Below are 57,671 nucleotides of genomic sequence, written 5' to 3' on the forward strand. Positions count from 1 at the left end.
AGTTTAAAATTGAAGATTCAAAAGGAAAAATAGTTGGAGAACTAGTAACAAATGAAGAAGGAGAAGCGATATCAAAAAACTTACCAATAGGAAACTATACCCTTGTAGAAATAGAAGCGCCAAAAGGCTATGAATTATTAAAAGATAAAATAACTGTAAAAATAGAAAAAGATGCAGTAGTAGAAATTAAAATAGGAAATAAGAAATTGCCCGATCCAATGGGAAAAATGAAGCTTGTGAAAGTAGACATAAATGATAAAAATAAAAAACTAGCAGGAGCAAAGTTTAAAATTGAAGATTCAAAAGGAAAAATAGTTGGAGAACTAGTAACAAATGAAGAAGGAGAAGCGATATCAAAAGAATTGCCAATAGGAAACTATACTCTAGTGGAAGTAGAAGCACCTAAAGGTTACGAATTATTAAAAGATAAAATAGCTGTAAAAATAGAAAAAGATACAGTAGTAGAAATTAAAATAGAGAATAAGAAATTACCAGATCTGACTGGGCAATTTGAAATTGAGAAAGTTGATGATAAGGATATTAATTTAAAACTAAAAGGTGCTGTATTTCAAGTCTTAGATAAAGAAGGTAAAGAAGTTACTAGATTAACAACGGATGAAAAAGGAAAGGTGATTTCCGACCAGTTAGTACTTGGAAAGTATACGATTAAAGAAATAAAAGCGCCAAACGGATATATGTTACTTAGAGATTCAATAGAAATAGAAATTACAGAAGCGGTGAGGACACAAAAACTAACAGTGAAAAATGTGAAAAATAATTGGGTAATTCCTAATACTGGTGGTAGCGGAACAACAAGTTTTTACGTGACTGGTTTTGTGCTAATGTTAGGTGTATTATGTTTATGTAAGAAAAATCGTATATAAATAGTATAAAAACAGTTGTGTATTATGAACAGATTCCATAAAGTTAGAAAATCGTAGTGTTAGAAAAATTTCCAGCATGAGGTCGGTATTGTACTGGACTCATGATATTAAAATTGTTGAAGAAGGTAGAATAATAGTAAACCTAGAATATATTAATAATTAATATGTTTACGAGGTGAAAGTAGTGGCAATAAAACAAGACGAAATTAAAGTAGTAGTCGGAGCTGGAGTGTTTAATAATAATCCAGGCTGGATACAAACACAAAAAGATGAACTTAACTTATTAGATAAAGCTACGTGGGAAGAAAGATTTGAATACAACTCTATTTCAGTTGTTTTAGCTGAGCATGTATGGGAACACCTTACATTTGAAGAAGGTGTAAGAGCAGCAAAAATTTGTTATGAATTTTTAAAGCTAACAGGGCACATACGTTGCGGCGTTCCTGATGCATTTTTCCGAGACGAAGCATACCAAAATATAGTTCAAATAGGCGGACCTGGTCCGAAAGTGCTGGATTTGAGGTAGTTTTACTTGAATATTGTGATGAAAAGGGTCTTTTTTATTACAACGAATGGGATGCAAACGAAGATGTTATTTTCCGTTCGAAAAGATATGATTCTAGAAATAAAGGTGATAAGCTTGGCTTTCCATCGTTAATAGTCGATGCGATTAAGCGGTAAGTCATTCAATAAAAGCAAGAGGTAATACTATAATTTCATGAGTCGCAATTGCGGCTTTTTTTTTATGGGTATGTAATATGGAAGAGGCTATTTATAATAATTTAAAGATTTATTTTATATATAAAATCGGGTAAAATAAAATAAGAACGTATATTCTGTTTGGAGGTAGGAGGCAATATATATGATAGCTGAAATTCAAAAAGTAACCGATGGATATATTGTAAAATTTGAACGCCAATTTCCATATAAGATAGAGGAAGTTTGGTCTGTATTAACAGAAAACAGTAAGCTTAAAAAATGGATGTCTAATTTACAGATTGAAAGCCTTAAAACAGGTGGAGTAATCAAGTTTGACATGATGGATGGATCATTTATAAATATTGATATTTTAGAGTGTCAAATAAACAAAGTGCTTGAATTTACTTGGGATAAAGATCGTGTCCGATTTGAAATACATAAAGAAGAAAATGGTTCTATTTTATTTTTTAAAGAATTTATTCATGAGTTAACAGATCATACACCGAAAGATATAGCTGGTTGGCATATTTGTTTAGAGCTTTTTTCTGCCGTTCTAGAAGGCGAAGAAAAAGAATTTTCTACAGATAAATGGCAACAATGGTTTGAAATATATAAGGAAAAGGTTATTGAAGTGAGAGGATAATTACGTAAGAGAATATATTTATTGTGTAATTATTATATTTTAAAAATGGTTTTGATGAAAAATAAGAATAGAGGTTAATATGAAAGTAAATCAATTAATTGCTAATAACATTAATAAATTAGATACAGATATTCCATTTAATAAGTCGTTTGGAATCGCTGGTTTATCAGGATCGGGTAAAACAACTTTTTGTCAAACGATTGGCGAAGAATCAAAAAAACGATTAGTTTCTTTATTACCAAAGGCTGAATATCAATATTTATTTCCTAATATTATGGAAACGAATTTTAGTGCAATTAAGATGGAGGATATGCCTTTAGTACTTTTTCTAGGAAAATCATCGATTTCTTCCAACCCACGTTCAACGATAGGTACTCATACTGGTGTATTTACTGAAGTCCGCGAAAAACTTGCAGAAGTATTTCATCTTTCCCCTGAGGTTTTTTCATTTAATAATCAGTTAGGTTGGTGTACTGGTTGTAAAGGCCGAGGCACTACTAAAAATATTGAGTGTAAAAAATGTAAGGGAAAGCGTTATAGCGAAGAAATCGAACAACATACTATAGATTTATTTGCTAAACCACATACAATTTCAAATATTAATGATTTGAGTGTTGAGTCTATTCTTTCGTTAGCAGAAGTGTTAAATATTAGTGAAGCAAAACAACATATACTGCAAAATATTATTAACATGAACATTGGTTATTTAACATTAAATCGAATTATGGGTACGTTGTCAGGTGGAGAGTTAACACGACTTTACTTGGCGGAATTCATGGCAGTAAGTGAAAATGCTGTCATTATTATTGATGAGATTTTAGTTGGACTTGATCATGAAACATTGTTACAAATATTAGAAGAGATCAAGCAGTTAGGGTGTAAAAATCAAATTTGGCTCATTGATCATTCAGATACAGTATTGGATACAACAGATAAACAATTGTTCTTTGGACCTGGTAGCGGAAAATATGGTGGAAAAATTGTGAAAGAATCACCAAGACCAAAACCAAAACTGTGGGATCTAAATAAAGAAGTACCAACAGAATATTATACCTTCCAAGAATTATATTGTCGTAATATCCAAATGGCGGAGTTTCAAATTCCTAAAAATAGGCTTGTAGCGGTTACAGGAGAATTTGGATGCGGGAAATCTACACTTGTTAACGAATGTTTAGCTACAGATTTCATGAAACGATATCCAAAAGATAAATTAGTTATGGTAGGACAAGATCGAAATCAATCCATTACAAGTCGATCAACTGTAGCCACTTTCCTAGATATTAAAAAGAAGTTAACAAAGTATAGCGAAGAAATTGATGATATTTTTGAGCGTTCGATTGAGGATATTATAGATGAACTTCCCAATGAAGATATAGCGTATAAACGCTTGAGTCTACTCATTAAATTAGGACTTGGTTATTTAACGTTACAACGAAAAACACAAACATTATCAACAGGTGAGTTTCAATGTGTTCATTTAGTTTCGGAGTTATTTGCAAACACTAGAAATCCACATATATTATTTATTTTTGATGAGCCTTCAAAAGGTTTATCACAAAATATTTTAAATCAATTTATTGATAGTGTTAGAGGGATATTGCAAGATGAATCAGTTTCTATCATTATGATTGAACATAATAGTTACATGTTAGAAAGCTCTGATTATATTGTAGATTTCGGGAAAAGACAGCTTGAAGCTATAAATCATCTTGATGTAGTAAGTCATGAAGATTATTATCGTCAAAAAAGCAGTGTGAATACTGCTGAGCAAATTCATATTTCTTCAGCGCTTAAGCAGAAGGAAGGCGTCCACTATTTAGAAGAAAATCATATTAACTATTTTAAAAATGCCGAAAACATTTATAAGGGTGGTATTTTAAAAAGTTTATCATCAATGGCGCGATTAATTTATGGTGAATATGAATCGGATACAATTGCACCTGTTATTGCTATTGATCTTGAAAGACATTTATATAGTCAATATAGTTTCTTATATGAGATTGGTGGACTAATTAATCATATTGCAGCTGCTCATCCAACTAATAAAGATACGAGAAGTTTTGATTTCTATTCCCAGGACAATCATTGTCCATCTTGTTCTGGACGTCTTCAAATTGAAGTTTTCGATAAAGATATTACAATTCAAGATAAAAACGTTCCATTTTGGGATGGCTTATTCGATCCGGAAATCATGAAAGTATTAAAATTTTATCAATATGAAAAAATAGAATTTTTATTTGAAGAAATTAAAAATGAGCTTGGTCACGATTTATCAAAGAGCTATAACGATATGTCAGAAGAAGAAAAGCATACGTTTTGGTACGGATATTTTGAAAAATCATTTTATGATAAAAAAGGAAAGACACGCAGAACATGGGTAGGATTTAATACAATTATTGGTGGATATATTGTTATTTCAAAAGCAGCCATTAAAGAAGAAATTAAGTCTTCTAAAGAAATGATGACATGTCCAATTTGTGAGGGAATGGTATTAAATCATCATAAACCGCTTAAATTTGGTAACTTCGATATTCGTGAGATTATCAATCAACCCGTTGATGATGTGTTGAAAGTAGTCCGTGATTTACCTGCACTTCATAAATTAAAGTCTATAGTTGGTGGCGATATGAGATTGACAGAAGATGTTTCTTTATTGCCAAGAAAAGCACAAGTTGCTCTGAAAATGTTTGAATTAGAACAGGCAAGCTTTTCAAACTATGAAATGGTGTTACAAAATGTTTTACCATTCTGGGACGAAATAAAAGGAAATATTGAATCCATTAGTGTTAATAATCAAGTAACTGTTTGTGATTTTCTTAATGTTTATGAAACGAGAGAAAACATTATAGATAAGTATTTCACAAATGGTAAATATAAAAAACTTACGTATGTATACGAAGCGTTTGGATACAAAAAGTTAATTACCCAAATTAATAAAATTAAAAAAAGTAATCTATGTCCATTTTGTAAAGGAAAGAAAGTTATAACAGAAGATAATCTACATGATGGTGTGTTTAAACTAACAATTCCATGTGTAACTTGTACTGCAACTGGTATTAATGACGAAGGACTAAAAGAAGTTGTTGAGGGTGTGGATGTACAAACATGGTTAACTGGAAAAGTTAGTGATATTGTGGATGAAAGCTTATTAACAGAAGCTGTTGCGCAAATACCAATTTTTAATCGCATTCGTGAATTGGATAAACGAGATATGATGGCGGTTTATGAATGTTTGGAGAGTAATCAGTAAAGTTTTATTAGTTTATGTGTTATTAACATAACTTATATAAAACATATATTCTTTATAATGTTCATATTAACGCAGTATGAATATTACAGAGTAATGAAAGAAAATCCAATTTCTTAATGTGAAAATTAAGAAATTGGATTTTTTAGTATTTTATGTCCTGTATAATTCATTTCAACTAAGATAATATCGAAAGAGATATAAAAATAAAAAGGATCAATAGTTAATATATTATATAATTATTATACAATAAAAGTAATTGTCAAGGATGATAACAGTTCGTAAGTGATGTTATTGCTTATTTAATATCTTTGTTATTTTGTCTGATTATTTAAATTTAACAGAAATATATACTTGAATGAAGTATATATTTCTGTTAAATTTATCCTATGGATAGAACAAGTTTAATTAAAGGTCATTTAGAAATGTGTGTATTGTCTATTTTGTCGAAAAAGAAAAGTTATGGTTATGAGATTATGAAAGAACTTGAAGTAAACAATTTAAAATTGAAAGGAGTAGGAAGTATTTACCCCATTTTAACTAAGTTGAAAAATCAAGATTGGGTTAATACTTATCAAGTAGTAACAGACAGTGGTAAAATTAGGATTTATTATGAAATTAATGAAAACGGGAAAATACGTCTTGAGAATAAAATTAATGAGTGGTTAGAATTGCAATCGGATATTCAAACATTATTAAAAAGCGGTTTGAAAGGAGAACTTCTGAAATGAGGAATAGATTGATAGGTAAAGAAAAGCAATTTTTAATAGACGTACTTAAGGAATTAAAGCAATACGACATTAGTTTAGAAGAAAGGGAAAATATTAAGCGACAAATATTAGAACATATTCAAGAATGTCGTGAACATGGTGAAGATAGTATAGATGATTTAGGTACACCTCAATTATTTGTTCAAGATTATTTAGAAATAAATGAGATTGATTTACAAGTTAAAAGGAAGCAATTAAAAAATGAAAAGGGGAAATTAAACAAATCTATCTTAAACGGCATATTCATCGCAGTTAGTACTTACCTCATCTCGCAAACTACATTTACAATATTTTTAACTACATCATTTAATCCAACTAATAGTAAAAATACATTTCAGTATAATCTTTTATATCGTATTTCAGAAAATCAATGGTGGAATTCATTATTAATAATGATTAGTTTTATGCTCTCTTTAGTAGTATTTATTAGTTTAGTAAGTTATAAAAAAAGAAAGCTGTCTAAAGCATAATGAAGAATACGATCTATAAAATGTCTCTAATTTATATTCTTTGTAATGTATTAATGTTATGTATTATAGATTCAAAAGTTTATGCTCAGCAAAATATTGAAATTGCATTAGATAAGTATGTTGAAAAATTTATAAAGGAGCAGAACATTCCAGGAGCTTCTGTTGCAATTGTACATAATAAAGATGTATTTTTCACAAAAACGATAGGAATTACTGGAGAATCTGAAAAAAAAGTAAATAGTAAAACCCCATTTGCAATCGGCTCAATAAGTAAATCTTTAACAGCTTTAGCTATAGTAAAATTAATAGAAGATAAAAAATTAAAATTAGAGGATCCAGTTCAACGATACCTTCCCTGGTTTAAACTAAAAGATTCTCAAATATCCTCAACTATAACAATCCAACATCTACTAACTCATACAAGCGGAATCAGTACATATGAGGGCTTAGCATTATCAGATAAGCAATCCGAAAATACTACAGCATTAAAAGAAAATGTAATGAAACTTTCAAATGTAAAATTAACTGCTCCACCAGGTGGAAAATATCAATATAGTAATGCGAATTATATTGTATTAGGTGCAATTATTGAAGGAGTCACAAATGATACATATTCATCATATATGGAAAAGCATATTTTTCAGCCATTAAATATGAATGGCGCGGCAGCAAGTAAAGAAACTGCATATGAAAAAGGCTATTTAACAGGTTATCAGTCTTGGTTTGGCATTCCAAGAAAAAGTGTAGTGTCCTATGATAATGCCGGGGCACCGTATGGCTATATTACTGCAAATTTAGAAGATATGATTCAATATATTATGTTTTTGAATCGGCCAGAGGATGCTCAATTTTTAAAGCAAGAAAACATGGATCTTTATCTTTCACCACTTTATAAAATAAATTCAGAAAAAAGTTATGGTTTTGGGTTAAGAACAACAAATATAAATGAAAGCGAAATGATGATTTGGCATTCAGGATCCACGCCCGATGCTCGTGCAGAAATTTTTATTTTAAATAAAAGTGGCTGGGGTGGAGTGATTTTAACAAATAAAAATCATGTTTTAGAAGAACAAGCACTATCGGTATTGAAAAATGGGATTATTAGTATTTTGAATGGGGAAGAACCGGTTGATATCCCTAAAAATATACCATTAACACAAATTATTTTGTTGATAGTTACACTTATACTTTTCATAATATCATTTATGTTAATTAAAAAGTATAAGCATATGAAAACTGCAAAAAAGGTAATTTGGTTATCCATAGGGAGTCTATCCCTACTATTATTTATTACGTTCATCCCAATTCTTACTTATAGTACAAGATCACCATGGGGTGCGATTAAAATATTTGCGCCAGACGTAGCCTTATTTACAAGTATTATTGTAACTTTATTAGCTGTGAACGGGCTAATTTCAATCTTTATAGCCTTAAGAAGGAAAAAGGTATAAAGGTAAATAATTAAAGAAATATAATTTAAGCGTTATAAACAGTTGACTCTCACACGATGTCATTGTTTAAGATAAAGTTGAGCTTCGAAGTAGATGTGAATTTTAGGAGGAAATCATGTTTAAAATAGGAGATTTTTCAAAGTTATCTTCCATTAGTATACGTATGTTGAGACACTACGATAAAGTGGAATTATTACAACCAGTAAAAGTCGATGAACAAAGTGGATATCGATACTATTCAGCGGCCCAATTAAAGAAAGTAAATCAAATTCAAACATTAAAAGATATGGGATTTAATATTGCAACTATTAAAGAAATAGTTGCAAGTGAAAATATGGAAGTAATAAAATCACAATTTGAAAATCGTAGTGCTCAAATAAAGGATGAAATGGATGACCTCCAAAAACAATTACTTCTTCTTGAAGCCTCAATGAAATCGATGAGAGAGGACGTAGTTGAGATGAACTATCATGTTTCAATAAAAGAAATTCCAGAAAGAAATGTAGCTAGTGTTAGAAAGATTATTCCATCTTATAATCGTGAAGGGGATTTGTGGGGTATATTGATGCAAGAAATACAAATGAAAGATATTAGTATTGCCCATCCGAGTTATAGTATTGCGGTTTTCCATGATCGTGAATACAAAGAAACTGATGTAGATGTAGAAATACAGCTAAGTATTTTAGGTAATCAAGAACATACAAAAGATGTTACATTTAAAAATATAAAATCAACTAATGTAGCTTCCGTAACGGTTAATGGAAGTTATGAACAAATGACAGCTGTAAATGAAGCTGCGGCAAAATGGATTGAGACAGAAGGTTACGAATTAGCAGGCCCGATGTTTAATATTTATCATGTGAGCCCAGCGATGGAATCGGATCCTAATAAGTGGGTTACAGAAGTTTGTTATCCAGTTAAATGATGATAAAGAAAAAAGGCATTAATTATATGCCTTTTTTCTTTATGGTGTAGCGTCACGGAAATGTGGATTTACAATGCTTAACCTATTTTCCTGAAGATTCTCCCGTTTTTAACAACGTTAAGAAAGTTTCAGTGGTCTTAAAGAATCTAATAAGATCACTTTCTCCGAATTAAAAGGGTATTCTCCTAGCAAATTAATATGTTCCCAGCCTAAAGGTGAAATATGCTGCAATATTACGGTTATGGCGGGTGTAAAACAGTAAAACGTGATCTTATCCATATGCGGCAGCGTGAAGGAATTGAATTGGCTAAGAATGAAGGAAAGTGTAAAGGTGGGTTAAAGAAATACCATAAAAATCATGTAGGAATGAATTATGTAGTAAAGCTTTATAAAGAGGGAGATAGGGCTATAAATCAAATTTGTGAAATTACAAATGTGTCTAGGTTCTCATTATATAGAAAGCTATCGGAAAGGAACAGTTGATGAGTTATACTAAAAATAGGAAATATACAATAGAAAATAAATTTCATATAGAGGTGGAATTATATGCCTAAAATTGACAATATGTTAGCAATTTTATGGATGCTTCGTTCAGGTGAAAAAATTACTGCAAAACAAATTTCAGAAAAGTTAGAGATGAATATAAGGACTGTGTATCGTTATATTGATACAATTTCAACAAGTGGCGTACCTATAATTTCAGAACCAGGACATAACGGTGGATACACTTTATTGAACAATTTTATTGAGGCTCCTCTTTTTTTTGATTTTGAGGAGCAAACTGCATTATTTCACGCTGCTGTTTTTGCAGAAGAAGCGGGATATTATGGAGGTGAAGCACTAAATAGGGCTATTTCAAAACTAAGTAAATACTCAAATCAAGAGCAGGAAACAAAGATAAACCAACATTTAGCTAGTCTTGAAGTAATAAGTCGATTAAATTCACTCTCTATGGAACCTTTTTTGAAGGATTTGGAGCAGGCCGTAGCTGACGGGTACTCAGTAAAAATTCTTTACCTTAAAAGTGGCGAAAAGCAATTAAATTATAGATTAATCGATCCGTACAGAATTATCTATTGGAATAATAAGTGGTATGTGATTGGATTTTGTCATCTTAGGAATGATATCCGTAGTTTTAGAGTAGATAGAATTGAAAGTCGAATGCTAACAGAAAATAAGTTTAAGCGGCCAGAAAATTTTTCCGCACGTGACTTTTTTATAAAAGGTCTTCTTCCACCTATAGAAGATAAGGAAGGGATTATTTCTTTGGTTATTAATGGGGATAAAAATGTAATGGCTGATATTTGCCAACATTGGTTTTTAGGACATTATTTACAAGAACGGACTTCAAATCAAGCAGTTTTTCTTCTTGAAAAAGATATAATACATACATATGTACCTTATTTACTTTTACCGTACAATAAATCTATTAAAGTTATTGAGCCAATAAGTCTTAAGAAAAGACTTATTGAAGTTCTGTCGGAATTAATAAAATTTCATCAAATATGATAACTTCCCTGACGTTAACTGTCAGGGAAGTTATATTATAATAGCTATATAAATTGTGATTGGAGTGTTATTGGATGCAAACAAAAAAAGCTTTTCTATATGTATTTAATACAATGTCGGACTGGGAATATGGATATTTAATTGCTGAACTAAACTCAGGAAGATATTTCAAAAAAGAGTTAGCACCTTTAAAAGTAATTACAGTAGGAGCTAATGAAGAAATGATTACTACTATGGGAGGACTGAGCATAAAACCAGATATTTCCCTTGATGAATGTACTCTTGAAAATAAAGATCTTTTAATTTTACCAGGAGGGACTACTTGGAGTGAAGAAGTTCATCAACCCATCTTGGAAAGAATTGGCCAAGCTTTAAAACTTGGTACTATTGTTGCTGCAATTTGTGGTGCAACTGAGGGCCTCGCGAATATGGGATACTTAGATACTAGAAAGCATACAAGTAATAACTTAGAATATACTAAAATGGTATGTCCTAACTATAAAGGAGAAAAGTTCTATGAGTTGGCATCTGCGGTATCTGATGCGAATTTAGTTACTGCATCAGGAATAGCTCCTCTGGAATTTGCAATGGAGGTACTGAAAAAAATAGATGTATTTACACCAGATGCATTACATTCATGGTATAACCTAAATAAGACTCATAAACCTGAATACTTCTTCCAGTTAATGAATTCAATAAATAAATGAAGTAACTGAAAAGCTCAATTTCTCTATTTTGATTTGTAGAGAAGTTGGGCTTTTTAATTTGGAATTTTCTTATCGTTGTAAATCCGCATTTTCCTGACGCTACCCATTTATCAACTTATCCGTAAATATCAAGAGAAATCACTTCTTGATTCGATTCGTCAACTACTAGCACAATTTCATTTGCAAATTTATAAAATGAGCGGAGTGTGATGGATATTTCCTTTCTTCAATTAACCAATCATACATAATTATCTTTCCGTCCATAGTAACTTTTTTCGATCGTATCGATCAATCATTACACCAACTAAAGGGCCAAATAAAACAATTGGCAATACATTAATAGCAAATAAAGAACTCATAATTACAGCTGAACCGGTTAATTGATAGGCAATCCAAGGCAACGCAAAAGTATAGAGTGAATCCCCAATTCGTGAAATGAGTAAACCAAAAATAAAAATCTTGTATTCTTTAGAGAAAGTTGTCTTTACGATAAGTTTTTGTTCTTGTTTAAGTTTCACACTATTTATACCACCTTTATTATAGAGGAATTTGAAAATCATCCGTCTAATACTTGTTATATATAGAATTCTGTAATTTTTTGGTGAATTCTACTTTTTAGAGGTATTTTAAAATCTAAAGGAGGATATAAAAATGAAGGCAGTATTATGAAAAAGATTTTAGTGAAAACAGGATGGAGATAAAGTTCATTAGCAAAGTATAGAAATTTGTGGGAAGAAGCGGTACCTCATTATATAGCGCCAAATTTACTTGATGCTGTGGATTGGATTGAAGATCATTTAAAAACATAATAAAATTATAGTAAACTATCTTATTGAAAGATTCCTTAGGAGGGAGAATATTGATACATATAGATAAGAGTGTAAGAACATCTGGTGCGTATGTAATGTATAAAAATTTATTTGTTTTTCAAGTTGGTCCAACGAGTAAAGGGGATACATTAGGTGTAGTAAGGCTGGGGGGACATAAAGAAGCCGATGAAACAGCAGTAGAAACTGCTAAAAGAGAGGTGAAAGAAGAAGCTGCTATCGATATTACTATTTTGAGTTCACCAATTACATATTATAAAGAGAATTGGAATGCACAATCAAAGAAAGTAAAAATAGAAAATGAAGTCAATCCAATATTAATTATTGATAGTCCAGGTGAAAGCTTATCTATTATGTATATGGGACATTCAGAAAATGAACCAACTCCATCTTCCGAAACGAATGGGCTCTTATTACTTTCAGTAAGTGATATTAAGCTAATTTGTAGTAAGGATATAACACTAAATGGTTATATTAAGCAAGGTGGAACTGCTATATTGAAAGAAAAAATGGATAAAGAGTTAATCTTACAACCTTTTCCGCAACTTAAGTTTTTAGAAGAACTTTTAAAAGAGGATCCTGTATTGTTTCAGCAGTTTCTAAATTAGCTGCAAAAGCCACCTTTATAAGGGGATTTTTAATCCTAGATATATCTTAAGGAACTAAGGAGTTAGAACAAGTTTAAATAGTAAACGGGAAATTTATCAAAAAATAGTACCTAAAGTGGAATATAGTTTATCCGAAGATGGAAGATCAGTAAGTGCTGTTTTGGATAGTTTTTTGCGGTTGTGGGGAAGGAAGCATTTAGAATAAAATTGTTATGTAAACTAAAATGCAGTATATGGAATATTTTTCTGATAATTTTTATTTTGTAATATATAATTAAATAATAAGTTTATGATTACAGATCAACAAAGGGGAACAAATAAAATGAACGAATTAGAGTACAAAAACTTTTATGATACAGTAGGAAGATTAAATGGATGGGATTTTAGTAAAGTAAAATGTGAAACTGTAGGAGATTCATGGGACTTTTATGGTGAGGTAAAAGAAAGGTGCAAGCCATCACATATTTTACTAGATGTTGGTACAGGTGGAGGAGAAAATGTACTTAACATAGCATCTGCGGCTAAATTGTTAGTTGGAATAGATAAATTCTAACGGAATGATTGAAAAAGCACATTCCAATTTGAGAAAATCAGATATACAAAATGTTGAGTTTCTTCAAATGGATTCTGAAGCTTTAATGTTTCCACATGAGCATTTTAATATTGCTTCTAGTTGTCACGCACCGTTTATAGCATCCGAATTGGCAAAAGTAATGAAAAAAGGTGCTTTGTTTTTAACACAACAAGTTAGTGAACATGATAAATTGAACTTGAAAGAGGCATTTGGAAGAGGACAATGCTTTGGTGAAAGAGATGGAACTTTAAAAGAAAAGTATATGGGTGAACTTAGTAGTGCGGGATTTGAACTCGTACAAGTACGTGAATATAATATTACTGATTATTACAATTCGCCTGAAGATCTTATTTTCTTGTTAAAACATACACCTATTATTCCTAGATTTGGAGAAGAGGAAGAGGATTTTACTATTTTACAAAAGTTCATTGATGCAAATAGTTTTGAAAAAGGGATTCGTACAAATTCAAAAAGGTTTATGATTATTGCTGTAAAATCATAATGTGTTTTATTGTAAAAGTTGCTTTTCGTTTAAGGAAAGGCAGCTTTTTTGTATGGAAACAATACTATATTAACAATGAAAGAAGCTAACATATTATTCATACTAAAGTTGTAGTTTTTATTTAAAAAATCAATCCTTACGTTTGATTTTATCTGTTTATAATTGTAATACAATACGAATAGATAATAAGAACCAAGGGGGAATGTAACGTGATTACACATATATCAGACATAAAACTACAAACGGTTTCCATAGAAGGGGTAAAACAAGTTTATAAAGACATATTATCTTTTCCAATAAAAAAAGAAACAGCATCGTTTATTCAATTTGAAGTAACGCCATACACAACAATTAGCTTTCAAGAAGTGTATGAACCAATTGCACCTGCACATTTCGCTTTTGAGATTCCATATTCAAAATTTCATGAAACAGCAAGATGGCTAAAGGATTCTGGATTACTCATTGTGAAATGGAAAAATGGAAATATAATTGGTAAAGAGGATGGTTTATTCAATGTATACTTTAAAGACGGTGATGGAAACCTTCTCGAAATTATCGCACATAGTTATGTTAAAGAAGGTGTATTAGTACCGCATTCGCCTTTAAACATTTTATATGTAAGAGAAATCGGACTTCCCGTTAAAAGTGTACCTGTATTTACAGAATGGTTGAAATCAAATCTAAATATGAAAACGATGGAAGATGGGGATATTTTTAACTTTGTTATAGGTGGCACTGCTTATATTGTTGCGACTTGGTGGCAGCGACCTTGGATCCCAATTGCGATGAAAGCTTTACAACCGAAAGTACACGTTTCTTTTGGAACACCGGACCCTGCATTTTTACAGCAAATTCAAATTAACTTTAAGAAAAATAGTGTACCATTTGAATGTAAGCATAATGAAGTGTCATTTATTGAGCAGGGATATGCATTTTCAATTATTCATACACCCCATTTTCCTTACGATATTCCTAGTAAATTAAACTTACCACTTTCTATTTAAGGATAGAAAGTGGTTTCCATGTAGTTATACAACACCATTTTTAAACATTAATATAGGTATATTTAGTTTCGATCTTCATCCTATAAAGATTTATTATCCGTACTTGTTCCTCAGTTAATTCTTCTTTATCCCAATACATATGCATTAAGCTATATTCAAAAATTCCCTTTAATTTTATAAACAATGGAAATTTTTCAATCATCTCTTTAGGGAGTTCATTTTCTTCTTGATATCCTTCAAATAGTGCTTTTGTAATAGAATGCTCATAGTCAACGATATTCCCATTTCCAGCAAATGAATATTCTATCGCGCTATAAATAGGAACTGCTAAATCGAATAGGTAAAAATGTTTTTCGCAGTCTTGAAAATCAATCATTGTTATGCTTGAATTGTTTTCAACTAATATATTTTCTAACCATAGATCTCCGTGAATTAAGACGTAATTGGAAGTGGATTTTTGTAGCTCTTTTATAGAAATTAAAACGTCAGACGCAATTTTTCTTATAATAGTTTCTTCTTTAGGGATATACTTAAGAAAATTATATTCTTCATTTTCATACCAATCGTTTATATGTTTAACCGACTTAATCTGTTCAAAGCTTTTAGAAATACGATGTAATTTTCCAATTTGTTTCCCAAGATTTTTAAATATATTAGAATTCCATTCGCACTTTGGTAAATGTATACCAGGTGCAGCTTTATATAATACAGCAAATAGCTCTTTGCCTAATGTTAATTTCTCTACTAAATTCCCATTAAGAGAAGGTAATATTGGAGGAACTGCTAAACCATTTTCATATAAAAAGTTCGTATATGTAACTTCTTCTAACTGTTCTTCATATGTTTTGTAGTTTGTAATTCTAATGAAGTATGTATCTAGTTCTGTAAGACATTGATACATTTCGTTTGTTATTGGTTTAATGTTAATAAAATTTAATGGATATCGTTCATTTATGAATTGAAGTATTTCTTTTTCTAGCTCGTCCATCGTAACGTCCTTTCCAAACTTTTATTTTTTACTAGAGAACGAAAAGAATCTTAATTTACAACATTCGTGTTTTATTTTTGATATCCTTTAAAATAAAGCATGATGTCATGAATGGCTCATGTTATAAAACACAAGAAATATCAAAAGAAAGAAACGAACCTCTTTTATACTAATAAATAAGGATTGAAGGAAATGAATGAACATATACAGCAAATGATTGATTGGATTGAGAGCAATTTAAAAGAAGTATTTTCATTAAATGAATTATCGCGTTATATGGGTTATTCTCCGTATTACTGTTCTTTTAGATTTCACCAAGTAGCAGGCATTAGTATAAGGCGCTATATTCTTTTACGAAGACTGTATTTATCTACGGAGGATTTGAAGAATGATAGAAAAATAATAGATATTGCATTGGATTATAATTACTCTTCGCAAGAGGCTTATAGTAGAGCTTTCAAGACTGTTTTTGGAATGAATCCAAGAGAATACCAACGTAACAACATGCCTATTCAATCATTTGTTAAACTTAATATAAATAAAGAAGGGAAGTTTAAAATGAACGTTTCTAGAAAATTAGAGGTTGAGCAGTTACGAAATGCGAAAAGAGAGCTGTTTGATAAAGATGTACTAAACATATTAAATGGTCAAATGATGTATGAAGAATTTAAAAATGAAAAGCTAATGGGTAATTCTGAATATGCACCATTTAATGAGGCAATGTGTGTAAATAGTGCTACTGCACAAGTTTTTAATGATGAGTTTATTAAAACAAGAGCAGATGGACATAACAGTTCAGTAGAAAATTATACAATAAAGGTTATAGATCCGTTAAAAAATCTATTTACGAAAAAGTATAAATGTATTGTTTTATGGTTTGGTGAAGATATGTTTTGCCAAATGAATCTACTTACTATACTTTCATATCTTGAACAGTCTTGCTATGAAGGGAAAGTATACTTAAATAGTTTCAGGGAGGATGAATTTAAAGTAAATCAAATTGAACTTGAATTGGGAGATTATTCTACTATATACAATGAAGTATTAGTAAACCATAAAAAGACTTATTATAAAGTACCACCTGTAATGTATCAGGCTATAGACTTATATTTAGAAATGCTAAAAGAAGATAATATCGTAATGAAATTCATCTCTAAAAATAAAGATTTATCAACTCAAGAATTATTAACAAAGTTGCTTCAAATTTTTCCAACAATCGGATATGGTGATACTCAGTACATAGAATTGATAAATAAAATAAAGAAGAAAGCTGAACCTAAAATATAGGAACAGCTTCCTTCTTACACTTGTTCAAGTGACTCTAATTCACCCTCTACAAATAACATTAGTTCTTTAATCGTTTCTCCAGAAAAATCAAAACGAATGCCAGCTGCTTCATATACTTCAGTTAAGGATCTAGAGCTACCTAATGATAAAGCTTTTTTATAGTTTTCTATTGCTTGTTTAGGATTTTCTTTATATTGTTTATACATTTGTAATGCACCAAGTTGGGCAATCGCGTATTCAATATAATAAAATGGTACTTCAAAAATATGGAGTACAGGTAACCAGCCAGTTGCAATCCAATTTTCATATCCTTCAATATTTACGACGTTTGATTGGTAAGTGTTATGTAATTCTAAATATTTTTCGTTTCTTTCCTTAGCAGTATGATTAGGATTTTCATACATCCAATGTTGAAATTGATCAACGATAAGCATTGCTGGTAAATACTTAACAATATCTTTAAAGAAATCTAATTTTGCTTTTATAAATTCTTCTGTATTCTCATAAAATGTATCCCAATACTCCATCGAAAATAATTCCATTGTCATGCTAGCGAGTTCTGCTGATTCTGAAGGGATTTCTACAAATTTTTGAAGTTCTAACTGCTTCATACATTCATTATGAATACTATGGCCCATTTCATGGAGGAATGTAGTAACGTCATAATGTGTGTGATTGAGATTCATGAAAATAAAAGATAGTTGCGAAGCAGGTAAGTATTCGCAAAATCCTCCAGGTCCTTTTCCTTTACGACTTTCTAAATCTAAACAATTATTTTTATGCATACGGCTTAATAATGCAGAAAATTTCGGGTCTAGTTTGTGTAAAATGCGAAAACTTTTTTCGACTAAATCACTCGCATCTTCGATAGGTTTTAATACTTTTTGATTTGGTGCAGTTGCTTTTAAATCCCATGGACGAAGGAAATCTACTTGAAGTTCAGATTTTTTCTCATTAAATATTTTATCGATAAGTGGTACAACGTATTTACGAATAGATTCAGCAAGCTCATAGCAATCATCAGGCGTATAATCAAATCGCTCATGTTTTTTAAACATATAATCACAATAATTATCTAATTGGATATTTTTAGCCTTTTGATGACGGATTGCGATTAATTCATTTAATATATGTTGTAATGTATCTTCAACAGATAAGAATGTTTCAGAAATGAGCGTTTTTGCTTTTTTTCGTATATGACGATCCGGATCTTGTAAGTAAGACTGTAGTTCAGTAATTGTTTTTTCTTCACCGTCCCATTGTGCAGTTAAACCACCTGTAATTTCGAAGTACTCGGTTATTAGTTTGTCTTCGCTTATTTCTAAATCAATGTTCTTTTCGCAAAATAAAGTTTGCGCATTCTTAATTTTTTTATCTAGTAAGCTATACGTTTTTGGATCAAGTTCCATTCGAAAAGGGGACTCTAAATATTTATTATCAAATAAATTTTGATAACGTTTCAAAAGAGGCCTTACAAATTGTTGGTCATATTCAAAAGTATCTTTTATTTTTTTATTATCTGTATTACATTGAAAGGCGATATAGTGCGATCTTAATTGTTCTTCAATTTCCCAAATGACTGTAGATTGTTTTTTTAACCAGTTTTCAAGCTCTAGCTTTGAAGAAATTTCTTTATTTAATAAAGTAGAAAGAGTCTTTTCTAATTCTAGAACGTTACTAATATCAATTGTATTTAAGCGCTGCATGACATATCCCTCACTTTTTATTTACTTAAGGAAGTATTCTTCTTCTTTACTACAATCCCTTTTTTTCCTAAGAAGTTTGTGCCCACTACTCCAAGAACAATCAAAATTGTTCCGATGATGTGATAGTATGCGATTTGTTCATGTAAGAATACAACACCCGCGATAATTGTAATAAGTGTAGATAAGTTGCTGAAAACACTTATTTTAGCTGCTTCAATATAAGATAAGGAATAGTTTAATAGCAATGCCGTCAGCAAGGACGATAGTAACCCTAAATATAAAATTGAGATAAGAAATGTTCCATTCGTAAAAGGTTTAAAGTATACCGTTATTGTACCTTTACTTATATGGCTGGCGATTGCGATTAAATTAAAGCTAATAAAGCCGATTACTGTCATAGTGTAAGTTAAATCCATTAGTTTGAATTTCTTCGTCATTTTTCGAGCTAACACATTATAGAAAGCAGATGATAATGCCGATAGCAAAATAAGAATAACACCTATGAAACTAGTTTCATGAGTCCCTATACCATTCATGATAAATATATAAATGACACCGATGACAGAAATGAGTGCAGATATTTTTTGCCATGTATTTGTATACTCTTTTAAAAAATAGGAAGCTAACATCATCGTAAATATAGGAATCGCCGCTTGTATAATTCCCGCCTCAGAGGAACTTGTATACACTAAGCCAAAAGCTTGAAAAGCAAAAAAAAGTGCTGGATAAAAAAACGCAATTGGTAAAAGAGAAAGTATGTTTTTTAATGATATATTTAACTTTACGAATCCAAAAATAATCGGAATATTTGCTGCTATGAAAGCAACTGTAAAACGATGAGCCAGAGTATCAAGAGGGCTTGTAATGGTTAGTGTTAGTTTCACGAATAAAAAGGAAAATCCAATAATAAATGAATAGAGTAAAGCTGATAAATATGCCTTTGTTGTAAGTTTCATAATTTCACCTCATAGTAACTGATTTTTTACTGGCCAGTATACGTACATATTAATCTTTCTGATCTAGTGCTACAATGTGAATAAATACAAACTGTACCGGTACAAAATAAACGTAAGAGGTGTCATAATGTATAAGTATTTACATGTTTTAAATGATTTAGAAAACATGATTCAATATGGAGAGATAAAAGAAGGAAAGAAATTACCGTCTATACGGTCACTCGTTATGCAATATAAGTGTAATAAGGCAACAGTTATACGTGCACTTCACGAATTAGAAAAGCGTCATATTATTTATTCCGTGCCTCAGAGTGGATACTACGTTGTTAAAAAATCAGGGAGTACCATAGAAAGTAACGAGATAATTGACTTTGCCTCTTCAGCACCAGATCCAGATGTTTTTCCATATTTAGATTTTCAACATTGTATTAATAAAGCCATTGATACGTATAAAAATGACTTGTTCGTATATGGAACGCCGAAAGGTTTACCGTCTTTAATTCCGGTCATTCAAAAACAACTAGCAAATTATCAAGTCTTCACTAAAGAAGAAAATATTTTTATAACGTCAGGTGTACAACAAGCTCTTGCAATCTTAACTTCTATACCATTTCCAAATGAAAATGAAACGATTTTAATTGAACAACCAACATATCATTTATATATTGAATATCTAGAAATAAACAAAATTCCTGTAATCGGTATTAAACGTACGAATGAAGGGATTGACTTAAATGAATTGGAACGTATTTTTCGAACAGGAAAAATAAAATTCTTTTATACGATACCGAGATATCATCATCCGCTTGGAACTTCTTATTCTAAAGATGAGAAAGAAAAAATCGTATTAATGGCTAAGAAATATAATGTATTTATAGTGGAGGATGATTATTTAGCGGATTTAGAAACTGATTCAAAAGCAGATCCGTTATATAGCTTAGATAATTGTCATCATGTAATATATTTAAAAAGTTACTCGAAGATTATTTTTCCAGGCTTACGGGTTGGAGTTGCGGTCATTCCGCCATCCATCGCAAATGATTTCCATACATATAAAAAGATATTAGATATTGATAGTCCGATGATTTCTCAGGCGGCTTTAGAAATTTATATAAAGAGCGGTATGTTTGAACGTCATAAGAATAAAATTAAATCTTCCTACTATAATAGATCAATAAAGTTAGCGGGAACATTAGAAAAATTGCAAAATGAAAATCCATCATTATTTACATATAATAGACAAAACACATTGGGAATACACACTTGTTTAGAAATACAGAAAAACATCGTTATAGAAACATTCATAAAAAAATTAAGAGAAAATCAAATAAATATCGATTCAGTTGATAGAAATTATTTAAATGATTTTCATAAAGAAAAGTTACTAAAATTAAACGTATCGAATGTAAAAGAAGATAAAATTGAAGAAGGTATTCGTAAAGTAATTGAGGAAATCAAACAATCAGGACAGTTGAATTTTCAGTTTAGAAAAGAATAATTTGAATTAGGAGGTTTGTTGTGAGGCGCAAAATAATTCTCTTGTTTGTGTGTATCGTTATAATAATTGGAGCTTTCGTTGTGACTAAATATTATAAAAAAAATGATCAATGCATTGCGGTTGGTAAGTATTCAAGAGGTATTATCGTAGATCAAAATAACGAACCTATATCTAATGTGAAAATTCATGAAAATTCTATTGAGGGTAAGGTGCGCAGTATTTCAAATACACAAGGTGAATTTGAAATACCACATGGTGTTTGTGGTGAGATTGTATTACAATTTGTTACTCCAGACGGAGAAATCTATACGAGGAAATATGATAGTAAGCATATACCGGAAGTTATAAAATTGAATTATAAAAATGAAGATAAATAAAATGAAATTATTATAAGGAAAAATAGTAGTTGTGGCCGGAGCTTCTGTATATGTAACAGGAAGAATTATTGTCTTGTATGGGGAGAACCGAGACGATTGAAGAAACTACAGAGGTTGTTACAAAGCAAGATGGTATCGAAATTGCAGTTCGTATTTTGGAAGTGGGAGATTCTTGTGAACAGGGATAAAACCAACAGTAATCTCAACAAGTGTTTCCCATAAAGGTCAGGGGCAAAATCAAATTTTTCAAGGACAGTGGCACAGAGGATATAGTGATTAAAAATGTTAAAAAGAGTTTAAGTGTAGCTTGGAATGTGGTGTGTAATTTGATACAAAATAGTAAAACCCAAACTAATATTGCAGCTAAATATTAGTTTGGGTTTTTATGAATTTATATTGAGAGAGCCAATCTAATTACATACTTATATTGCCTTATATAAATAAATTTCCCAAGCGGATGTCTTTGATACAAATGTTTTCTCAAGGTATAAATTGTTTTTCACTGCATTTTCAATAGGGACAGCAGAAAAAATGTACCGACCACCCATTTTTTTAAAATGTTCTATATTTAGCTCTACATTTTTCAAGTGTTTTTTCGAACCTTTCTTAAACATATAGTGTTTTCCAAGTTCATCGGTGAAAATATAACAGCGGCCACCCCATTCGTCAAAATACGTACGAATCGTTTTATTTTTCGCTAATTCCTTCTCAATTATTTTTCGGAATTCATATTTGTAAGATAGAGGATAAAAATTGTTGTATGTGTCAAGTGTATAGAAACCATTGTACTGAGCGATAGCTGGATGTAAACCAATATTAGCGATACGGTACTGTTCCAAAGGTAAACCGATATACTCTTTTATCTCCTGAAATTGTTTTTCTGCAAAAAATTCCTTTACTGAAGGTTTATTTTGATAAATAATTTCTTCATTATAAAAGCATAACAAAATAATTTGAGCAATCATAAAACTTGTTGCAGCGTATCTCCATACTTTCCCTTGTAACCATAATATTTTTAATCCAAGAGCGAATAAAACATAAATAACTAACGGGCGCAAAAAATGATAACGTGCAAAATTAAATGTATCTAAAATGTGAAGCCGTTTTGTTAATGGAAGCCAACCTTTATAAAACCAAAAAGCATACCAAATGGACAAAACTATGTTAAAACAGAACAAAAAAATAAAGACTTTTTCTCGCTTCCATCGTTTTGTAGTAATGATGAAATACAACGCAATAAGTATGGCAGGTAAAATAATAAATGTATGGACTGTCATGACATGGGTATGTCCTAAAAGAAAGTTTTTCACTGTAAGTCGGAGGGAACGCCATAACGATAATCTCGCATGAAAATATTCATCTCTACTGTTAGGTGCAGTTGATAAAAAAAAGGAAGATACTAAGCGATATTCTACAACCATGTATATGAGCGTCAAATAAATAATTGAAAAAAGAAAACGAAAGTTCCATTCTTTTTTTACTACTAAGTCCACTAACCAGAGCACCCCTATACTACTTAAAAAAAAGAAAAAGCCTAAAACAAAACTTGAATATAGAGGAATTAGAGTAAGTACGAAATAGTTCTTCCAGAATTTTTCCCCTTTTCGAATATTTAAAAATGCCCAAAGTGCAAGAGGCATTCCCAGAGTACTAAGCATTCCTGATGGCCAAAAAGGGGTAAGAGCAAAAGCTAATGAAACTCCCATTGAAATGACCATCCATTCCTCTCTCGGTAAAAAATGATGTTTTAAAAGTACATACATACCTATAAAAGCAACCACTCTTGTAATCGTCTGACTTAATACATAAGCAACCATATTTGGAAAAAAAGCATACAACCAAACAATGCAACTAAATTCCGTACTAAATGTGTTTCTTGATAATTGATTATTTATCACCTGTGGAATTGTACCATTAATCGAACCTCTTATCTCTCCACTCGATGTCAAAACCTTGTACCATGACAAATTGGAATCAAGATTATCATGAATGCGAATATGCGCATTTTCTCCAAGAATAAATAAAGGAGACAAATAAAGAATGAGTATAATTGTTGCAAAAACAAGTAACTTTCTTTCGTTTTTATTCTGGTTTAAAAACATTGATCGCACCTCAAGAAATTCTCAAAAAGTTTACTTATAAAATTTCCAAAATGAAAGAAATTATCCCTGGTTGATCAAGGTGCTATAAATGTAAGTGTTAGATTGAAGAGGAAAACGGCAGATGAAAATGGTATTGTTTTATAATCTTGATTAGTTTAAAAAAAGTATATCCAAATTGTTAAAGTAAGGATATATATTACGGAGAAGATTTTTCTGTATAACTGAATACTAACTATCAGTTTGCATAACTCCTACTTTTTTAGTAGCATTTTTTTCGTGGAGAAAAAAATATAATGACTGGGAATAGTGATACTATGCAACAATCTATAAAAATTAAAAAGTAAGTTAACAATTAAGTGGCTCAAAGATTAGATTGCAGTCATTATTTAATCTAGCTCTTGAAAACTACATGATATTTGAGTGTATATCTCTTATTATTTTGTGAGTTCAATGAAAAAATACCATTTATTACCGTTTGTTGATACCATTATTTTGTAGAGTACTCTTCATTAACAGCTCGTAAAAGCCGGATTGGTTCAACTAATAATCAGGTGGGATGGCCTCTTTTAATTATATTTTCATTTTATATTTTAAATTAGGAGGATGATAAAGTTTATGGGGGTACGTATAGTCGATGATTTACAGCAATTATCGCTATTACTAATGTTTTTAAGTACATGTATATTTTACAGATACTTAAAGAAAGTGAAACGAGAGAGGAAATTGACTGGTTTTGAATGGACAATGTATTTTGTCACTCAATTTGCGACATTAATTTGGGCATTTACTTATTTTATTAAACACTTAGCTGAATCGTAATTTCTATTCAATTCGTCTAGTTTACGGTTATCTATTAGGAACATAAATATAGTCCGTATCTAAATCAATGACAACATCGCTCGTGACGTCTTCTCGTAGTAATTTTGGGATTTTTTCATAATGGTAATGTACACAAAATAAGCTTAGAAGATCTTCGTTAGATATCTCTTCATTTTTCACATTTAAATACATTGTTCTTAATTCGTTTAGAGAACAGTTAAAGCCAATAACATACTCATTTATTCTATATCCATCAAATTCAATTATCATATTATCACTGTTGGTTGCTAGGCAACTTTATAGCTTAAATTTTAGATGAATCTATTATACATTGTTTAAAATCTAGTGAGAATATATTTTTATAAAATGTGAGGGTCATAGATGGAACAAAATAAATTAGTTTTAGAAGGACCAAAACGTCTTAATTGGGAAACATGTAAAATTAAGTCCATACAGGATGAGGAAATTATCGTTAAAACAATTGCAGGTGCAATAAGTATTGGAGCAGAGTTACCGCAGTATAAAGAATCGGATGTTACAGATACAAATCCTATTTATCCAAGAAAAACTGGATATGAAAGTTATGGGGAAGTTATTCAAGTTGGTAATAAAGTAACAAATTTAAACGTAGGTGATAAAGTAGTCTCTTTTTATGGACATGAGAAGGTAGGAATAGTTAAGGGAGATAAAGTAATTCGAGTGCCTAGTTATATAAAATCTAAAGTTGCTTTATTATCTATTCTTTCGTGTGATGCTGCTAAAGGTGTATTGAAACTAAATCTGCAAAAGGATACAAAGGTACTAATAACTGGAATGGGAGTGATTGGTTTACTCACTTGTTATTTTTTAAAATACTATGTAGGTGAAGAGCGAGTGGATGTTGTGGAGCCTAATAAAAATAGAAGAAAATTTGCAAAGAAGTTTGGTGCAAAAAACCTCTTTGATTCGGAAGCGAAAATTATAGATACGTATAATTACGGTTTCGAATGTTCTGCTACAAATAGAGGGTTTCACACATTGCAAAAGGCTATTAATAGTAATGGGACGATATGTATTCTTTCTGATGGTAATATAGAAGACTTAACATTAATCACCGATTTTTATCGAAAAGAATTGCAAATCATTGGTTCAAGTGATGGATATGATTATCAAAAACATGCAGACTGGTTTTTTAGTCAAATAGAAAAGACGCCATGGATAGAAGAGATTTTTCAACATGAAATTCATTATACTGCACTTAAAAAATCTTTTGAGCAATTAAGTAAAGGAATAATTCATCCTTTAAAAGTATTTGTCTCATATGAATAAAATGACAACGTACTTGTCACGTAGCTCACATATATTTTGTCATTAATATGATAATAAAACGAGGAGTAGCATGTACGTGTTAATTTTTAATAGGTACAACAGGTTGTTACTCTTTCATACAAATAGTATATTATCTTTCTCAATGTACATATTAAGTAAAGTATTTAATATCACGTACATAAAAGGCGGGGTAATATGGATGAAAATAAGAAAAATGAAGAATTGAGTAAATTTAAGAAACAATGGTTTAATGAAGATAATCAACCAGTAGCTGGTATAGAGTTAGCTTTACCACCTAATACAGGCAGCATGTTAGACTCGAAATCAGTTGATGATAAAAGTGAAGAAAGTAATAATGAATAAGTTTAACCTATGCATCCATTCGGGTGCTTTTTATTTTTTCTAAATGTAAAAGTTAATATTTAGAATTGATATTCAGCCAATCTTTAAAATAGATATAGTCGTATTTATATGCTATATTCAATGGACCCATAGTGACTGTGGTGAAAAAAGCACCGTTAAAATGAATATGGCTTTCATCTGGTATTAAACATGAGATTAAGAATAAGGAGATAAAAATATAATGGAATTTTGGGAATCAAGCTTTATTGAAAAACAAACAATGTGGGGATTTGAACCTACAGAATCGGCAATTTTGACAAAAGATTTTTTTGTGGAAAACAATGTTAAAGATATATTAGTTCCAGGTATTGGATATGGCAGGAACGCAAAAGTGTTTCTCGAAAATGGTATAAATGTAACAGGTATTGAAATTTCGAAAACAGCGATCGATTTAGCAAGAGAAAACGGACTAGAAGATGTTAGTATGTATCACGGTTCGGTAAACGAAATGCCTTTTGATAATAAACTGTATGATGGGATATTTAGTCATGCACTTTTTCATTTGTTGAATGAACAGGAAAGAGAGAAATTTATTAAAGATTGTTATAATCAGTTAAAACCAGGCGGATATCTGGTTTTTACAACTGTTTCTAAAAAAGCTCCCATGTACGGAAAAGGAAAACAGTTGGATAAAGATTATTTTGAGATAATGGAAGACGTAAACATGTTCTTCTATGATTCTGAATCTATAAAACAAGATTTTAATAAATATGGACTAGTACAAGTTTCGGAAATTGATGAACCAAATAAAAACATGGCAAATAAACCTTCAATCAATTTCTTAATGATAAAATGCAAGAAAGAACTATAAATAAAAGTTATTAACAATTATTAAAGATGTTTATATATTGATTATGCACAAATAAAAAGGACAAGCATATAATAGAATTACCTATTAACTTTAAGTAACCTTAACTTTCTTTAATAGGGTATCTCAAAATCCCCAAAAAGGGCACTTGCGGAAACAAGTGCTCTTTTATTTTTTTGTTTATTAAATGTGATTAATTTTGTTCGACTAATATGGAATTTTAAACCATTATTTTATATAAAGTGGTAAGATAAATAGGGAAATGTGTAAGGGGGCGGTGGATTTGAAATTAAAAGAGCTGGCGAATTTTTTATTAATTAAAGAAACCATTGGGGATATGAATGTAGAAATTACGGGATTAGAAATGGATTCCAGAAAGATCACTAGCGGAAATCTTTTTATATGTGTATCAGGTATAGATGGTTTTCTTGAAGATCGACATCAATTTGTTGGAGATGCAGTAAAAAATGGAGCTGTGGCGTTAATTGTAGAAAGAGATGTAAACATTGAAATACCTAAAATAATTGTTAAAGATGCTAGGTATGCTATGGCAGTTATTGCATCACATTTCTATGGTTATCCATCCAATAAAATGAAGCTAATTGGAATTACAGGAACGAATGGTAAAACAACGACTTCCTATTTACTTGAAAAGATTTTGACTGATTATGGATTTCATACAGGGCTTATGGGGAATAACGGAGTGAAAGTTGGTTCGAAATGGTATCCTACTGATATTAATACGCAAGAACCACCGATACTTCAGAGGAATTTGCAAATGATGAAAAATCAAAATGCAGATTATTGTGTTATGGAAGTTACGTCACAAGGTTTGCATATGGAGAGAGTTAAAGGATGTAACTTTAAAACTGCTGTTTTTACAAATTTAACGCAAGATCATTTGGATTATCACGGAACATTTGAGGAATATAAACACGTAAAAGGTCTTCTTTTTTCAAGATTAGGAAATGATTTTTCTGCTCCAAATAAAAAAATTGCTATTTTGAATGCAGACGATCCATCGGTAGAATACTTTAAAAAAATTACTTCTGCTGAAGTGATTACATATGGGATAAATAATGGTGCAGATGTTCAAGCGAAGAACATAACTTTAAGTTCAAAAGGAATTCAGTTTTTAGTTTCTTCCTTTAATGGAGAAATAGAAATCAATCTAAATCTAATAGGCCGATTTAATGTTTATAATGCATTAGCAGCAATAACAGCTGCAATGGTTGAAGGTATTCCACTTACAAACATTAGTGACAGCTTATCTAACTTAAAGAGCATTGAAGGTAGAATGGAAATCATAGATGAAAACCAAGATTTCCTTGTAATAGTGGACTATGCACACACACCTGACGCGTTAGAAAATGTCCTTTCAACAATTAGCGAGTTTTCAAATGGGAAAATCATTACTGTTTTCGGTTGTGGTGGAGATAGAGATGCGAAAAAACGACCTATAATGGGTGAAATTGCTGGAAGTTATAGCGATTTTGTTTTTATTACTTCTGACAATCCACGTTCGGAAGATCCACAGGCAATAATGAAAGATATTGAAAAAGGATTTTCACAAAATAATAATTTGAATTATAAAGTAGAAGTTGATCGTGAACTAGCTATAAATCATGCAATAAACATGGCATCTTCTAAAGATATTGTTTTGATTGCGGGAAAAGGGCATGAAACGTATCAAATATTAAAAGATTCGACTATTCATTTTGATGATAAAGAAATTGCTCGACAAGCAATTAAAAATAGTAGATAGATTATCTTTTAAAAAAGATAGGATGAGATTAAGTTGTGAATGGAGTGTTATTGAATGCAAACAAGAAAAGCTTATTTCTATGTAGCGTCTGGTGAAAATCTTATTACTGCATCTGGAGTAGCCCCTTTGGAATTTGCAATGGAAGTACTGATAAAATTAGATGTATTTAGCCGTATACACTCCATTCATGGCATGAATTAAATAAGACATATGAACCGTAACATTTCTTCCAGTTAATGAATTTATTAAATAGTTAAGTCGTTTTGTATGTGATTTCTAATAAAAACCATGCTTCTAATGATGTCGAAGCATGGTTTTTGTACTTCTGTTTAATTAATATTTTATGCTGTTATTTCTGAACGACAAAAGTAATAGCATTTGTTTTTAAGAGGATGTTTCTTTCGTTTCGGACTATATCATAAGCTAATTCTTTTATTTCAACTTTCATTTCCTTCCAGTCTTCATAAATGTTTTTTAATAGATGTATCATTTTATCAGTAGAAAGGTTAATTTCAATTAAAGCATCTAATTCTTCATTCGTATGTAAGTCGATTTCTTGTATGTTCGAGTTAATAATTAAACAATTGATACCACCAATCTTTGTACCTTTTTTCATAGAATGGAGCACATTTTTTAAATCTTCTTCTGATTGAACATGCTCTAAACTTGATACTGCAATAATATAATCATATGTATTAGGTTGGATGTAATAGTTTTCAATTGCTACTTTTTCTGTTTTTATAACTTCAAAAACATCATATTCTTGGCTATAAATTTGTAATTTTGTTAAAGCGGAATCCAGTAAGTCCACACAAGTAACAGTACCACTAGCATTTTTTATTTTTTGTGCAAGTGGAATACTATTTCTTCCAGCGCCAGAGCCAAGATCAAGTACTTGCAAGTTGTTTCGTCCTTCAAAGTAATTCATTAAGTTCATAACTGTTTTTACCGGTTTGTAAAGCCAAGAGCCAGTTTCAAATAGTCTATATTGTTCATAGCAAAGATCGTGATATTTCTTTTCTTCGTGTCTTATGTAATTGATACGGTTCATATAGTTTCAGCTCCAATATTATTATTGCGAAATGAATGGGCAGGACAACCTTTTATATTTGTTTGAATTCGAAAAATACCACCAGCTTGTGGATATATTTTTAATTCGTCATCCGTCATTCTTGTTCTGGCTGTTGTAACATATAGGTCTGTTAAATTAGGTCCTCCAAATGTACAAGACGTTACATATAGCGCTGGAATTGGGATACTTAATATTTGTTCTCCAGTTGAAGGGTTCCATCTAGTAATTTTTGAACCGCCCCAATGAGCAATCCATAAACACCCTTCCTCGTCAATTGTCATACCATCAGGTAGACCTTCATTTTCAGGGAAAATGATTACATCACTTGGATTACGAATTACTCCAGAGCATATATCATAATGAAAACGAACTACTTTTTTAGTAGGTGTATCAATATAGTAAAAGTATGTATGGTCAGGTGACCAAGCTATGCCATTTGATGTATTTACATGTGAAACTTTTTTCTCTACCTTTAAATTATTATTTAAACAATACAAGGAACCAGTAGCATTTATACCGTATGTATCTGTAGTACCTGCCCAAAAACGTCCTGCTGGATCACATTTTCCATCGTTAAAACGATTTTTAAATAAATGTGGTTCAGGATCAAAAATATGTGTTAGTTTTTCTGTTTTTACATTAATAGAATAAAAGCCATTTTCCATAGCTAGGAGTAGTACGTCATCTAAATATGGAACAACACAGCCGATTTGTTGATTGAGAGCAATTACTCGGTTTGTATTAGTAGTAGGATTAAATATGCATAATTGTTTCTCCATAATATCAACCCAGTATAAAAGTTGCTTTTTTTCATTCCAATATGGTCCTTCAGCTAAACTTGCTTTCGCATCTAAAACTAATTCTATATTACTGATCAAGATGTTCACCTCGCTTTATAAGATATTTATATAATTCGATAAGAATAGAGGTAAACCTTTAGTCAGAAGATATTAAGATTTGTACTTTGGAAAACTGATTTTCTCAAGTGATTAAAAAATGTATAAACAAGGAGAGGAAAATGCATATGATGTTTTATGAAATTGTTTGTTTTTCTTGTAAAAATATATTCCGTGTATACGAAGGAAGCAAAAAATATAAGAGATTTAAAGAAAAACCAAAAGGGACATATTGTTGTGATGAATGTAGCCACAAAATTCAATTAGAAGCGATAAAGCATTTATTTAGATAGCTTTTTCGTTCGGAAAAGTTTGACAATAAAAGTGTTATAAATTATCATATGAAAAACTAATATTTAAAATGGCATTGAAGAGAAGAGTAGTTAAGAAAGAATACGTACAGAGAGCTCTGGTAGCTGAGAAAGAGCAGTATACATCTTAATGAAAAAAGACTTGGAGCTGCGCAAGGAACTAATTTGTTTAGGGATGGTGCGACGGGTTCTCCCGTTATAGAGATAGGGTATACGCATATTTTGCCGTACCTGAAGAGGTTAATATGGTGACGTATTAACAAACTGAGGTGGTACCGCGAAGTTAACAACTCTCGTCCTCAAGATGAATAATCTTGGGGGTGGGAGTTTTTTTATTGCATAAAACTGAAAGTGTGAAAACAAAAAATCAATTGAGGTGAGTAATATATGCATTGGGCGTATGAAGTAGCACATGAATTAATAAGGAAACATCCAAACAAAGAAACTTTTGTTTGCGCATCTGGAATCAGTCCATCTGGTTCTGTTCATATCGGAAACTTTCGTGAAATAATAACGACTTATTTCGTTGTAAGAGCCCTTCAAGATTTAGGGAAAAAGACTCGTTTTATATTTTCATGGGATGATTATGATAGGTTTAGAAAAGTCCCTAAAAATATTGATCCATCTTTTGCAAAATATATTGGTATGCCATACAGTGATATTCCAGATCCATATGGTTGTCATAACTCCTATGCAGAGCATTTTGAAAAAGAGTTTGAGAAATCGCTTCAAATATTTGGAGTTGAAGTGGAATTCATATATCAACATGCTCAATATAGAAGTGGAAGATATAACAAAAACATATTGGAGGCTTTATATAAAAGAAAAGAAATATATGATATTTTAATGAGTTTTAAAACAGGAGAGTGTAGTGAAGAAGAGCGAGAGAACTTTTATCCGTTAACATTATATTGTGAGAAATGCGAGAAAGATGCAACAACGATTACACATTTTGATGAAGTATTAAAAACAGTACGATATAAATGTGAATGCGGAAATCAAACTGAATTATCGGTATTAAATACAAATAAAATGAAACTGAATTGGAAAATCGATTGGCCGATGAGATGGATGATAGAGGATGTTATTTTTGAACCGGGCGGAAGAGATCATTCCTCGGAAACGGGTAGTTATAATGTATCAAAGGAAATTGCAAAGAAAATATTCAATCGTGAAGCGCCTCATTATGTCGCTTATGATTTCATTGGAATTAAAGGGAATCATAAAAAAATGTCAAGTTCTTCAGGGAATAGTATTACACCTAGTGATTTGTTAAAAGTATATTTACCTGAAGTGATTCTTTTTATGTTTGCTAAATATAGACCAAACGCAGCTTTTCATATCGGTCTTGATGAAGATGTGATTCGCCATTATACAGAATATGAACGATTAAAAGATAGTTATGAGAATAAAACGCTCAAAAATGAAGATTTATTTGAGACAATTAAACTTTCCAAAATTGATGGTGGGTTTAAAGAGTATCCAAAATTCAATCAAGTAGCAGGAACATTGCCATTATTAAATTTTGATTCATCTATTTTACAATATACATTAGAAAAAACAGATAGAAGTTATACATTAGAGGCTATGATAGCGATATGTAACCGTGCTGAGTATTGGATAAGAAACTTTCAATCTGAAAAATTAATTGCGGTAAATCAAGAGAGAAATACAGAGTTTTACAACACATTAGATGAAAGGCAGAAAGGATGGTTAGTAGAAGTTTGTAATATACTTCGTTCTAACAAAGATTATCCTAACTTTATGGAACAATTGTATTCAATTTGCCATCATGAAAATAAAAAAATAATGAAAGAAAATCAAAAACAATTATTTATTATAATGTATAGGCTCATTCTGAATCAAACTAGCGGCCCGCGTATACCGTTATTAATACATGTTGTAGGAGTTGAAAAGTTCATCGCATTATTAGATTTCTAAAAAAGCTAAAAGAAACGCAAGTACTCATTGTTCTAAGTACTTGCGTTTCAAATTTTGCTACCGTGAATACATTTTCGGACATTCATCACCACGTGGTTCATAAAAGCAATGGCTTTTAAATTGCCCTGCAAATGGCTGGTTATACCATTCAGGCGGACAAGCTCCAGTTGGACGAAAATACCATAAAGCCCATCGTGCTGGCCAGCGCCATTCACCTTGTAAAACTTTTCTAGCGATATCCTTTTCTGATTCGCGAGCACGCTGATAAAAATATCCGTATTGCACTGCTTCAAATCCACCAGGGCTTTGATATACTGCATCACGTACAGATCGAAGTTGTTTAAAATCTAAGCAATTACAAAATACACGATTTACTACTACGCAGCCAACAAGTTGTTCACCTTGTCTGCCTTCTCCTTCAGCTTCAGCGCGAATTAAACGAGCTAGTAAATCAACATCACTTTCGTTATATGGAATAAGGGGCATAGTGCTACCACCTTTCTTTACCTGCTATAGTAAAGAGTGTATGTATGAAAATAAGCTAGGTGCTTTTTTACATGCAAATATCATTAATTTTTAAGAGGAGCTTGTACGAGAAAAGCTAATTAGTAATTGTAGACTAATATAAAAGGGGAGAGATAACATGTATCGAATTCATAAAGAACATTTCATTTACACAATGTCACCAAATAATCAGCCGTGTATGGAAGTAGAAGTAGGAAGTTGTGTTGTATTTGAAACATATGATTGCTTTGAAAACCAAATTGATTCTGAAGATGTTGCGTTTCAAGAATTAGATTGGAATCGAATTAATCTGGCGACTGGACCAATATATATTAAAGGTGCAGAACCTGGTGATATTTTAGTGGTAACGATTGAAAAGATTAAAATTACAGAGCAAGGTGTTTTAACTACAGGAGCGAATCTTGGCGTAATGGGTAAAGATCTAGACGAAAATACAGTGAAAATTGTCCCAATACATAATGAGCATGTTTTGTTTTCAAATGAACTACAAATCCCGATTCATCCTATGATCGGTGTAATTGGTACTGCGCCGAAAGAAGAGAGCATTTCATGTGGCACACCGCATGATCACGGCGGGAATATGGACTGTAAAGAGATAAAAGAAGGGACAACATTACTATTACCTGTAAATGTATCAGGTGCCCTATTAGCATTAGGCGATTTACACGCAGCGATGGGTGATGGTGAAATTGGGGTAAGTGGAGTAGAGGTTGCTGGTGAGGTAACTGTAACAGTTCAAATTATAAAAGGAAAGAAATGGCCACTACCAATGGCTATCCAAAAAGAAAAAGTAATGACGATTGCTTCAGAGAAATTGTTAGATGATGCAGCGAATCGCGCTGTACGTAATATGGTGACATTTTTACATGAAGAATTAGAAATGTCTAAAGCTAATGCAACGCTTCTATTATCAGCTGCCGGCGATTTAAGAGTTTGTCAAGTTGTGGACCCGCTTAAAACAGCACGAATGGAACTACGTATGGACTATGTGGAGAAGTTAGGTTTTGACTTTAGTAAATTTCATATTAAATAAGAATAATAGAAGAAGGATGCTGTTGTATAAAAGTATCCTTTTTTGATTTACGAATTATATAAAAAAAGGTAGTATTTATTTTATATAATCGAATATAAGATTGTGGATCGGAAAAGGAGTAAATACATGGTTAAAATTATGATTGTAGAAGACGATATGAAAATTGCAGAACTATTATCAACACATGTTGCGAAATACGGATATGAGGGAATTATTGTATCGGATTTTCAAAATGTATTAAACATCTTTTTAGAAGAACAACCGGAGTTAGTTTTATTAGATATTAATTTACCAAGTTTTGATGGGTACTATTGGTGTCGTCAAATTCGAGGAGTTTCTACATGTCCGATATTATTTATTTCGGCTCGTGAAGGCACAATGGATCAAGTTATGGCGCTTGAAAACGGTGGCGATGATTTTATTTCAAAGCCATTCCATTACGAAGTTGTAATGGCGAAAATTCGTAGTCATTTAAGACGTGCTTACGGAGATTATGCACCGAAAGTAGAAGAACGGATGGTTGAGCAACATGGTCTTTGTTTATATCCGGAAAGGCTTGTGTTGAAGCTTAAAAATCAAGAGATTGATATAACGAGAAATGAAGCTATTTTATTAGAGATGTTAATGCAAAATTATCCGCGTGTTGTGGGTAGAGAAGTGTTATTAAATAAATTATGGGATAGCGAATCTTATGTTGATGATAATACATTAAGTGTTAATACAACTCGTGTACGTAAAAAGTTAAAAACATTGCAGATTGAAGATGCAATTGAAACGATTCGTAGTGTCGGTTATAGATTACATATAACTTGGGATACTGGTATGGAGAAATGATAAAATTATTTATTCGTGATCATATACCACTTATTTGTTTTACAGTAATCCAGCTACTAGCCATATTTCTTGTATATTGGTTTGATGGGCATAATCATATTGCAACGGCATTATATGCAATGTTTTTAGGTGTCTTTTTTATGGTAGGTTATTTAGTATTTCGTTACTTTACTCATCGTACGTTCTATGAAAGATTAGCAAATCCGTTGCACTCTTTGGATGAATCTGTTCAAAAATCAGATTTTGCAGTTTTATCTACTGCGCTTCAAGACTTACTTGAGGTACAATATCGACATTATCAAAATCAGCTCCAAATACAAGAGCGAAAAAATAATGATCATTTAACCTTTATGAATCAATGGATACATCAAATGAAAACACCTTTATCTGTAATAGAGTTAATTACACAGGATGAAGTTGATTCGCGTTTTGAAAGTATAAATGAGGAAACGGATAGGCTGAAAAAGGGGCTAGAGATGGCTCTATACGTCGCACGTTTAGAAGCATTTATACAAGATTTTTATGTGGAAAAAGTCCAGCTACATAAAATAGTAAATGATTCCGTGCATGAACATAAACGCTTCTTTATTCGGAATTTTGTATATCCAGAGCTAAAAATTGATAAGGATATTATTGTAGAAAGTGATGCGAAATGGTTACAATTTTTAATTGGACAAATACTATCGAACGCGATCAAATATTCATCTGGTAGTCGAGAGAAGATTAAAGTGAAAGCTTGTAAGGAAGGTAACAACGTTATACTTGAAATTGTCGATAGTGGTGTGGGGATACCGAAGCAAGATTTACCTAGAGTATTTAAACCTTTCTTTACAGGGGAAAATGGCAGAGATTTTAAAGAATCAACTGGAATGGGGCTGTATCTTGTATATGAAATTACGAAACAATTAGGACATAGTGTAGACATCCATTCAGAAGTTGGTAAAGGTACGATAGTACGAATTATATTTTTTAATGTGTAAATAAGTGATCTAGGCTAAAGAACTTTGGAGATAAGTTTTTTAGCCTTATTTTATCCCGCTTTAATGGGCAGTAAGACCCCACTTCAAAATTCAGCGAAAGCAAAGAAGTTGGGTGTGGGATTAATTATCTATTAAGGTTTTACTTTATAGCGATTATATGAAATAATAAAAGATCATGTTAGTATGTATAATGGCACACTAATAAATACGATTGTTAAATTAGAAGGATTTAATATAAAGCTGATGAATAGTTTTGGTAAGAAAAAAGCCATCTCTTTGAAAGAGATAGCTTCATGAATCCATCCTATGAATAAGTGTATCAACATTAATAAGTATAATGTTTGAATTCGTGATATGTATTGTGGATTATAATAGAATTAGTCTTTTGTTTTTTCATGATATTAAGCAAACAAACTTAATAATTTATATCCAATTAATCCTAAAATAGTGATAGGAACCATCATTAAGAAAGAAGAAATTCGATTAGCATTAGAGCGTTCTAATACAAGAATGAAGATAATTCCGACTATCACTTCGGTATATCCAACAGGTAACATGTGACTATAGTCTTCAAAATTTAAAAGAATGTGCAGTCCATCCGTTACAAAAACGCCACTAATAAGCGCGCTTCCGAATTTATGAAGTGGATTTGTAGTATTTTTCCATAGAAAACCTGCAATTCCAAAGATAGTTCCTCCTATAAATGCACACACAATCCATACAGATATAAAATAAATAGAGTGAGCTACATTTTTAATAACTATTGCATAACCATAGTAGCCTAATATCATGCTTAGTAGTGCAAGGATGCCAGAAAGTATAGCTGTACGTTTAGAATAACTCAAGCTAGCCACGAAAAAGGATGGAACTAACCAAACGCTTCCTAGGTTAGCTAATGAATTCCAATTTCCTGGAAGTATACCTTGCCCCAATTTAGTTAGTATACCAACAATTATCCCTACTATAATCGGGAGGAGAAAAATTCTTACAAACATATTTAACTTTGTGATTTCTAATGTCCTGTCCATAAATTCAATCCTTACATTAATATTTTCTACAAACATATAATAGCTTATTACAGGAGAGTAATCAATAAAAATTTATCGAAAAACAATAAGTGATTATTGGATAACGAATAATATATAATTAATCATAAATTTATATAAAAATTATATAAGAAGTAGTGCGTAGAAGTTTATTATTAGGGGAATCTAAAGGAAGTAGTACAACAAACGTAATTTATGATTGTTTAATATGATATTAAGAAATGATAAATTGCCTTGGAAGAAAGCGATCTTTATCCCGCTTTAATGGGCAGTAAGATCCCCACCTCAAAATTCAGCGAAAGCAAAGAATTTAGGTGGGGGATGGGCTGCCCATAAAAGTCCGATTGGTGAGGGCTAATAATCAGTGTGGGATGAAGAAAACCCCCACTGATTAACGTTTCACTTTATTCCAGCACATATAATTGCATTTACTCATACAGTAGTAGTATGGTACAATATGGTTACTAACGACGGAAAGGAATGATGGGTGGACGATGATTAACTAATCTTATTTTTAAATGTTGAAATTTAATAAATTTCAATTTCTAAAAAATAGGATTAGTCTGCCCATTTTCCATACAACGGTATTGCTATTTAAGTTGCACAATAGCTTATTTGGGTATAAATATTTTAATGACTAATCCTGCCAAATTTATTTGGGAGGATTTTTTTATTCTCCCTTAATGAAAGGGATCGGTATTATGAAAGAACTATTAAAATTAAATGATGTTTATGTTGAAATAAAGGAAAATACTTTGTTAGAGAAAATGAATGTGACAGTAAGACAAGGGGATGTTATCGGATTAATTGGTAAAAACGGGGCTGGTAAATCAACGTTACTTCAATTAATAAATGGGAAGATTGAACCATCAAAAGGTACTGTTGAATGGATGCAAATGAATATGACAACTGCATATGTTGAACAAGAAAAAGAATCTTTTGTTAGCAAGGATATGATTGCAAAGGAAGCAGAACTTCTTGCGAAATGGGGCGTACCAACGAACGATTTTCTTACTTTAAGTGGTGGTGAAAAGCTGAAAGTTCGATTAGCGAAAGGGTTTGCTGAAAATCCTAATGTCTTAATATTAGACGAACCGACAAATCATCTAGATGAGATGAGTACGGAATTTCTCATTAAACAAATCCAAAATATGAAAGGTACAGTAATCGTCGTATCGCATGATAGATACTTTTTAGATGTTGTCGCAAGTAGAATATGGTCAATTGAGGATAAGAAATTAATTGATCATAGCGGCAATTATACGAGTTATATGAAAGCACGTGAGCATAAAAGAATGACGCAGCAGCGTGAATATGAAAAACAACAAAAGAAGATAGAACAAGTAGAAACGCATATAAAAGAATTAAGTTCATGGTCACAAAAGGCACATGCGCAGTCTACAAAACAAGAAGGTGTGAAAGAGTTTTATCGTGTAAAGGCGAAGCGAATGGACGCGCAAGTTAAATCGAAACGAAAACGTCTTGAAAAAGAGCTGGAGAAAACGAAAGTTGAACGCGTGAAAGAAGATTATTCAGTTGAATTTTCTATTCAAGCGAGTAAAAAAGTAGGGAAACGTTTCTTAGAAGTAAAACAATTGCGGAAAGAATTTAATAAACGAACATTATTTGAAAACGTTAATTTTACAATTCAGCACGGTGAAAAGGTGGCGATTATTGGACCAAATGGTAGCGGGAAAACAACTTTACTGAAGATGATTATGGGAACAGAAACTGTTGAAGGAGAAGTATGGATTTCACCATCAGCAAACATCGGTTATTTAACGCAAGAAGTATTTGATTTACCACTCGATAAAACACCAGAAAATTTATTTTATAAAGAAACATTTGAAGAAAGAGGAAAAGTCCAAAATTTAATGAAACATTTAGGATTCGAATCTTCTCAATGGACAGAGCCGATTCGATATATGAGTATGGGTGAACGAGTAAAATGTAAGCTTATGGCTTATATTTTAGATGAAAAAGATGTGCTTATATTAGATGAACCGACGAATCACCTTGATCTCCCTTCACGTGAACAGCTTGAAAATACATTAGCTGAGTATAATGGCACACTCGTTATCGTTTCTCACGATCGATATTTTCTGGAGAAGACAACCAACGCAAAACTTGTGTTTGTAAACAATAGGATACAAAAGCAGCTCGAAGAACCTACGAAAACTAGAGATGAAATTGAAGAACTACGTTTAACGTTAGAAACAGAGAGACAAGAAGTATTAGGGAAATTAAGCTTTTTAACTTCTAAAGACAAAGAATATAAAGAACTAGATGAACGGTTTATGGAACTTACGAAGCAGATTAAGGCGCTTTAACGTAAGGAAGGGGGATTAGACATGGGGGAAGAGAGTTTGACTAAGTTATTTAAAATAGATTGTGGAGATATATACCTACAAGAGTTTACGGTCAAAGATGCAGAAAGTATTTATAAAATAGCAAATCAACCCGAAATAGAAAAGTTTTTACCGGATTGAAAATCAACGAAAGAACAACGAGTTAATTGGGTTACAAATTATGAAATACCAGAAAACAAAGCATTTCTTAATGCAGTCAAAACTAAGACTAACATAGATGATCACATATTAAGACTAGGAATATTTAAGAAAACTACAAATGAATTTATTGGATGGTGCTGCACAAGTATGAAAGATGAGCTTCCTGCACCGAATAGAGAAATTATGTATGCTGTTTCAAGTGAATATCATAATAATGGATATGCAACGAAAGCGACAAAAGGCTTGATTGGCTATTTGTTTGAAAATACAAATGTAGATGTTCTTAATGTAATTGCATTAATTAATAATGTACCGTCAAATAAAGTTATTGAAAAATGCGGGTTTGCTTTTTTGAGTCAACAGACGATAGAAAATCAAATTTTTAATCATTATGTATTGAGTAAATCAGAATGGATAAAAAATAGTGCTCTTTAAAAGGAGCGAAACCGAAGCACTCAATTTTTTGTAGAGGGTATTATAAAGTGAAAAAGAATTAAAATGGTGACGCAAAAAGATTTCAATTAAAGGTGTTAGTTGAAATATAACTTTGGTAAGGAAAAGGCCGATAAAGTAATCGGTCTTTTCTTTTTTATATAATAAAGATAGGATATTGTATTCCCTGTCATTATACGATTATTATAAGATAGTTATACATTAAATTTAATTTGAAAATAGTTTTTTGTCAGTTTTTTTAGAAATCTTACAAGCGTGTAAGATAAATGAAAGATGAATCAATATGAGTTATAAGACAATTCATTTACACTCTATTGTGAGAAGTGCAAATGAAGGGAGAATAGAAATGGAAATTTTACATGCAAAAAATATTAGTAAAGTATATAAAGGGAAAATACCTTTTAAAGCATTAGTAGATATTGATTTATCAATTCAAGAAGGTGAATTTATAGGGATTATGGGCCCATCCGGTAGCGGGAAAACTACGCTATTAAATATGGTATCTACTATTGATTCTCCGTCCTCAGGAGAAATTTTAATAAATGGTACAAATCCTTTCCAGTTAACATCAGAAGATTTAGCTTTGTTCCGCAGGAAACAATTAGGCTTTGTTTTTCAATCATTTAATCTACTTAGCACACTTACAGTAAAGGAAAATATCGTATTGCCGATGACTTTAGATGGTGTTTCTGTGCGAGAAATGAACAAAAGAGTAGAAGAAATTGCAGAGAAATTAAATATTACAGATATATTGAATAAAAGAACGTTTGAAATTTCAGGGGGACAAGCTCAAAGAACAGCAATTGCTCGTGCAATTGTTCATAAGCCGCAATTATTACTTGCAGATGAACCGACCGGGAATTTAGACTCTAAATCTTCAAATGATGTAATGGAGATGCTTGATACGCTTAATAAGGAAGAAAAGGCAACGATGATGTTAGTTACACATGATCCGTATGCAGCTAGTTTTTGCAGCCGAGTAATTTTCATTAAAGATGGTCAACTATATAACGAAATTTATCGTGGTGAAAGCCGGCAAACCTTTTATCAAAAAATTATGGATGTCCTTTCTTTGTTAGGAGGGAAAAGGCATGACTTTTCATCAGTTCGCATTTAATAATATTTTTCGTAATAAGCGTACATATGCAGGTCATTTTTTAAGTAGTACATTTTCTATTATGATTTTCTTTACGTATGCTCTTTTATTATTTCATCCTGATTTACAAGGGGAATTAAAATCAACAAGTGCAACAATAAGCGCTTATGGTACTATGGGATTTACAATTTCGCAAGGTTTGATTTTTGTATTTTCATTTTTCTTTATTCTATATTCAGTTAGCTCATTTTTAAAAACTCGTAAGAAAGAATTTGGCATATTAATGATGCAAGGTATGTCAATGAAACAGTTTAAGAAATTATTATTAATTGAAAATATGCTGATTGGATTTGGTTCAATTTGTATAGGGATTTTCATCGGACTCATATTTTCTAAACTAGTCTTATTAATAAGCGCAAGTGTATTAATGATTAATAATGGTTTACCTTTTTATACACCAGTGAGGGCTGTATTATTAACAGTTATCACTTTTCTTTTCTTATTTTTAATTGTTTCACTATTTACATTTAAAATGGTAAAAATAACGGAACTTGTGGAACTTATTCGAGCAGAGGAAAAGCCAAAACCTGAACCAAAATCTTCAATTTTATTATCGCTACTTTCTTTAAGTAGTATAGGATATGGATATTTCTCAGTATTTCGCTTCATTTCAAGTTCCAGTTTTACTACGCTTGGAATGGGTGTCCTACTAGTAATTATAGGAACGTACTTTTTATATACACAGTGTAGCGTTTATATATTACATCTTGCTAAAAGGAGAGAATCTTTCTTTTTAAAGAGAACAAATATATTAACGTTTTCTGAATTAATTTACCGTATGAAAGATAATGCAACGATGTTTTTTATAGTTTCTATTGTTTCAGCAGTTGCATTTACAGCGATTGGTACAACAGCTGCAATTGGAAGTAAAGATTTGGTAAGGATGACAAATCCGTATACATTTTTATATGGGGATTTTGAAAACGACAAAGCATTAAATAAAAATCTTTCTATTATTAAAAAACAACTTTCTGATGCTAACATTCCGTATCGAATGGCTTCAGCTTCATATATATACACAGAAAGTAATGTAATTGTAATGAAGTTAAGTGAATATAACGATCTTGCTAAAGCACTTGGGTATCAACAAGAAACGATTGAAAAAGAGGATGAAATTTTATTAATTCCTGGAGTCGTATCACAAAAACAAGAATTTAAAAATGGCGAGTATAAAAAAAGTATAGAAGTCATTCAAGGTGAATGGACAAAGACATTTCAAGTGAAAAAAGCTGTAGAAAATTTAGTTTTACCACATGATACTAGAAATATATATATCGCTGTTCAAGATCATGTATATGATGAAATACCTATTACTAGTGATCCAGATAATCTTGATATTCCATATCGTACTTACGGATTTGTTGTAGACGATTGGATAAAAACGAAGAGAATTTCAAACGAATTAATTAATACATTTGCGGAAGAAGAAGGTAGTTTTCAGTTTCGAGCTTTAACTATAGATTTGTTAAGTGCAAAACAAACGAATGGATTATTACTTATGGCAAGTGTTTTAGTCGGAATCGTCTTCTTTACATTTGCTGCTAGTTTTATTTATTTCCGATTATATACGGATTTGAATCGTGATCAACAGCAATATAAAATGATTTCGAAAATGGGATTAAGTAAACGAGAACTAAAGAAAGTTGTAACGAGACAGTTATTATTAATGTTCTTCTTACCGATTATCATTGCAGTAATTCATACTGTAGTCGCTTATATGGCATTACAACAATTAGTCGATTTTTCTATTATGAATAGCTCTATCATAATTTTAATTTCATTTATTTGTATACAAGTTTTATATTTCTTTATAACTCGATGGCGTTATTTACAAAAGCTTTATAAGACAATGGAACAGTAGAGAATATCAGTAAGTAAGATTGCAGAAAAGCATGTAAAAAAACAATTTGAGTTATGAAAGGAACTGTGATGAAAAAAATACCAATTTTCATATTAAGTATATTAATTTTAATGAGTTTCAGTGCATGTGCTAAAAATGAAAAATCATTTCCAGCTAACGGCGTATTAATCATTGGAGATGAGAATCATACTGGAGCAATTATAAATCGTTATAAGGAAAACACGAAAGAACATGAAGCTTTTTCAGTAAAAACAGGTAGATTTGATCAGAATAGGGTTCTGATATTAAATGAATCTACTGCAAAAGCGATGATTAAAGCAAATATTTTTCATAAAAGAGATCATTCATCTCTTTCTAAGCCTTTAGATAAGTTGCCGAATTTTTCAAAAGAAAGTTCACTATTATTTATAAATGAAGAAGAAAAGAATATAAAAAGTATTGAAATAGAAGGAAAAGAGATACCAGTTACATATGATAGTGACGCTTGGTTAGGCAATAAACGTGACTACGGAGCACTATGGTATATAATTGTGGCGAAAAATAGTGTTTATAAAGAAATAAAAGCAAATGAAACGACTATGCAACTTCTACACTTGAAAAAGTCTTTAGGTGATGAAAAACCTAAAATATCGACAGATAATACGTTGATTAATGAAAAAGTAAAAGTAAGAAAGTTAATTGAAGGTTTTAAAGGGGAAGTATCAGTTCAGTTTGTAACGATTGGAGAAAAATCTTAAAAAAGAGTTCGAGGTTGATAGAAACTTTATCAACCTCGAACTCTTTTTAGTTTATAGACCATTTATATAAAATAGATTACATTACTTCATTTAATCGAGTCTCGTTTGTTTCCTCAATTGCATTTGTATTTTGAACCGAATTATTTTGAGCTTCTTTTTCTTTACGAGACTTTTGTAGCATTTCAAGTATGATCCATAATGGAACACCTTTATCTTTTAACATCTTCCATAAATCTAATTCGTTAAATTTATGCTCAGGTTGTTTCATTTCTTTTTCAAATGAACGAATATCGAACTTGATAGGATCATTTACTTTCTTACCTTCAAGTTTAGTAGAAGAGATAGTATTATGCTCAAGAGTAGATGGAGTTATTTTAGTAGGTTGAGATAATGTATGAATGTTTGATCCGATTTGCATGATTTTTCCTCCTTTTCAAGCAATGAAATTAGTTTTCTTATGGTTTGTAAATCTATTTAACATGAGGAAACTATATCTAATTATAAATTCAAATAAACAGATTTACAAGATGTATTGTAAAAAGTAAATGCTTACTTGAATTAATATTTATCAACATTTGTATATGTTTTCTATATATACAACGTATATAAAATACTTTACATTATGTTTAAGTTATTAAAGCAGGCTGTGAATTTTTTAAAAGAAAAATGTAAGCGTTTTATTAGGGGGAGAAAGTATGGGGAAGTTATTTTTAAAAATATGTTTTTTTGCATTAATGACTGTAGGTTTATTCTCAGCGAAAATTATATACGCTGAAGAGGGTCACCAAAATAATTATCCGATTATATTAGTGAATGGATTTGCTGGATGGGGTAGAGAAGAAATGCTTGGTGTAAAATATTGGGGCGGTGTTCATGATATACAGGAAGATTTAAAAAGAAATGGTTATACTGTACATACCGCAGCTGTTGGACCTGTTTCTAGTAACTGGGACCGTGCATGTGAATTGTATGCCCAAATTAACGGTGGAACAGTAGACTATGGTGCCGCACATGCCGAGAAACATGGACATAATCGTTTTGGCAGAACTTATAGTGGCTTTGCACCGAATTGGAGTGAAACAAATAAAGTTCATTTAGTTGGGCATAGCATGGGTGGACAAACGACTAGAGCATTAGTACAGCTATTAAAAGAAGGTAGTTTTGAAGAAAAGAATTATGTGAAAAATCACCCGAACACCAAAATATCACCACTATTTGAAGGTGAGAAATCATATGTTCATAGTGTTACAACATTAGCAACCCCTCACAACGGTACAACACTTGCGGATGGTAGTCTTCTGCTATCGTTCATTAAAGATTTACTCATTACAGCTGCAAGTTTTGGAGGAAACAATAATTTATCGTTATATGATTTCAAATTGGATCAATGGGGTATAAAGAAGAATGCTGGAGAGTCTTTTTTTCAATATACTGATCGCATTATAAATAGTTCACTTTGGAAAAATACAAAAGATATAAGTCAATGGGATTTAAGTACAGATGGTGCAAAGGAGTTAAATAATTGGGTGAAGACGCAATCTGATGTGTATTACTTATCCTATAGTGGACATGCATCACAAGCAGCACCTATAACAGGTTTACATTTACCTCATATAACGATGAATAAAGTGTTAATGGGGAATGCATTTTTCTTAGGTTCTTATGCGAGATATGAAGAAAACCGTCCATTAATTGATACTTCTTGGTGGCAAAATGATGGTGTAGTAAATACAAATTCTATGATTGCACCTTCTTCTAATACTGCTGTAAATAATAATGAATCTTTACAGGTTGGAAAATGGAATCATATCGAAACGAAAGCAAATTGGGACCATCTCGACATGGTAGGATTAAGTGTTTCAGACACGTTAGGTTTTTCTAGCATTCAAGAGTTTTATAGAACAATTGCTGAAAAGCTATCACATTTACCGAAATAGGTAATAATAAAGCGCTCTCGATGGAATTCGAGAGCGCTTTATATTATATTGAAAGGGGGATTTGGTAGAAAAATATGGGGGGATATTATGAAGATTCAAGTTGTACTATCAGGATATGGAACAGTAGGCAGAGAGTTTATAAAATTATTAAACGAAAAATATTCATATATATATATAACATATGGGATTCAATTAGTTGTAAGTGGTGTATTAGGGAGAAATATTGCAATACACAATGAAGATGGCTTATCTATTCACCATTTATTGATGTATGGTGGCGGTACTGCTGCAATTGAAAAATATTTAGACTATTATCCGAAGGAACGTGCAACAAATGGGATAAATGGTACTGTATTAGTAGAATCAACTGTTACAAACCTTAAAGATGGAAATCCCGGGAAACACTATATGAAACAAGCGATTGAGAAACATATGGATATAGTTGCAATTTCAAAAGGCGCACTCGTTACAAACTGGAGAGAAATAAATGAAGCAGCAAAGCAGGCAAATGTACGAATTCGATATAGCGGTGCAACTGCAGCCGCATTACCAACACTTGATATTGGTCAACTTAGTTTAGCTGGTTGCCATATTGAAAAAATAGAAGGAATATTAAACGGGACAACAAATTATATTCTTTCGAAAATGAATGAGGAAGATGTTACGTTTGAAGAAGCACTGAAAGAAGCCCAAAGTAAGGGAATTGCTGAAACAAACCCAATATTAGATGTAAGTGGTTCTGATAGTGCGTGTAAATTGTTACTTTTGACAAACAGTTTAATGGGAACAGAGAATACGCTTACAGATATACATATAAAAGGAATCGAACATGTTACAAAACAACAAATTCAAAATGCGAAGGAACAAAATAAATATATTAAATTAATAGCTTCAGCAAATAAGGATAAGGATGGTAACGTGGTTCTTCATGTAGAACCGTCCGAAATAGATAGAGATCATCCGCTAGCAAAAGTAAATGGTACAGAAAAAGGGATTACGTTCTTTACAGATACGATGGGCCAAGTTACTACAATTGGTGGTGCATCAAATCCACGTGGAGCCGCAGCAGCAGCAGCGTTAAAAGATGTAATTAACTTGTACCGAAAAGATTTATAAGACCGTACCGCCCTTTATAAAAAATACATATGTAGTGGACCTTTTGAGAATGAAATAAATGTGTAAAAATAATTGCAGGGGGTAAGAAATTGTTTAAAGATTTTAAAGTTGTGAAAGAGCGTCCCGTTTATATTCAATTGAAAGATTATGTAAAAAAGATGATTATGAAAGGGCATTTGCTCGGGGATCAAAAAATCCCTTCAACAAGGGAACTAAGTGAATTACTAAGTGTGAGTAGAAATACTGTTCTTGCTGCTTATGCGGATTTAGAACAAGAAGGACTCATTTATGCAGTTAAAGGAAAAGGGAATTTTGTTGCGAAGGTTGATATTTCAAACACTTCGTCTGTTGAAATAGATTGGAAAAATAAACTTAATACCGTTACCTTATTAGCGGATGAATTAGATTTAATGAAACATGGTGTTCGCTGGGAAAAAGGAATGATTGTCTTTAACAGCATTGCTCCGGACGAAAAGCTATTTGATGTGGAAAATTTCAAAAGAGCTTTTCTTACTCGTATGTCCATTGAAGGTGATGTCGTATTAAATTACGGCTACGCAAAAGGTTATAGACCGTTAATGAACTATCTACTTCATTATATGGAAATGAAAGGTGTAGATATTTCAAATAAAGATATATTAATTACAAATGGATTTACAGAAGGATTAGACATTGTACTATCCTCGCTATCGAAAAAATCAGGGCGGGTTATTTGTGAGAATCCGACACATCATGCTGCTTTGAAGCTGTTCCGCTTACATGGACTTGAAGTTCATGGAATTAATATGAATGATGATGGTATTGATACGAGCGAAGTGGAAAAAAGCTTGCGTGAAAAAGAGTTTGATTTTGCATATTTAATCCCTTCTTATCATAATCCAACCGGTATTGTTACGAGTTCAGAGAAAAGAACAGAACTGATGAGCTTATTTTCAAAATATAAAATTCCTATTATAGAAGATGGATTTAATGAAGAACTACGTTATTCAGGTTCACATTTAGCACCATTATTAACTTTTGCGGGAGCTGGTAATAATGTGATTTATATTAGCAGCTTTTCGAAAGTACTTTTTCCTGGTTTACGTGTAGGATGGATCATCGCAGATAAAGAGCTAATCCATCATTTAGAAAGTGTAAAAAGAGCAAGAACAATACACACATCTACATTAGATCAAGCGGTTTTATTTCAATATTTACATGAAGGATATTTTGAAAAATATTTAAAAAAGGCAAGGTCTGTTTATAAGAAAAAATATGAGTTAGCTGTTGGGGCGTGTAACGAGTACATTCCGTTTCAAAGAATGACTGGTGATGGTGGACTTCATTTATTTATAGAGTTAGAAGAAAAAATTCATGCCCGCACACTTTTACAAAAATGTTATGAGCAAGGGGTTACCTTTTCTCCTGGAGATGTTTTTTTCTCTGATGGAGGAGGAGTAAACACGTTTCGATTAGGATTTTCCCGTCTGAAAGAAGAAGAAATAGTTCGGGGAATCAAAATAATCGGTGATACAATAAAAAATGAAATTTGGAGTTGAGGAAATGAGAATTGGCGTTATTATGGGAGGAGTATCCTCTGAAAAACAAGTATCAATTATGACTGGAAACGAAATGATTGCAAATTTAGATAAAAATAAATATGAAATCGTACCAATTACGTTAAATGAAAAAATGGATTTAATCGAAAAAGCGAAAGACATTGATTTTGCGCTACTCGCATTACACGGAAAATACGGAGAAGATGGGACAGTTCAAGGAACGCTTGAAAGTTTAGGTATTCCTTATAGCGGCAGCAATATGTTATCTAGCGGTATATGTATGGACAAAAATATTTCGAAAAAGATTTTACGTTATGAAGGAATAAAAACACCAGATTGGATTGAACTTACAAAAATGGAGGATCTTAATGTTGATGAATTAGATAAGTTAGGATTTCCGTTAGTAGTAAAACCAAACTCTGGTGGTTCAAGTGTTGGAGTAAAGATTGTCTACAATAAAGACGAATTAATTTCAATGTTGGAAACTGTGTTCGAATGGGATTCTGAAGTAGTAATAGAGAAATATATAAAAGGTGAAGAGATTACATGTTCCATTTTGGATGGGAAACAGTTACCTATCATTTCAATTCGGCATGCGGCTGAGTTCTTTGATTACAATGCGAAATATGATGATGCTAGTACAATTGAAGAAGTTATCGAACTTCCAGCTGAACTGAAGGAACGTGTAAACAAAGCGTCACTGGCTTGTTATAAAGCATTGAAATGCAGCGTTTATGCAAGGGTTGATATGATGGTGAAGGACGGTATTCCATATGTAATGGAGATTAATACATTACCAGGGATGACACAAGCAAGTTTACTACCAAAAAGTGCAGATGCAGCTGGTATTCATTATAGTAAACTATTAGATATGATTATTGAAACTTCATTGAGAGTAAGAAAAGAAGAAGGATTTTAAGTAGCAGTATCATGAATACTTTTGACAGTAACATGAAGTATGTTATGATGAATACAATACGAAAATTAAATATTTATCCACTAGGGGGGCCTATTAGAGGCTGAGATCAAATGGAAATTTGAGACTCTTAGTACCTGATCTGGTTAATGCCAGCGTAGGGAAGTGGAAAAGACATTGCTATTTCATGAATAAACACTGTCAATTTCACTTTCTTTACGTCTGTAAAGAAAGTTTTTTTATTTTAAAGCGTTAATATTTGTGGATAAATACTTCTATTAAATAAATTACTTGGAGGGATTTAAATGACTTTTTCACAATCATTACGTAAAGAAGTAGATTCAATTTGGGAAGCTAGTTTTCATCATCCTTTTGTAAAAAAACTTGGTGAAGGAACGTTAGATTTAGCTAGTTTTCGCTATTATGTACTTCAAGATTCGTATTATTTGAGTCACTTTGCTAGAGTACAAACGTTAGGAGCTGCAAAAGCACAGGAATTAGAAACGACAGCTCGTATGGCACACCATGCTCAAAATACATATGAAGCAGAATTATCTTTACATGAGAATTTTGCGAAGAAACTAGGGATAACGCAAGAAGAAAAAGATAATTTTATTCCTGCTCCAACTGCTTACGCATATACTTCACATATGTATCGTGCTGCGTATGAAGGACATTTAGGTGATATCATTGCAGCCATTTTACCTTGCTATTGGTTGTATTATGAAATTGGAGAACGTTTAAAAGAGTGTCAGCCAGAAGAGCCAATTTATAATGAATGGATTTCTGCTTATGGATCTGATTGGTTCCGTACATTAGTTGAAGAGCAAATTACACGATTAGATGCAATTGCTGAAAAAGTAACAGAGGCAGACCGGAATCGAATGAAACAGCACTTTATTATTAGCAGTCAATATGAATATTCATTTTGGGAAATGGCTTATACGTTAGAAAAGTGGCCAGTTAATACAGAGGTAAAAGATGTAATTGGATAATGAGTAGGTGAAATGTCGTAAAAAGACGCATCAATCTAAGTGCGTCTTTTTTTAATTTAAAAAAATGAACCAGTGGAAAAATAACCTAAAAATAGGTACATGAACAAGGTGCATCATCTACTGATAGGTCATATTTTGTAGGTGTACGTATTGAACTTAGTTTATAGTATCGTGCTATTTCTACTTAGATTTAACGAATAAAAATATAGGAAAGCGTCGAAAGGTGTAAAGTTAATAAACGGAGGTCATGAAAATGAATCAGTTTCAACAAGAACTACAAGCGTTAAGCCTTAATGATTATCAGTCTGGAAATGTTGTGCATTGGGACCAGCAAAACCAATATCCATATTACTATATTGAAGATGCTGCTCGTCGCTGTGGCGGCTGTGGTGGTCGCTGTGGTGGTTGTGCAGGTCGCTGTGGTGGATTCCGTTGTTTTGGTTGCTTCGGTTGTTTTGGTTGTTTTAATTGTGGAGGTTGTGGCGGCTGTGGTAGTTGCTCTAATTGTTTTAATGGTACTTCTGATGCTATTGTAATATATGAATATTGACTATGAATATTAGTATAAAATATTAGTTTTATACATGTACATGCCGACAAAGAATATAGTCATCGCTAATGGATATATTCAATCATTCAAGTGAAAGAGTAACAATAAGATATATTGGTATAAATCAAGATGAGATAGATAAAGCAATGACTAGATTTAAAATCTAATCATTGCTTTTTTCTTATGCTTTTACCATCAAATGTCTGTCTAATTTAAGGATTGATTTCTTCTAGTTAGTGTATAGCTAATGAAATTATTACAACTGTGTAGGGTTAATCGATAGTAAATTAAGATGCTTGAGTGTATTTTAAATAGGATTAAAAAGTACTGTTTATCTATAGAATAATGGGTAAATAATATTTAATTAGGGAGTGTATTAAAATGATTGAATTTAAATCTATTATCCATTCGTACAAACTAAAGAGAAAAATAGCTACGGATTTATACGGAAAAAGAGATGAATTGACGCTATTATTAAATGAGTTTAATAAAATGAAATGCACAGTAACATCTAAAAAAAGAAAAATAATCTATTATCTCATTTACAATTAATTTATCAAAATATGAAATTAGATAAGCTGTATCCTCTTCCAGTTGCTTTTAATAATAAATTATTGGAGCGATTAGAAAAAGAATCTCTACATACTATTGAGGATGGTGTAACATGTCTACATTTCATGTTAGATATGAATTATGAATAAATAAAACAATATGGATCGAGTACAAGTAGGTCCAGTAGGCCCATCGGATGGTCCGGTAGGCAGTGTGAATGGTGGAATAGCTGGTAAAGTAGGTCCGAGTAAATCAGGATTTATTAAAGCGGAAGATAATAACTCGTCCATAATAATTTCACCTCTAAAAAATCAGTATTTCTAATAATAAATGCGGAAATAGAGAAAAGTGAAATGGACAAGTGAAAAAATTAGACAACGGAATTTTCATAAAAGCATTATTTAATTGAAAAGAGCATCAACAGAGAGTGTGGTGCTCTTGGACCAAGAACTATATTTTGTATTTTTTTAAGTCTATATAAGTATATGGACTTTGCAAATGAATAGTGAATTTATTTTTACTAAAATCCTTATTTAAATGAAGAAGCCCTAGAATTAGATGGGCTAGGGCTTCAAGTCATGGTATATCTCACACGACATTATAAAAAGAAAAGAACGTACTGAAGATAACATATGAATGTTTCATAAATGTATTAAAAAAATGAACAAAATAGTTATTTTAATAAAATAAGGGGAGAGCAGGGGAGTGAAAAGAAAAGAAACCTCTATATAAAGAGTTCTTCTGGTAATTTAATCTATTACTTGTACTCATGGTAATATTCATCGTACGAATCATTCTTATCATTGCAACAGATGCAAAAAGTTTTTTGGATCAAAATATCAATAAAATCAAGGATTTCAGTATTATTAGTGAGGGTAAGACTTTGGAAATCTTCTACTTGAAATACTCTTGTTTCATCTGGGATAAGGGTGGCGATAATTGGTGTGGGGGACCTTCTTGTTCGAATAGTTACTTCAATCGAGCTGACATCACTGGGAACAGATATTTGAATTAATGTTTTATTATGGTTATTGGTGAAATCTTCAAAAACTCTTCTTGAAGCGCCCGGAGGTACGATAATAGTTAAAGGTGAATTTTCAGTTGGGGTGGTATTTGAACCAGCTATGGTATGAGTTTCGATATAGCAGTTATCTTTTTGACAATGAGAATACGATGGTTCATTATAATACTTTTTACAATAATCATTTTGATTATTGCAGCAGATACAAAATGTTTTTTGAATAAATATAGAAATGTTGCTATTGATATTAGTATTATTTGTAAGAGTGAGGCTATGGAAATCCTCTACTTGGAATACCTTGGTTTCACCTGCAACTAATGTTACAGTAATCGGCAGACGAAAACTTCTTGTTCGGATAGTTACTTCAATTGGTTGAGAAGTACCAGGAATACGAAGATCAAGTAATGTTTTATTATGGTTATTGGTGAAATCTTCAAAGGCAGTTCTTGTAGTGTTAGCTGGTACGTTGAAATTTAAAGCTGTATTCGAACCAGTTATTGTATGGGTTTTGATAAAACAGTTATCTTTTTGATGGTGAGAATACGATTGTTTTTTATAATACTTTTTACCACTTTTATAAAAATAATCAGCCATATGAATTTAAAGCTCCCTTCTTTTAGATGTCTATATAGTCTATTTAATAAAGCGAAGTAGTGCTTGTACAACATAATAAAATCCGCTCTCGTAATCAATTTAAAACGTTATTTGAAAATTAAAGAGCGCCATCCAAGGCGCTCTTGGATAAAAACTTATATTGAAAAAGAATACCACATGATATCGTATGTATGCTTCTAAGGGGTGTGCGGATTTAATATAAAATAGATATTTGAATGAAATGAAGAGTAACCCATGTTTGTTAATGAATATATATAGTGAGCAGGCTCATGGTTGAGGAACGGGATTTTAATGATTTCTAATGTGAAAAGAGAGCCAGAAGGCCCTCTTTAATAGTTATTGGATTCGCTAGAAAAACGAAAAGCTTCAAATATATTAATACGTTAAAAATTTTGTGAACATGAGGTACAAGGTCCACCAGTAGGTTGAAATACAACATTGTCAACAAAAGCTGTTGCGCCTTCTCCACCTGTAGCAGTATTTTGGAAAGAAATACAAGCTATAGTAACAGTAGCAGGTATACACACAACAAGAACATAATGTTGGAAAAGAGGTTGTGGTTGATTCATAACTGGTACAATATGTGGAATGTTTGATGGACCAAGAGTTGCAGGAGCAGGGGGACACGTTTGCCCAAGTTCTGGAAAAGATACAGAAGCTATAAGAAATGCACCATCCCTTACATCTGCAGCAAATGAAAATGTATAACAACACCCTTCGTCAACATCAACTGTTTGATTAATACTTCCACCTGGACCAATTGATGCAGCTAAGAGACTAAATGACCCATCTGGCAGAAAACGACCACTATGAACGTTTGGAAAACCTACTTCTGAAACAGGACCGGCTTGATTCCAACCTGGAACTGGGTCTACTCCTACAGGTGGTATGTCAAATCCAGGGTTGTTAAGAACATTATTACATGGACAACATCCTACAGCAGTAGGCCCAGTAGGTCCAGTCGCTCCTGTCGGCCCAGTAGGTCCAGTCGCTCCTGTTGGCCCAGTAGGTCCAACTTGAGGTGGGGGTACAGGGGGAAGAAAACAATCACATGGAATATGAAATTTCTTTTTAAATTCACTCATTTTTACACCATCCTTATCATTCACCCACTTACACACTACAACTTATGAATTGGTTAACACACAAGTATAAGAAAAAGGCCCTTGAAAATTAAAATAAATAAAAAAATAAGCCCTTATGTCACAAAGATAAACCCATTCCATAATATATAAGGAACATGGGTTTACTCCAAAAATCTTTTAATATATATATGAAGATTCGATTCCTGAATCAATACAGTTGAACCTGTTTCTCCTATTGCTTCTGTTGGTAAAGTGAATGACGAAAAATAGATAGAAGTGTTGAATCGATTAAACTTGATTTAATAGCAGTTCCATGTAAAACAATATTTTCTTCATTCTTACCTTTACCTTTTATAATTGCTCGTCATAGAAGGTAAAGGTAGCAAAAAGCAAATCATGGAGTGGGAATGCAAATATATAGAAGTGTATGGATTGTTAAGAGGAATTAAAGAATGTATCGAAGTGGACAAGCAGTTTTATTTTATAAATTATACAAACATTTCAATTGATAAGTATTCAAAAATCAAAAAAGAGCACTTAATAAAGTGCTCTCGTGACGAGATTCATTTTGTAATGACTATTTCAATTTATAAAGAAAGGAACACAGAATATTATATGTGCGTGCAGTCAATTGAGTTCGTTTTTTACAAATAAAGAGTAGCTAGCAAAAACTAACTGCTCGTTCTAAAGGTGACAATCTAGATGCATAAATATAGTCTGGCCAAAAAAGGAGAACCATTCAAGTAAGTAGATCGAACGGAGGGGAAACCGTATCGTATGAATCAATTGTCATTTTTTGAAGACATCGATGAAAAAGAGATGCGAAGACTTGTGGTGAAGGAGCTAAAAAACTACAAAGCATTGTGCGTACGGATGAAGAATCAAGAAGAGCAGGCTCAAGCTGGGGGCATCTTTCTTTTTCCGAAAATGAAAGATGACGATAAAAATCATGAGATACGCTTTAAATAAATTGAACGGACGTTACAGAATGCACTTGATAAAGGTCAGCGACAGATTATTGAGTTAAAGTATTTAGGGAATGAGAAAGTGAGAGATTCCTATGTTTATAACGAGTTGATGATGAGACGTGATAATTTTTATGAGAATAAAAAAGTAGCTATCCGTCTGATAGCTACTCCTTTAGGGATTATATAAAACTTACTTTTGAAGCAAAGGAAATGGAAGTCTAGCACTTTGTGGTGTTGATATAGATAAGCTAAGATTTGGTTGTTCTACTCCACATGTTTTACGGTTTTCTTTTCCTGCCAAATGGTGAGGCTTTTTTAATTCTATTAAAAATAGTAACAGCTCGTCCAAACTTTTTTAATCTATCTTACATAGTATGTAGTGATAAATTTAAAGGGGGAATCTAGTATGTCTTATTCCTACTATGATCACTGTAAGGATTACAAAAAGAAATATCATGATTGTTATAAAAGCAGTAAGAGTTATGACAAATGTGATAAAAAGCATGAGGAAAAACATTGGGTGAATGTTAAAGTGAATTGTTGTGATGATAATAAGGACGAACTTGTAAGAGCGTCTGCTTTTAGAGCTAGAAATACGGCGGATCAAACTGTTCCTGTCAATACTTTTGTAAAAGTACTGTTTCAAAATGAACAATTTGATTTAGCAAATGAATATAATCCAGCTACCTCTATTTTTATTCCAAAGACAAGAGGAGTTTATTCTGTAATTGGAACAATTGCGTTCATTCCCAATAATCTAAACACAAACTATAGAGCGCGGGTAGAAATTCGAGTTAATGGAAATCCGGCAATTGCAATCGATAATGATTTTTTTGGTCCAATAAACTTTGCTAATATTGTAGCTGTTTCATCAATAATTCAATTGAATGCAGGGGATGTAGTTGAGGTTTTTGCACAAAGTAGCGTAGCTGGAGTTATTTCTACTGTAGAAAATAGTACGCATTTTGAAGCTGCAAGGTTTCCGTCTCCAAAAGAATAAGTGATATGAAATCTCGTCACTAATTTATATTTGATCTGCATAAATGCAGGTCTTTTTTTTCGATAAAAAGGGAGGTGGAAAAGGGGACGTTTCCGAGGATTTCTCAAAACAGAATCATACGCTATAGATATACAGTTCTTTGAAAGAAGAATAGTGTGGGCCCCTTTATCAAAACGTTACTGGCGAACGGGCATGGGTGGTAGGAATCTGCAAAAAGGATGAAAAGACCCATTATAAGTTTAAATTCAGTCGCGATGCATTTGTATCGTGGCTATTTAATTTTATAAAGAAAAAAGCCCTATCTAGAGCTATATGATTTTCTACATACCACATTGACGACATACTCTTAATGAAATGAAATTTTTAACGTAACTTTTGAATGCGGTATTGCTACAATTATCACAGCGACCTCTTAAGATGTCTGGGAGAATTCAACTTATTCCCGTGCGCTATTTGGAAGTTGACGGGGACAACGTGCACGAGGGTCGTCTGGCTGCAGCGGAAAATCCACCCTCAGCCATAATGGAGGAGCAAACACCTCCGAACCATCCGAATGGGGCAACGAATCTAGTCGAATCAATCTTATATCGTGATAGGAAGTTATTTTTGATTAGTGCTACAGAAAAGCTATTAGCTGTAGATAAGCTAAAAACAAATCTTAAGGAGTTTTCTAATAATATTACTACCATTGATGTAAGCTCGTTGGATTCAGAAAATAAACGTTTAAGTATATTACAAGAAGCTCATTTGTTTTATAAGCAATTAGATGCTAACAAAGAATGGATATACAAAAATATAGATTATGACAAAGTGCACATGATTGATTATTATCCAAAAACATTAGGTCCAACTACTAGGAAGCTTCCAATAAACGAAGAAGAAAAAGATGCCTGTATCGGAAAAGTTCAATCTATATTTGGAATTTTATTAGAAGTTCGAAAAGACATGCAAAATAAATATTATAAATATAAAAAGGAGCACAACAATTAATAATTGTTGTGCTTTTTCTACTGCGCAAAACAAACTTAACCTACTATTTTATTTTTATTTGATAGAGAGTTTTCTATTAGATGTAGAATTTATACAAACTATACTGATTTTTAAGAGATAATGTAGAGAACTACTAGTTTTGGCATTGATCAATAAATACTGGTTGAAGAAAAATATTCTCATTTTTAATAATATTT

The 57,671-nt window shown here is 31.8% G+C and carries 50 protein-coding genes, 11 pseudogenes, 1 riboswitch and 1 other annotated feature; of the genes and pseudogenes, 46 read left to right on the forward strand and 15 right to left on the reverse strand.

The annotated features are described in order from the left end of the window. The 11 genes and pseudogenes from AC3WVA_RS12400 to AC3WVA_RS12450 all read left to right on the forward strand — a co-directional run. On the forward strand, positions 1–884 hold an 884-nt coding region (locus AC3WVA_RS12400), incomplete at its 5' end, for an MSCRAMM family protein (RefSeq protein WP_492321941.1). A 184-nt stretch (positions 885–1,068) separates the two neighbouring features. Beyond that, positions 1,069–1,565 (forward strand): annotated as a pseudogene (locus AC3WVA_RS12405) (class I SAM-dependent methyltransferase). Between the two features lie 181 nt (positions 1,566–1,746). Beyond that, positions 1,747–2,226 carry an SRPBCC family protein gene (locus tag AC3WVA_RS12410; protein ID WP_098880938.1) on the forward strand — a complete coding sequence of 160 codons (480 nt, stop codon included), beginning with the start codon at positions 1,747–1,749 and terminating at the stop codon, positions 2,224–2,226. 79 nt (positions 2,227–2,305) lie between these two features. Continuing rightward, on the forward strand, positions 2,306–5,476 hold the full coding sequence (locus AC3WVA_RS12415; RefSeq protein ID WP_492321942.1) for an ATP-binding cassette domain-containing protein: 3,171 nt from the start codon (positions 2,306–2,308) through the stop codon (positions 5,474–5,476). 422 nt (positions 5,477–5,898) lie between these two features. Further along, positions 5,899–6,204: a PadR family transcriptional regulator gene (locus AC3WVA_RS12420; RefSeq protein WP_319805678.1), complete on the forward strand. Its 306-nt coding sequence runs from the start codon at positions 5,899–5,901 to the stop codon at positions 6,202–6,204. Then, positions 6,201–6,713 carry a DUF1700 domain-containing protein gene (locus tag AC3WVA_RS12425; RefSeq protein ID WP_141539536.1) on the forward strand — a complete coding sequence of 171 codons (513 nt, stop codon included), beginning with the start codon at positions 6,201–6,203 and terminating at the stop codon, positions 6,711–6,713. The genes AC3WVA_RS12420 and AC3WVA_RS12425 overlap by 4 nt, the downstream gene beginning before the upstream one ends. Beyond that, positions 6,713–8,164: a serine hydrolase domain-containing protein gene (locus tag AC3WVA_RS12430; RefSeq protein ID WP_492321943.1), complete on the forward strand. Its 1,452-nt coding sequence runs from the start codon at positions 6,713–6,715 to the stop codon at positions 8,162–8,164. The genes AC3WVA_RS12425 and AC3WVA_RS12430 overlap by 1 nt, the downstream gene beginning before the upstream one ends. A 115-nt stretch (positions 8,165–8,279) precedes the next feature. After that, positions 8,280–9,089, forward strand: a complete 810-nt coding sequence (locus tag AC3WVA_RS12435; RefSeq protein WP_098346687.1) for a MerR family transcriptional regulator — start codon at positions 8,280–8,282, stop codon at positions 9,087–9,089. Between the two features lie 232 nt (positions 9,090–9,321). Next, positions 9,322–9,572 (forward strand): annotated as a pseudogene (locus tag AC3WVA_RS12440) (helix-turn-helix domain-containing protein); the annotation flags it as partial. 63 nt (positions 9,573–9,635) lie between these two features. After that, positions 9,636–10,598, forward strand: coding sequence for a helix-turn-helix transcriptional regulator (locus AC3WVA_RS12445; protein ID WP_098880934.1), 963 nt, complete (start codon positions 9,636–9,638; stop codon positions 10,596–10,598). Positions 10,599–10,672: 74 nt separating this feature from the next. Beyond that, on the forward strand, positions 10,673–11,305 hold the full coding sequence (locus tag AC3WVA_RS12450; protein ID WP_098346685.1) for a type 1 glutamine amidotransferase family protein: 633 nt from the start codon (positions 10,673–10,675) through the stop codon (positions 11,303–11,305). Positions 11,306–11,568: 263 nt separating this feature from the next. Here the strand turns inward: AC3WVA_RS12450 and AC3WVA_RS12455 are convergent. Next, positions 11,569–11,823, reverse strand: a pseudogene (locus AC3WVA_RS12455) (MFS transporter); the annotation flags it as partial. Positions 11,824–12,164: 341 nt separating this feature from the next. On the opposite strand from AC3WVA_RS12455, the gene AC3WVA_RS12460 reads away from it, so the two are divergent. From AC3WVA_RS12460 to AC3WVA_RS12475, 4 genes and pseudogenes are all read left to right on the forward strand, one after another. Beyond that, on the forward strand, positions 12,165–12,740 hold the full coding sequence (locus AC3WVA_RS12460) for an NUDIX hydrolase (protein ID WP_098880933.1): 576 nt from the start codon (positions 12,165–12,167) through the stop codon (positions 12,738–12,740). Between the two features lie 82 nt (positions 12,741–12,822). Continuing rightward, positions 12,823–12,945 (forward strand): annotated as a pseudogene (locus AC3WVA_RS12465) (winged helix-turn-helix transcriptional regulator); the annotation flags it as partial. A gap of 117 nt (positions 12,946–13,062) precedes the next feature. Then, positions 13,063–13,816: pseudogene (locus AC3WVA_RS12470) on the forward strand (class I SAM-dependent methyltransferase). A gap of 209 nt (positions 13,817–14,025) precedes the next feature. Continuing rightward, positions 14,026–14,820 carry a VOC family protein gene (locus AC3WVA_RS12475; protein ID WP_098346682.1) on the forward strand — a complete coding sequence of 265 codons (795 nt, stop codon included), beginning with the start codon at positions 14,026–14,028 and terminating at the stop codon, positions 14,818–14,820. A gap of 40 nt (positions 14,821–14,860) precedes the next feature. Here the strand turns inward: AC3WVA_RS12475 and AC3WVA_RS12480 are convergent, their stop codons facing one another. Beyond that, on the reverse strand, positions 14,861–15,808 hold the full coding sequence (locus AC3WVA_RS12480) for a phosphotransferase enzyme family protein (RefSeq protein WP_098880932.1): 948 nt from the start codon (positions 15,806–15,808) through the stop codon (positions 14,861–14,863). Between the two features lie 192 nt (positions 15,809–16,000). On the opposite strand from AC3WVA_RS12480, the gene AC3WVA_RS12485 reads away from it, so the two are divergent. Beyond that, a complete protein-coding gene (locus AC3WVA_RS12485; RefSeq protein ID WP_142342004.1) occupies positions 16,001–17,095 on the forward strand; it encodes a helix-turn-helix domain-containing protein in 1,095 nt (364 codons plus the stop codon). Positions 17,096–17,109: 14 nt separating this feature from the next. On the opposite strand, the gene AC3WVA_RS12490 is transcribed toward AC3WVA_RS12485, so the two are convergent. After that, positions 17,110–18,801 carry a M3 family oligoendopeptidase gene (locus AC3WVA_RS12490; protein WP_098880930.1) on the reverse strand — a complete coding sequence of 564 codons (1,692 nt, stop codon included), beginning with the start codon at positions 18,799–18,801 and terminating at the stop codon, positions 17,110–17,112. A gap of 17 nt (positions 18,802–18,818) precedes the next feature. After that, on the reverse strand, positions 18,819–19,757 hold the full coding sequence (locus tag AC3WVA_RS12495) for a DMT family transporter (protein WP_098880929.1): 939 nt from the start codon (positions 19,755–19,757) through the stop codon (positions 18,819–18,821). A 127-nt stretch (positions 19,758–19,884) separates the two neighbouring features. On the opposite strand from AC3WVA_RS12495, the gene AC3WVA_RS12500 reads away from it, so the two are divergent. The 3 genes and pseudogenes from AC3WVA_RS12500 to AC3WVA_RS12510 form a co-directional block, all read left to right on the forward strand. Next, positions 19,885–21,255, forward strand: coding sequence for an aminotransferase-like domain-containing protein (locus AC3WVA_RS12500; protein WP_098880928.1), 1,371 nt, complete (start codon positions 19,885–19,887; stop codon positions 21,253–21,255). A gap of 20 nt (positions 21,256–21,275) precedes the next feature. Continuing rightward, positions 21,276–21,632 (forward strand): carboxypeptidase regulatory-like domain-containing protein, encoded by a 357-nt coding sequence (locus tag AC3WVA_RS12505; RefSeq protein WP_098520614.1) that lies wholly within the window; start codon positions 21,276–21,278, stop codon positions 21,630–21,632. Between the two features lie 22 nt (positions 21,633–21,654). Further along, a pseudogene (locus tag AC3WVA_RS12510) lies at positions 21,655–21,787 on the forward strand (short-chain dehydrogenase); the annotation flags it as partial. Positions 21,788–22,054: 267 nt separating this feature from the next. Here the strand turns inward: AC3WVA_RS12510 and AC3WVA_RS12515 are convergent. After that, positions 22,055–23,734 carry a DUF6044 family protein gene (locus AC3WVA_RS12515; protein WP_098346676.1) on the reverse strand — a complete coding sequence of 560 codons (1,680 nt, stop codon included), beginning with the start codon at positions 23,732–23,734 and terminating at the stop codon, positions 22,055–22,057. A gap of 615 nt (positions 23,735–24,349) precedes the next feature. Here AC3WVA_RS12515 and AC3WVA_RS12520 point away from each other — a divergent pair. Continuing rightward, on the forward strand, positions 24,350–24,553 hold the full coding sequence (locus AC3WVA_RS12520) for a hypothetical protein (RefSeq protein WP_098346675.1): 204 nt from the start codon (positions 24,350–24,352) through the stop codon (positions 24,551–24,553). Between the two features lie 27 nt (positions 24,554–24,580). Here the strand turns inward: AC3WVA_RS12520 and AC3WVA_RS12525 are convergent, their stop codons facing one another. Then, positions 24,581–24,823, reverse strand: coding sequence for a hypothetical protein (locus AC3WVA_RS12525; protein WP_098880927.1), 243 nt, complete (start codon positions 24,821–24,823; stop codon positions 24,581–24,583). 111 nt (positions 24,824–24,934) lie between these two features. On the opposite strand from AC3WVA_RS12525, the gene AC3WVA_RS12530 reads away from it, so the two are divergent. The 5 genes and pseudogenes from AC3WVA_RS12530 to AC3WVA_RS12550 all read left to right on the forward strand — a co-directional run. Further along, positions 24,935–25,861: a zinc-binding dehydrogenase gene (locus AC3WVA_RS12530; RefSeq protein ID WP_492321944.1), complete on the forward strand. Its 927-nt coding sequence runs from the start codon at positions 24,935–24,937 to the stop codon at positions 25,859–25,861. Between the two features lie 195 nt (positions 25,862–26,056). Next, a complete protein-coding gene (locus tag AC3WVA_RS12535; RefSeq protein ID WP_492321945.1) occupies positions 26,057–26,224 on the forward strand; it encodes a hypothetical protein in 168 nt (55 codons plus the stop codon). A 220-nt stretch (positions 26,225–26,444) separates the two neighbouring features. Next, complete coding sequence (locus AC3WVA_RS12540; RefSeq protein ID WP_098880925.1) at positions 26,445–27,074, forward strand: class I SAM-dependent methyltransferase; 630 nt, start codon at positions 26,445–26,447, stop codon at positions 27,072–27,074. 280 nt (positions 27,075–27,354) lie between these two features. Beyond that, positions 27,355–28,836, forward strand: coding sequence for a UDP-N-acetylmuramoyl-L-alanyl-D-glutamate--2,6-diaminopimelate ligase (locus AC3WVA_RS12545; protein ID WP_098880924.1), 1,482 nt, complete (start codon positions 27,355–27,357; stop codon positions 28,834–28,836). Positions 28,837–28,917: 81 nt separating this feature from the next. Beyond that, positions 28,918–29,057 (forward strand): annotated as a pseudogene (locus tag AC3WVA_RS12550) (hypothetical protein); the annotation flags it as partial. 128 nt (positions 29,058–29,185) lie between these two features. On the opposite strand, the gene AC3WVA_RS12555 reads toward AC3WVA_RS12550, so the two are convergent. Then, on the reverse strand, positions 29,186–29,887 hold the full coding sequence (locus AC3WVA_RS12555; RefSeq protein ID WP_098880923.1) for a class I SAM-dependent methyltransferase: 702 nt from the start codon (positions 29,885–29,887) through the stop codon (positions 29,186–29,188). Continuing rightward, entirely contained in the window at positions 29,884–30,786 is a 903-nt protein-coding gene (locus AC3WVA_RS12560) for an SMP-30/gluconolactonase/LRE family protein (RefSeq protein WP_142342003.1), read from the reverse strand. The genes AC3WVA_RS12555 and AC3WVA_RS12560 overlap by 4 nt, the downstream gene beginning before the upstream one ends. A 140-nt stretch (positions 30,787–30,926) precedes the next feature. Between AC3WVA_RS12560 and AC3WVA_RS12565 the strand changes: the two genes are divergently transcribed. Both AC3WVA_RS12565 and lysS read left to right on the forward strand, forming a co-directional pair. Further along, positions 30,927–31,097, forward strand: coding sequence for a DUF2197 domain-containing protein (locus AC3WVA_RS12565; RefSeq protein ID WP_048529874.1), 171 nt, complete (start codon positions 30,927–30,929; stop codon positions 31,095–31,097). A gap of 65 nt (positions 31,098–31,162) precedes the next feature. Next, positions 31,163–31,419: a binding site (T-box leader), on the forward strand. Positions 31,420–31,502: 83 nt separating this feature from the next. After that, positions 31,503–33,056 (forward strand): lysine--tRNA ligase, encoded by a 1,554-nt coding sequence (gene lysS, locus AC3WVA_RS12570; protein ID WP_098880921.1) that lies wholly within the window; start codon positions 31,503–31,505, stop codon positions 33,054–33,056. Between the two features lie 57 nt (positions 33,057–33,113). Here lysS and AC3WVA_RS12575 read toward each other — a convergent pair whose 3' ends face one another. Next, positions 33,114–33,542: a cell wall hydrolase gene (locus AC3WVA_RS12575; protein WP_098880920.1), complete on the reverse strand. Its 429-nt coding sequence runs from the start codon at positions 33,540–33,542 to the stop codon at positions 33,114–33,116. A gap of 157 nt (positions 33,543–33,699) precedes the next feature. On the opposite strand from AC3WVA_RS12575, the gene AC3WVA_RS12580 reads away from it, so the two are divergent. The 3 genes from AC3WVA_RS12580 (at position 33,700) to AC3WVA_RS12590 (ending at position 36,428) form a co-directional block, all read left to right on the forward strand. Continuing rightward, positions 33,700–34,614: an acetamidase/formamidase family protein gene (locus tag AC3WVA_RS12580; protein ID WP_098880919.1), complete on the forward strand. Its 915-nt coding sequence runs from the start codon at positions 33,700–33,702 to the stop codon at positions 34,612–34,614. Positions 34,615–34,740: 126 nt separating this feature from the next. Continuing rightward, a complete protein-coding gene (locus AC3WVA_RS12585) occupies positions 34,741–35,448 on the forward strand; it encodes a response regulator transcription factor (protein ID WP_098346665.1) in 708 nt (235 codons plus the stop codon). After that, entirely contained in the window at positions 35,445–36,428 is a 984-nt protein-coding gene (locus tag AC3WVA_RS12590) for a sensor histidine kinase (RefSeq protein ID WP_098346664.1), read from the forward strand. The genes AC3WVA_RS12585 and AC3WVA_RS12590 overlap by 4 nt, the downstream gene beginning before the upstream one ends. A gap of 401 nt (positions 36,429–36,829) precedes the next feature. Here AC3WVA_RS12590 and AC3WVA_RS12595 read toward each other — a convergent pair whose 3' ends face one another. After that, a complete protein-coding gene (locus tag AC3WVA_RS12595; protein ID WP_098346663.1) occupies positions 36,830–37,456 on the reverse strand; it encodes a DUF6518 family protein in 627 nt (208 codons plus the stop codon). 719 nt (positions 37,457–38,175) lie between these two features. Here AC3WVA_RS12595 and abc-f point away from each other — a divergent pair. The 5 genes and pseudogenes from abc-f (at position 38,176) to AC3WVA_RS12620 (ending at position 44,191) form a co-directional block, all read left to right on the forward strand. After that, on the forward strand, positions 38,176–39,804 hold the full coding sequence (gene abc-f, locus AC3WVA_RS12600) for a ribosomal protection-like ABC-F family protein (protein ID WP_098346695.1): 1,629 nt from the start codon (positions 38,176–38,178) through the stop codon (positions 39,802–39,804). 21 nt (positions 39,805–39,825) lie between these two features. After that, positions 39,826–40,419 (forward strand): annotated as a pseudogene (locus tag AC3WVA_RS12605) (GNAT family N-acetyltransferase). A 364-nt stretch (positions 40,420–40,783) separates the two neighbouring features. Next, positions 40,784–41,554: an ABC transporter ATP-binding protein gene (locus AC3WVA_RS12610; protein WP_098346662.1), complete on the forward strand. Its 771-nt coding sequence runs from the start codon at positions 40,784–40,786 to the stop codon at positions 41,552–41,554. After that, the gene (locus AC3WVA_RS12615; RefSeq protein ID WP_098880917.1) at positions 41,529–43,454 is read left to right on the forward strand and encodes an ABC transporter permease; all 1,926 of its coding nucleotides are present in this window, start codon (positions 41,529–41,531) and stop codon (positions 43,452–43,454) included. The genes AC3WVA_RS12610 and AC3WVA_RS12615 overlap by 26 nt, the downstream gene beginning before the upstream one ends. Before the next feature lie 53 nt (positions 43,455–43,507). Continuing rightward, complete coding sequence (locus AC3WVA_RS12620) at positions 43,508–44,191, forward strand: lipoprotein BA_5634 family protein (protein WP_098346660.1); 684 nt, start codon at positions 43,508–43,510, stop codon at positions 44,189–44,191. Between the two features lie 76 nt (positions 44,192–44,267). On the opposite strand, the gene AC3WVA_RS12625 is transcribed toward AC3WVA_RS12620, so the two are convergent. Continuing rightward, positions 44,268–44,609, reverse strand: a complete 342-nt coding sequence (locus AC3WVA_RS12625) for a DUF3914 domain-containing protein (RefSeq protein WP_098346659.1) — start codon at positions 44,607–44,609, stop codon at positions 44,268–44,270. A gap of 277 nt (positions 44,610–44,886) precedes the next feature. Here AC3WVA_RS12625 and AC3WVA_RS12630 point away from each other — a divergent pair, with 277 nt between their 5' ends. The 8 genes and pseudogenes from AC3WVA_RS12630 to AC3WVA_RS12665 all read left to right on the forward strand — a co-directional run. Next, on the forward strand, positions 44,887–46,128 hold the full coding sequence (locus AC3WVA_RS12630; RefSeq protein ID WP_098346658.1) for an esterase/lipase family protein: 1,242 nt from the start codon (positions 44,887–44,889) through the stop codon (positions 46,126–46,128). Between the two features lie 87 nt (positions 46,129–46,215). Next, positions 46,216–47,244 carry a homoserine dehydrogenase gene (locus AC3WVA_RS12635; protein ID WP_492321946.1) on the forward strand — a complete coding sequence of 343 codons (1,029 nt, stop codon included), beginning with the start codon at positions 46,216–46,218 and terminating at the stop codon, positions 47,242–47,244. 89 nt (positions 47,245–47,333) lie between these two features. Continuing rightward, positions 47,334–48,782, forward strand: coding sequence for a MocR-like pyridoxine biosynthesis transcription factor PdxR (gene pdxR, locus AC3WVA_RS12640; protein WP_048529848.1), 1,449 nt, complete (start codon positions 47,334–47,336; stop codon positions 48,780–48,782). Positions 48,783–48,786: 4 nt separating this feature from the next. Beyond that, the gene (gene ddlB / locus AC3WVA_RS12645) at positions 48,787–49,701 is read left to right on the forward strand and encodes a D-alanine--D-alanine ligase (protein WP_098346694.1); all 915 of its coding nucleotides are present in this window, start codon (positions 48,787–48,789) and stop codon (positions 49,699–49,701) included. Between the two features lie 72 nt (positions 49,702–49,773). Beyond that, positions 49,774–49,879, forward strand: a riboswitch (TPP riboswitch). 124 nt (positions 49,880–50,003) lie between these two features. Continuing rightward, positions 50,004–50,693 carry a thiaminase II gene (gene tenA, locus AC3WVA_RS12650; protein ID WP_417902121.1) on the forward strand — a complete coding sequence of 230 codons (690 nt, stop codon included), beginning with the start codon at positions 50,004–50,006 and terminating at the stop codon, positions 50,691–50,693. Between the two features lie 253 nt (positions 50,694–50,946). Further along, complete coding sequence (locus AC3WVA_RS12655; RefSeq protein WP_098880916.1) at positions 50,947–51,243, forward strand: heterocycloanthracin/sonorensin family bacteriocin; 297 nt, start codon at positions 50,947–50,949, stop codon at positions 51,241–51,243. A gap of 31 nt (positions 51,244–51,274) precedes the next feature. Next, positions 51,275–51,410: pseudogene (locus tag AC3WVA_RS12660) on the forward strand (site-specific integrase); the annotation flags it as partial. A 214-nt stretch (positions 51,411–51,624) separates the two neighbouring features. After that, positions 51,625–51,941, forward strand: a pseudogene (locus tag AC3WVA_RS12665) (homoserine dehydrogenase); the annotation flags it as partial. A 27-nt stretch (positions 51,942–51,968) separates the two neighbouring features. Here AC3WVA_RS12665 and AC3WVA_RS12670 read toward each other — a convergent pair. The 3 genes and pseudogenes from AC3WVA_RS12670 to AC3WVA_RS12680 form a co-directional block, all read right to left on the reverse strand. Then, positions 51,969–52,085: pseudogene (locus tag AC3WVA_RS12670) on the reverse strand (exosporium leader peptide-containing protein); the annotation flags it as partial. A gap of 467 nt (positions 52,086–52,552) precedes the next feature. Beyond that, positions 52,553–53,410 carry an exosporium protein D gene (locus AC3WVA_RS12675; protein ID WP_195757097.1) on the reverse strand — a complete coding sequence of 286 codons (858 nt, stop codon included), beginning with the start codon at positions 53,408–53,410 and terminating at the stop codon, positions 52,553–52,555. A 404-nt stretch (positions 53,411–53,814) separates the two neighbouring features. Next, positions 53,815–54,516: a collagen-like protein gene (locus AC3WVA_RS12680; RefSeq protein ID WP_417902123.1), complete on the reverse strand. Its 702-nt coding sequence runs from the start codon at positions 54,514–54,516 to the stop codon at positions 53,815–53,817. 777 nt (positions 54,517–55,293) lie between these two features. Between AC3WVA_RS12680 and AC3WVA_RS12685 the strand changes: the two genes are divergently transcribed. Together AC3WVA_RS12685 and AC3WVA_RS12690 are read left to right on the forward strand one after the other, a co-directional pair. Beyond that, positions 55,294–55,485, forward strand: a complete 192-nt coding sequence (locus AC3WVA_RS12685; protein ID WP_098880913.1) for a hypothetical protein — start codon at positions 55,294–55,296, stop codon at positions 55,483–55,485. Positions 55,486–55,890: 405 nt separating this feature from the next. After that, a complete protein-coding gene (locus AC3WVA_RS12690) occupies positions 55,891–56,484 on the forward strand; it encodes an ABC transporter permease (protein ID WP_492321947.1) in 594 nt (197 codons plus the stop codon). Between the two features lie 320 nt (positions 56,485–56,804). Here AC3WVA_RS12690 and AC3WVA_RS12695 read toward each other — a convergent pair whose 3' ends face one another. Further along, the gene (locus AC3WVA_RS12695) at positions 56,805–56,915 is read right to left on the reverse strand and encodes a DUF8096 family protein (protein WP_492321999.1); all 111 of its coding nucleotides are present in this window, start codon (positions 56,913–56,915) and stop codon (positions 56,805–56,807) included. A gap of 43 nt (positions 56,916–56,958) precedes the next feature. Here AC3WVA_RS12695 and AC3WVA_RS12700 point away from each other — a divergent pair, with 43 nt between their 5' ends. Further along, on the forward strand, positions 56,959–57,474 hold the full coding sequence (locus AC3WVA_RS12700; RefSeq protein WP_180235631.1) for a hypothetical protein: 516 nt from the start codon (positions 56,959–56,961) through the stop codon (positions 57,472–57,474). Positions 57,475–57,671 lie beyond the last annotated feature (197 nt).

Source organism: Bacillus sp. EB106-04-02-XG92 (assembly GCF_058791995.1).

Excerpts from the sequence above, each read along its gene's own strand:
- AC3WVA_RS12410 (WP_098880938.1), top strand. The coding sequence starts at position 1,747 with ATGATAGCTGAAATTCAAAAAGTAACCGATGGATATATTGTAAAATTT.
- AC3WVA_RS12415 (WP_492321942.1), top strand. The coding sequence starts at position 2,306 with ATGAAAGTAAATCAATTAATTGCTAATAACATTAATAAATTAGATACA.
- AC3WVA_RS12420 (WP_319805678.1), top strand. The coding sequence starts at position 5,899 with ATGTGTGTATTGTCTATTTTGTCGAAAAAGAAAAGTTATGGTTATGAG.
- AC3WVA_RS12425 (WP_141539536.1), top strand. The coding sequence starts at position 6,201 with ATGAGGAATAGATTGATAGGTAAAGAAAAGCAATTTTTAATAGACGTA.
- AC3WVA_RS12430 (WP_492321943.1), top strand. The coding sequence starts at position 6,713 with ATGAAGAATACGATCTATAAAATGTCTCTAATTTATATTCTTTGTAAT.
- AC3WVA_RS12435 (WP_098346687.1), top strand. The coding sequence starts at position 8,280 with ATGTTTAAAATAGGAGATTTTTCAAAGTTATCTTCCATTAGTATACGT.
- AC3WVA_RS12445 (WP_098880934.1), top strand. The coding sequence starts at position 9,636 with ATGCCTAAAATTGACAATATGTTAGCAATTTTATGGATGCTTCGTTCA.
- AC3WVA_RS12450 (WP_098346685.1), top strand. The coding sequence starts at position 10,673 with ATGCAAACAAAAAAAGCTTTTCTATATGTATTTAATACAATGTCGGAC.
- AC3WVA_RS12480 (WP_098880932.1), bottom strand. The coding sequence starts at position 15,808 with ATGGACGAGCTAGAAAAAGAAATACTTCAATTCATAAATGAACGATAT.
- AC3WVA_RS12485 (WP_142342004.1), top strand. The coding sequence starts at position 16,001 with ATGAATGAACATATACAGCAAATGATTGATTGGATTGAGAGCAATTTA.
- AC3WVA_RS12490 (WP_098880930.1), bottom strand. The coding sequence starts at position 18,801 with ATGCAGCGCTTAAATACAATTGATATTAGTAACGTTCTAGAATTAGAA.
- AC3WVA_RS12495 (WP_098880929.1), bottom strand. The coding sequence starts at position 19,757 with ATGAAACTTACAACAAAGGCATATTTATCAGCTTTACTCTATTCATTT.
- AC3WVA_RS12500 (WP_098880928.1), top strand. The coding sequence starts at position 19,885 with ATGTATAAGTATTTACATGTTTTAAATGATTTAGAAAACATGATTCAA.
- AC3WVA_RS12515 (WP_098346676.1), bottom strand. The coding sequence starts at position 23,734 with ATGTTTTTAAACCAGAATAAAAACGAAAGAAAGTTACTTGTTTTTGCA.
- AC3WVA_RS12520 (WP_098346675.1), top strand. The coding sequence starts at position 24,350 with ATGGGGGTACGTATAGTCGATGATTTACAGCAATTATCGCTATTACTA.
- AC3WVA_RS12525 (WP_098880927.1), bottom strand. The coding sequence starts at position 24,823 with ATGATAATTGAATTTGATGGATATAGAATAAATGAGTATGTTATTGGC.
- AC3WVA_RS12530 (WP_492321944.1), top strand. The coding sequence starts at position 24,935 with ATGGAACAAAATAAATTAGTTTTAGAAGGACCAAAACGTCTTAATTGG.
- AC3WVA_RS12535 (WP_492321945.1), top strand. The coding sequence starts at position 26,057 with ATGGATGAAAATAAGAAAAATGAAGAATTGAGTAAATTTAAGAAACAA.
- AC3WVA_RS12540 (WP_098880925.1), top strand. The coding sequence starts at position 26,445 with ATGGAATTTTGGGAATCAAGCTTTATTGAAAAACAAACAATGTGGGGA.
- AC3WVA_RS12555 (WP_098880923.1), bottom strand. The coding sequence starts at position 29,887 with ATGAACCGTATCAATTACATAAGACACGAAGAAAAGAAATATCACGAT.
- AC3WVA_RS12565 (WP_048529874.1), top strand. The coding sequence starts at position 30,927 with ATGCATATGATGTTTTATGAAATTGTTTGTTTTTCTTGTAAAAATATA.
- lysS (WP_098880921.1), top strand. The coding sequence starts at position 31,503 with ATGCATTGGGCGTATGAAGTAGCACATGAATTAATAAGGAAACATCCA.
- AC3WVA_RS12575 (WP_098880920.1), bottom strand. The coding sequence starts at position 33,542 with ATGCCCCTTATTCCATATAACGAAAGTGATGTTGATTTACTAGCTCGT.
- AC3WVA_RS12580 (WP_098880919.1), top strand. The coding sequence starts at position 33,700 with ATGTATCGAATTCATAAAGAACATTTCATTTACACAATGTCACCAAAT.
- AC3WVA_RS12585 (WP_098346665.1), top strand. The coding sequence starts at position 34,741 with ATGGTTAAAATTATGATTGTAGAAGACGATATGAAAATTGCAGAACTA.
- AC3WVA_RS12590 (WP_098346664.1), top strand. The coding sequence starts at position 35,445 with ATGATAAAATTATTTATTCGTGATCATATACCACTTATTTGTTTTACA.
- AC3WVA_RS12595 (WP_098346663.1), bottom strand. The coding sequence starts at position 37,456 with ATGGACAGGACATTAGAAATCACAAAGTTAAATATGTTTGTAAGAATT.
- abc-f (WP_098346695.1), top strand. The coding sequence starts at position 38,176 with ATGAAAGAACTATTAAAATTAAATGATGTTTATGTTGAAATAAAGGAA.
- AC3WVA_RS12610 (WP_098346662.1), top strand. The coding sequence starts at position 40,784 with ATGGAAATTTTACATGCAAAAAATATTAGTAAAGTATATAAAGGGAAA.
- AC3WVA_RS12615 (WP_098880917.1), top strand. The coding sequence starts at position 41,529 with ATGACTTTTCATCAGTTCGCATTTAATAATATTTTTCGTAATAAGCGT.
- AC3WVA_RS12620 (WP_098346660.1), top strand. The coding sequence starts at position 43,508 with ATGAAAGGAACTGTGATGAAAAAAATACCAATTTTCATATTAAGTATA.
- AC3WVA_RS12625 (WP_098346659.1), bottom strand. The coding sequence starts at position 44,609 with ATGCAAATCGGATCAAACATTCATACATTATCTCAACCTACTAAAATA.
- AC3WVA_RS12630 (WP_098346658.1), top strand. The coding sequence starts at position 44,887 with ATGGGGAAGTTATTTTTAAAAATATGTTTTTTTGCATTAATGACTGTA.
- AC3WVA_RS12635 (WP_492321946.1), top strand. The coding sequence starts at position 46,216 with ATGAAGATTCAAGTTGTACTATCAGGATATGGAACAGTAGGCAGAGAG.
- ddlB (WP_098346694.1), top strand. The coding sequence starts at position 48,787 with ATGAGAATTGGCGTTATTATGGGAGGAGTATCCTCTGAAAAACAAGTA.
- tenA (WP_417902121.1), top strand. The coding sequence starts at position 50,004 with ATGACTTTTTCACAATCATTACGTAAAGAAGTAGATTCAATTTGGGAA.
- AC3WVA_RS12655 (WP_098880916.1), top strand. The coding sequence starts at position 50,947 with ATGAATCAGTTTCAACAAGAACTACAAGCGTTAAGCCTTAATGATTAT.
- AC3WVA_RS12675 (WP_195757097.1), bottom strand. The coding sequence starts at position 53,410 with ATGGCTGATTATTTTTATAAAAGTGGTAAAAAGTATTATAAAAAACAA.
- AC3WVA_RS12680 (WP_417902123.1), bottom strand. The coding sequence starts at position 54,516 with ATGAGTGAATTTAAAAAGAAATTTCATATTCCATGTGATTGTTTTCTT.
- AC3WVA_RS12685 (WP_098880913.1), top strand. The coding sequence starts at position 55,294 with ATGAATCAATTGTCATTTTTTGAAGACATCGATGAAAAAGAGATGCGA.
- AC3WVA_RS12690 (WP_492321947.1), top strand. The coding sequence starts at position 55,891 with ATGTCTTATTCCTACTATGATCACTGTAAGGATTACAAAAAGAAATAT.